56 protein-coding genes, 1 other RNA gene and 4 pseudogenes (2 of these 61 cut by a window edge) are annotated in these 55,063 nt (G+C 68.3%); 34 read left to right on the forward strand and 27 right to left on the reverse strand.

The features are described from left to right. Window positions 1-398 carry the 3' portion of a DUF2059 domain-containing protein gene (locus ME121_RS06135; RefSeq protein WP_059408509.1) on the forward strand. The gene continues 97 nt to the left of window position 1, outside the view, so only the last 398 of its 495 coding nucleotides appear in the window; the start codon falls outside the window, past its left edge; it ends in the stop codon at window positions 396-398. A gap of 633 nt (window positions 399-1,031) precedes the next feature. Here ME121_RS06135 and ME121_RS06140 read toward each other — a convergent pair. Beyond that, window positions 1,032-2,225: an alpha-hydroxy acid oxidase gene (locus tag ME121_RS06140; protein WP_024827256.1), complete on the reverse strand. Its 1,194-nt coding sequence runs from the start codon at window positions 2,223-2,225 to the stop codon at window positions 1,032-1,034. A 586-nt stretch (window positions 2,226-2,811) separates the two neighbouring features. Here ME121_RS06140 and ME121_RS06145 point away from each other — a divergent pair. The 4 genes from ME121_RS06145 (at window position 2,812) to ME121_RS06160 (ending at window position 7,638) form a co-directional block, all read left to right on the forward strand. Then, window positions 2,812-3,975 carry an ABC transporter substrate-binding protein gene (locus tag ME121_RS06145; RefSeq protein WP_012329744.1) on the forward strand — a complete coding sequence of 388 codons (1,164 nt, stop codon included), beginning with the start codon at window positions 2,812-2,814 and terminating at the stop codon, window positions 3,973-3,975. 191 nt (window positions 3,976-4,166) lie between these two features. After that, the gene (locus ME121_RS06150) at window positions 4,167-5,042 is read left to right on the forward strand and encodes a branched-chain amino acid ABC transporter permease (RefSeq protein WP_043073801.1); all 876 of its coding nucleotides are present in this window, start codon (window positions 4,167-4,169) and stop codon (window positions 5,040-5,042) included. Beyond that, window positions 5,039-6,874: a branched-chain amino acid ABC transporter ATP-binding protein/permease gene (locus ME121_RS06155; RefSeq protein ID WP_012329746.1), complete on the forward strand. Its 1,836-nt coding sequence runs from the start codon at window positions 5,039-5,041 to the stop codon at window positions 6,872-6,874. The genes ME121_RS06150 and ME121_RS06155 overlap by 4 nt, the downstream gene beginning before the upstream one ends. 8 nt (window positions 6,875-6,882) lie before the next feature. Continuing rightward, on the forward strand, window positions 6,883-7,638 hold the full coding sequence (locus tag ME121_RS06160; RefSeq protein ID WP_059408510.1) for an ABC transporter ATP-binding protein: 756 nt from the start codon (window positions 6,883-6,885) through the stop codon (window positions 7,636-7,638). Between the two features lie 285 nt (window positions 7,639-7,923). Here the strand turns inward: ME121_RS06160 and msrA are convergent, their stop codons facing one another. Further along, window positions 7,924-8,442, reverse strand: coding sequence for a peptide-methionine (S)-S-oxide reductase MsrA (msrA, locus tag ME121_RS06165; RefSeq protein WP_012329748.1), 519 nt, complete (start codon window positions 8,440-8,442; stop codon window positions 7,924-7,926). Window positions 8,443-8,615: 173 nt separating this feature from the next. Next, complete coding sequence (locus ME121_RS33330; protein WP_012329749.1) at window positions 8,616-8,771, reverse strand: hypothetical protein; 156 nt, start codon at window positions 8,769-8,771, stop codon at window positions 8,616-8,618. 163 nt (window positions 8,772-8,934) lie between these two features. On the opposite strand from ME121_RS33330, the gene ssrA reads away from it, so the two are divergent. Further along, window positions 8,935-9,107, forward strand: a transfer-messenger RNA (tmRNA) gene (gene ssrA, locus ME121_RS33335). A 257-nt stretch (window positions 9,108-9,364) separates the two neighbouring features. After that, window positions 9,365-9,658, forward strand: coding sequence for a hypothetical protein (locus ME121_RS06175; protein ID WP_024827253.1), 294 nt, complete (start codon window positions 9,365-9,367; stop codon window positions 9,656-9,658). Between the two features lie 378 nt (window positions 9,659-10,036). Here the strand turns inward: ME121_RS06175 and ME121_RS06180 are convergent, their stop codons facing one another. Beyond that, entirely contained in the window at window positions 10,037-10,267 is a 231-nt protein-coding gene (locus ME121_RS06180; RefSeq protein WP_024827252.1) for a DUF6894 family protein, read from the reverse strand. A gap of 599 nt (window positions 10,268-10,866) precedes the next feature. On the opposite strand from ME121_RS06180, the gene ME121_RS06185 reads away from it, so the two are divergent. The 5 genes from ME121_RS06185 to ME121_RS06205 all read left to right on the forward strand — a co-directional run bounded on the left by ME121_RS06185 (window position 10,867) and on the right by ME121_RS06205 (window position 15,037). Further along, window positions 10,867-11,691 (forward strand): cobalamin B12-binding domain-containing protein, encoded by an 825-nt coding sequence (locus ME121_RS06185; RefSeq protein WP_245337762.1) that lies wholly within the window; start codon window positions 10,867-10,869, stop codon window positions 11,689-11,691. A gap of 104 nt (window positions 11,692-11,795) precedes the next feature. Further along, on the forward strand, window positions 11,796-12,017 hold the full coding sequence (locus ME121_RS06190) for a hypothetical protein (RefSeq protein ID WP_024827250.1): 222 nt from the start codon (window positions 11,796-11,798) through the stop codon (window positions 12,015-12,017). A gap of 384 nt (window positions 12,018-12,401) precedes the next feature. Then, entirely contained in the window at window positions 12,402-13,049 is a 648-nt protein-coding gene (locus tag ME121_RS06195; RefSeq protein ID WP_306419130.1) for a hypothetical protein, read from the forward strand. A 252-nt stretch (window positions 13,050-13,301) separates the two neighbouring features. Continuing rightward, window positions 13,302-13,721 carry a CopG family transcriptional regulator gene (locus ME121_RS06200; RefSeq protein WP_012329754.1) on the forward strand — a complete coding sequence of 140 codons (420 nt, stop codon included), beginning with the start codon at window positions 13,302-13,304 and terminating at the stop codon, window positions 13,719-13,721. Window positions 13,722-13,786: 65 nt separating this feature from the next. Beyond that, window positions 13,787-15,037 (forward strand): extracellular catalytic domain type 1 short-chain-length polyhydroxyalkanoate depolymerase, encoded by a 1,251-nt coding sequence (locus tag ME121_RS06205; RefSeq protein WP_059408513.1) that lies wholly within the window; start codon window positions 13,787-13,789, stop codon window positions 15,035-15,037. A 381-nt stretch (window positions 15,038-15,418) separates the two neighbouring features. Here ME121_RS06205 and ME121_RS06210 read toward each other — a convergent pair whose 3' ends face one another. The 8 genes from ME121_RS06210 to ME121_RS06250 form a co-directional block, all read right to left on the reverse strand. Beyond that, window positions 15,419-15,814 (reverse strand): hypothetical protein, encoded by a 396-nt coding sequence (locus ME121_RS06210; protein ID WP_024827246.1) that lies wholly within the window; start codon window positions 15,812-15,814, stop codon window positions 15,419-15,421. Window positions 15,815-16,464: 650 nt separating this feature from the next. Then, complete coding sequence (locus ME121_RS06220; protein ID WP_053621284.1) at window positions 16,465-16,833, reverse strand: hypothetical protein; 369 nt, start codon at window positions 16,831-16,833, stop codon at window positions 16,465-16,467. Window positions 16,834-17,123: 290 nt separating this feature from the next. Next, window positions 17,124-17,336 carry a hypothetical protein gene (locus ME121_RS33340; protein WP_246753159.1) on the reverse strand — a complete coding sequence of 71 codons (213 nt, stop codon included), beginning with the start codon at window positions 17,334-17,336 and terminating at the stop codon, window positions 17,124-17,126. Window positions 17,337-17,780: 444 nt separating this feature from the next. Further along, window positions 17,781-17,999, reverse strand: a complete 219-nt coding sequence (locus tag ME121_RS06230; protein ID WP_012329760.1) for a hypothetical protein — start codon at window positions 17,997-17,999, stop codon at window positions 17,781-17,783. Window positions 18,000-18,173: 174 nt separating this feature from the next. After that, on the reverse strand, window positions 18,174-18,446 hold the full coding sequence (locus tag ME121_RS06235) for a hypothetical protein (RefSeq protein WP_012329761.1): 273 nt from the start codon (window positions 18,444-18,446) through the stop codon (window positions 18,174-18,176). Window positions 18,447-18,567: 121 nt separating this feature from the next. After that, the gene (locus ME121_RS06240) at window positions 18,568-18,762 is read right to left on the reverse strand and encodes a hypothetical protein (RefSeq protein WP_024827242.1); all 195 of its coding nucleotides are present in this window, start codon (window positions 18,760-18,762) and stop codon (window positions 18,568-18,570) included. A 43-nt stretch (window positions 18,763-18,805) separates the two neighbouring features. Continuing rightward, on the reverse strand, window positions 18,806-19,159 hold the full coding sequence (locus tag ME121_RS33345) for a DUF6481 family protein (protein WP_089231034.1): 354 nt from the start codon (window positions 19,157-19,159) through the stop codon (window positions 18,806-18,808). A gap of 116 nt (window positions 19,160-19,275) precedes the next feature. Then, the gene (locus tag ME121_RS06250; protein WP_012329763.1) at window positions 19,276-19,485 is read right to left on the reverse strand and encodes a cold-shock protein; all 210 of its coding nucleotides are present in this window, start codon (window positions 19,483-19,485) and stop codon (window positions 19,276-19,278) included. A 555-nt stretch (window positions 19,486-20,040) separates the two neighbouring features. Between ME121_RS06250 and ME121_RS06255 the strand changes: the two genes are divergently transcribed. Then, entirely contained in the window at window positions 20,041-20,676 is a 636-nt protein-coding gene (locus tag ME121_RS06255) for a class I SAM-dependent methyltransferase (protein WP_012329764.1), read from the forward strand. A 40-nt stretch (window positions 20,677-20,716) separates the two neighbouring features. On the opposite strand, the gene ME121_RS06260 is transcribed toward ME121_RS06255, so the two are convergent. Together ME121_RS06260 and ME121_RS06265 are read right to left on the reverse strand one after the other, a co-directional pair. Further along, complete coding sequence (locus ME121_RS06260; RefSeq protein ID WP_059408514.1) at window positions 20,717-22,156, reverse strand: 8'-apo-carotenoid 13,14-cleaving dioxygenase; 1,440 nt, start codon at window positions 22,154-22,156, stop codon at window positions 20,717-20,719. Between the two features lie 244 nt (window positions 22,157-22,400). After that, complete coding sequence (locus ME121_RS06265) at window positions 22,401-23,132, reverse strand: SDR family NAD(P)-dependent oxidoreductase (RefSeq protein WP_059408515.1); 732 nt, start codon at window positions 23,130-23,132, stop codon at window positions 22,401-22,403. Window positions 23,133-23,214: 82 nt separating this feature from the next. Here ME121_RS06265 and ME121_RS06270 point away from each other — a divergent pair, with 82 nt between their 5' ends. Then, window positions 23,215-23,607, forward strand: coding sequence for a winged helix-turn-helix transcriptional regulator (locus tag ME121_RS06270; protein ID WP_024827238.1), 393 nt, complete (start codon window positions 23,215-23,217; stop codon window positions 23,605-23,607). A 96-nt stretch (window positions 23,608-23,703) separates the two neighbouring features. On the opposite strand, the pseudogene ME121_RS33350 reads toward ME121_RS06270, so the two are convergent. Next, window positions 23,704-23,853, reverse strand: a pseudogene (locus ME121_RS33350) (ion transporter); the annotation flags it as partial. Between the two features lie 310 nt (window positions 23,854-24,163). Here ME121_RS33350 and ME121_RS06275 point away from each other — a divergent pair. Further along, window positions 24,164-24,469 (forward strand): hypothetical protein, encoded by a 306-nt coding sequence (locus ME121_RS06275; RefSeq protein ID WP_059408516.1) that lies wholly within the window; start codon window positions 24,164-24,166, stop codon window positions 24,467-24,469. A gap of 229 nt (window positions 24,470-24,698) precedes the next feature. Here ME121_RS06275 and ME121_RS06280 read toward each other — a convergent pair whose 3' ends face one another. Then, window positions 24,699-25,952, reverse strand: coding sequence for a cation:proton antiporter (locus tag ME121_RS06280; protein ID WP_059408517.1), 1,254 nt, complete (start codon window positions 25,950-25,952; stop codon window positions 24,699-24,701). 83 nt (window positions 25,953-26,035) lie between these two features. Between ME121_RS06280 and ME121_RS06285 the strand changes: the two genes are divergently transcribed. Further along, on the forward strand, window positions 26,036-27,328 hold the full coding sequence (locus ME121_RS06285; RefSeq protein WP_024827236.1) for a DUF2254 domain-containing protein: 1,293 nt from the start codon (window positions 26,036-26,038) through the stop codon (window positions 27,326-27,328). Here the strand turns inward: ME121_RS06285 and ME121_RS06290 are convergent. The 3 genes from ME121_RS06290 to nhaA are packed head-to-tail and all read right to left on the reverse strand — an operon-like array spanning window position 27,325 to window position 29,507. After that, window positions 27,325-28,095: a potassium channel family protein gene (locus ME121_RS06290; protein WP_012329771.1), complete on the reverse strand. Its 771-nt coding sequence runs from the start codon at window positions 28,093-28,095 to the stop codon at window positions 27,325-27,327. The two genes, ME121_RS06285 and ME121_RS06290, sit on opposite strands and share 4 nt — an antisense overlap. Before the next feature lie 28 nt (window positions 28,096-28,123). Continuing rightward, window positions 28,124-28,309: a hypothetical protein gene (locus ME121_RS06295; protein WP_043342450.1), complete on the reverse strand. Its 186-nt coding sequence runs from the start codon at window positions 28,307-28,309 to the stop codon at window positions 28,124-28,126. 58 nt (window positions 28,310-28,367) lie between these two features. Next, window positions 28,368-29,507, reverse strand: a complete 1,140-nt coding sequence (gene nhaA / locus ME121_RS06300; protein ID WP_051252272.1) for a Na+/H+ antiporter NhaA — start codon at window positions 29,505-29,507, stop codon at window positions 28,368-28,370. Window positions 29,508-29,809: 302 nt separating this feature from the next. On the opposite strand from nhaA, the pseudogene ME121_RS33355 reads away from it, so the two are divergent. Next, window positions 29,810-30,573, forward strand: a pseudogene (locus tag ME121_RS33355) (IS5 family transposase); the annotation flags it as partial. A 12-nt stretch (window positions 30,574-30,585) separates the two neighbouring features. On the opposite strand, the gene ME121_RS06310 reads toward ME121_RS33355, so the two are convergent. Both ME121_RS06310 and ME121_RS06315 read right to left on the reverse strand, forming a co-directional pair. Next, window positions 30,586-32,094, reverse strand: coding sequence for a LuxR C-terminal-related transcriptional regulator (locus ME121_RS06310; RefSeq protein WP_024827234.1), 1,509 nt, complete (start codon window positions 32,092-32,094; stop codon window positions 30,586-30,588). A 249-nt stretch (window positions 32,095-32,343) separates the two neighbouring features. After that, the gene (locus tag ME121_RS06315) at window positions 32,344-32,559 is read right to left on the reverse strand and encodes a hypothetical protein (RefSeq protein WP_012329775.1); all 216 of its coding nucleotides are present in this window, start codon (window positions 32,557-32,559) and stop codon (window positions 32,344-32,346) included. Window positions 32,560-33,164: 605 nt separating this feature from the next. Between ME121_RS06315 and ME121_RS06320 the strand changes: the two genes are divergently transcribed. The 4 genes from ME121_RS06320 to ME121_RS06335 all read left to right on the forward strand — a co-directional run bounded on the left by ME121_RS06320 (window position 33,165) and on the right by ME121_RS06335 (window position 39,151). Then, window positions 33,165-34,502 (forward strand): FAD-binding oxidoreductase, encoded by a 1,338-nt coding sequence (locus ME121_RS06320; RefSeq protein ID WP_246753158.1) that lies wholly within the window; start codon window positions 33,165-33,167, stop codon window positions 34,500-34,502. Between the two features lie 289 nt (window positions 34,503-34,791). Continuing rightward, window positions 34,792-35,772: an ArdC family protein gene (locus ME121_RS06325; RefSeq protein WP_012329777.1), complete on the forward strand. Its 981-nt coding sequence runs from the start codon at window positions 34,792-34,794 to the stop codon at window positions 35,770-35,772. Window positions 35,773-35,863: 91 nt separating this feature from the next. Continuing rightward, the gene (locus ME121_RS33360; protein WP_143739235.1) at window positions 35,864-36,148 is read left to right on the forward strand and encodes a hypothetical protein; all 285 of its coding nucleotides are present in this window, start codon (window positions 35,864-35,866) and stop codon (window positions 36,146-36,148) included. Between the two features lie 918 nt (window positions 36,149-37,066). Next, window positions 37,067-39,151 (forward strand): ParB/RepB/Spo0J family partition protein, encoded by a 2,085-nt coding sequence (locus ME121_RS06335; protein WP_059408518.1) that lies wholly within the window; start codon window positions 37,067-37,069, stop codon window positions 39,149-39,151. Window positions 39,152-39,195: 44 nt separating this feature from the next. Here the strand turns inward: ME121_RS06335 and ME121_RS06340 are convergent, their stop codons facing one another. Beyond that, on the reverse strand, window positions 39,196-39,675 hold the full coding sequence (locus ME121_RS06340) for a Ros/MucR family transcriptional regulator (protein ID WP_059408519.1): 480 nt from the start codon (window positions 39,673-39,675) through the stop codon (window positions 39,196-39,198). Between the two features lie 420 nt (window positions 39,676-40,095). On the opposite strand from ME121_RS06340, the pseudogene ME121_RS06345 reads away from it, so the two are divergent. The 3 genes and pseudogenes from ME121_RS06345 to ME121_RS06355 all read left to right on the forward strand — a co-directional run. After that, a pseudogene (locus ME121_RS06345) lies at window positions 40,096-40,299 on the forward strand (type II toxin-antitoxin system VapB family antitoxin); the annotation flags it as partial. 229 nt (window positions 40,300-40,528) lie between these two features. Next, window positions 40,529-40,705, forward strand: a complete 177-nt coding sequence (locus tag ME121_RS33365; protein WP_306419129.1) for a type II toxin-antitoxin system VapC family toxin — start codon at window positions 40,529-40,531, stop codon at window positions 40,703-40,705. Window positions 40,706-41,070: 365 nt separating this feature from the next. Beyond that, window positions 41,071-41,388 (forward strand): DUF736 domain-containing protein, encoded by a 318-nt coding sequence (locus ME121_RS06355; protein WP_012329781.1) that lies wholly within the window; start codon window positions 41,071-41,073, stop codon window positions 41,386-41,388. Window positions 41,389-41,437: 49 nt separating this feature from the next. Here ME121_RS06355 and ME121_RS33370 read toward each other — a convergent pair. Next, a pseudogene (locus ME121_RS33370) lies at window positions 41,438-41,761 on the reverse strand (MobA/MobL family protein); the annotation flags it as partial. Between the two features lie 272 nt (window positions 41,762-42,033). On the opposite strand from ME121_RS33370, the gene ME121_RS06360 reads away from it, so the two are divergent. The 10 genes from ME121_RS06360 to ME121_RS06405 all read left to right on the forward strand — a co-directional run bounded on the left by ME121_RS06360 (window position 42,034) and on the right by ME121_RS06405 (window position 52,125). Further along, complete coding sequence (locus ME121_RS06360) at window positions 42,034-42,396, forward strand: TraC family protein (RefSeq protein ID WP_012329823.1); 363 nt, start codon at window positions 42,034-42,036, stop codon at window positions 42,394-42,396. Beyond that, window positions 42,380-42,577, forward strand: coding sequence for a conjugal transfer protein TraD (locus ME121_RS06365; RefSeq protein WP_059408520.1), 198 nt, complete (start codon window positions 42,380-42,382; stop codon window positions 42,575-42,577). Before ME121_RS06360 ends, ME121_RS06365 begins: the two co-directional genes overlap by 17 nt. Then, window positions 42,574-44,565 (forward strand): conjugal transfer protein TraG, encoded by a 1,992-nt coding sequence (locus ME121_RS06370; protein WP_012329821.1) that lies wholly within the window; start codon window positions 42,574-42,576, stop codon window positions 44,563-44,565. Before ME121_RS06365 ends, ME121_RS06370 begins: the two co-directional genes overlap by 4 nt. A 423-nt stretch (window positions 44,566-44,988) precedes the next feature. Then, complete coding sequence (locus ME121_RS06375; protein ID WP_012329812.1) at window positions 44,989-45,534, forward strand: RNA polymerase sigma factor; 546 nt, start codon at window positions 44,989-44,991, stop codon at window positions 45,532-45,534. A gap of 102 nt (window positions 45,535-45,636) precedes the next feature. Further along, window positions 45,637-46,635, forward strand: a complete 999-nt coding sequence (locus ME121_RS06380) for a FecR family protein (RefSeq protein ID WP_012329811.1) — start codon at window positions 45,637-45,639, stop codon at window positions 46,633-46,635. A gap of 166 nt (window positions 46,636-46,801) precedes the next feature. Then, entirely contained in the window at window positions 46,802-49,291 is a 2,490-nt protein-coding gene (locus ME121_RS06385) for a TonB-dependent siderophore receptor (RefSeq protein ID WP_059408521.1), read from the forward strand. Window positions 49,292-49,805: 514 nt separating this feature from the next. Continuing rightward, on the forward strand, window positions 49,806-50,300 hold the full coding sequence (locus ME121_RS06390; RefSeq protein ID WP_059408522.1) for a cupin domain-containing protein: 495 nt from the start codon (window positions 49,806-49,808) through the stop codon (window positions 50,298-50,300). Between the two features lie 276 nt (window positions 50,301-50,576). After that, window positions 50,577-50,786 carry a TOBE domain-containing protein gene (locus ME121_RS06395; RefSeq protein WP_059408523.1) on the forward strand — a complete coding sequence of 70 codons (210 nt, stop codon included), beginning with the start codon at window positions 50,577-50,579 and terminating at the stop codon, window positions 50,784-50,786. Window positions 50,787-50,788: 2 nt separating this feature from the next. Then, window positions 50,789-51,298, forward strand: a complete 510-nt coding sequence (locus ME121_RS06400) for a hypothetical protein (protein WP_059408524.1) — start codon at window positions 50,789-50,791, stop codon at window positions 51,296-51,298. A gap of 194 nt (window positions 51,299-51,492) precedes the next feature. Next, window positions 51,493-52,125, forward strand: a complete 633-nt coding sequence (locus ME121_RS06405) for a tyrosine-type recombinase/integrase (protein ID WP_012329807.1) — start codon at window positions 51,493-51,495, stop codon at window positions 52,123-52,125. Between the two features lie 215 nt (window positions 52,126-52,340). Here the strand turns inward: ME121_RS06405 and ME121_RS06410 are convergent, their stop codons facing one another. The 4 genes in view from ME121_RS06410 to ME121_RS06425 are tightly spaced (at most 11 nt apart) and all read right to left on the reverse strand, a layout consistent with a single transcriptional unit that may run on beyond the window. Next, window positions 52,341-52,871: an AAA family ATPase gene (locus ME121_RS06410; protein WP_059408525.1), complete on the reverse strand. Its 531-nt coding sequence runs from the start codon at window positions 52,869-52,871 to the stop codon at window positions 52,341-52,343. 11 nt (window positions 52,872-52,882) lie between these two features. Beyond that, a complete protein-coding gene (locus ME121_RS06415) occupies window positions 52,883-53,848 on the reverse strand; it encodes a DUF6925 family protein (RefSeq protein WP_059408526.1) in 966 nt (321 codons plus the stop codon). Continuing rightward, window positions 53,826-54,641, reverse strand: coding sequence for an ABC transporter ATP-binding protein (locus ME121_RS06420; protein WP_059408527.1), 816 nt, complete (start codon window positions 54,639-54,641; stop codon window positions 53,826-53,828). Before ME121_RS06420 ends, ME121_RS06415 begins: the two co-directional genes overlap by 23 nt. Then, a protein-coding gene (locus tag ME121_RS06425) for a FecCD family ABC transporter permease (protein WP_012329803.1) crosses the window boundary here: on the reverse strand, window positions 54,638-55,063 show its 3' end. The gene runs 621 nt beyond the window's last position; 426 of the gene's 1,047 nt are visible here — the last part of the coding sequence; its start codon lies beyond the right edge, outside the window — the gene reads right to left on this strand; it ends in the stop codon at window positions 54,638-54,640. The genes ME121_RS06420 and ME121_RS06425 overlap by 4 nt, the downstream gene beginning before the upstream one ends.

The following is a 55,063-nucleotide window of genomic DNA, read 5'->3' on the forward strand; positions in this document are numbered from 1 at the left end:
CGCAGATGCGGGGCGACCGAACCGCGACGATCGGCTCGATGGCGGCCCCGGTGATCGGCATGATGCAGCAGATCGGGATCGAGGTGCCCGACAAGGCCCAGGTGCTGGTGCAGGAGGTCGTCATGCCGACGCCGACGGCGCACTACGACGAGCTGCTCGTCATCCAGGCGCGCGGTTTCGCCACCGTACTGAACAAGGACGAGTTGCAGGCCATCGCGGCCTTCCACGTGCCGCCCGCCGGGAAACGCTTCGCGGCAGTCCAGCCGCCACTTGCTCGGATTCAGCGCGCGGGCATGCAGCAATGGATGCAGTCCGTGATGCCGGCGATGCGGGGCAAGCCGACGACGGCCATCCAGGCCCACGGCTGGCCGCCGGGCAAACCGGCGAAGCCGCATTGAACAGGTGCGAGCCGCGACGCGGTCGAAGCAGATTGTCGACCGGCTTCGACCGCGCTGCCATGCCAGACACCGTGCCAGACGCCACGCGGGGCGCTCGGGCCGTTCGGCGAGTCTCGAAGGGTCAGCCGATGGCCCAGAACAGCGGCAGCGCGCCCGCGAGGAACAGGGCCGAGGAGACGAGCACGGCGAGGGGCTCGCGGTGATGCAGGACGAAGGCGTGAGGGCTGGCGAACATGGCGAGGCCGGATCGGGAAAGATGTCAGCACGCTCGCGCCTGAACCTTGACGGATCGAGGGCGCTTCGCGCTGTCCACAGGTGATGGCCGACCTCTGTCGCTGCCGCGCCACATCCTTTTGGATGTGCTCGGGCGCACTTCGCGAACGGTGTTTCTGGCATACCAAATTCACCAGGCCGTCTTTCCCCCCTCGGCGGCCCGATCCAGCGGCGCAGTGACCCTACGGGTTGCTGCGCCGTTGTCGTTGTGGATCCGGCCCGGCGCGACCGCCCCGTTCGTATCGGTCCCGCGCCGAGGCTTCTCGGCGGTGCGCGGGCCGGGGGAAGCGAGATCCACGATGGACCCCGATCGGGGCCCTCGACGCAGCGAGGCCGCGCATCGGAACGGCGGTCGCGCCGTCAGGACGCGATGCGCCGCGCGGCCGGCGCGTCGTCCCGGGTCGTCTGCGCGGAGGGTGTCCAGAGGATCGACCGGTCGACCGCGCGGATGTCGCGATGGCCGCACAGGGCCATCGTCGTGTCGAGTTCCGTACGGATGATCTCCAGGGAGCGGGCGACGCCCGCCTGACCGTAGGCGCCGAGCCCGTAGAGGAAGGCGCGGCCGATGAACACGCCCTTCGCACCCAGGGCGACGGCTTTCAGGACGTCCTGGCCCGAGCGGATCCCACCGTCCATCAGGACCTCGATGCGCGGGCCGACCGCGTCCGCGATTCCGGGAAGCGCGGCGATGGACGAGGGGGCGCCGTCGAGCTGCCGCCCGCCATGGTTCGAGACGATGAGCGCATCGGCCCCGGTCGCGGCCGCCTTCTCGGCATCCTCCACGTCCAGGATGCCCTTCAGGATCAGAGGGCCGTGCCACCGGTCGCGGATCCGCCGCACGTCGTCCCAGTCCAGGCGCGGGTCGAACTGGTCCGCCGTCCAGGCCGAGATCGAGCGGGTATCGCGCACGCCGTCCACGTGCCCCACGATGTTGCGGAAGGTCCGGCGCTGCGTGCGCAGCATGGACCAGCACCAGCGCGGCTTGGTCAGGAGATCGAGGGCGGTGCCCGGCGTCAGCCTCGGCGGGGCCGACAGGCCGTTTCGGATGTCCTTGTGGCGCTGCCCGAGGATCTGGAGGTCCAGCGTCAGGACCAGGGCCGAGCAGCCCGCCGCCTTCGCGCGGTCGATGAGGCGGTCGTTGAAGCTGCGGTCGCGCATGACGTACAGCTGAAACCAGAACGGCTTGCTCACGGTCTCCGCGACATCCTCGATGCTGCAGATGCTCATCGTCGACAGCGTGAACGGCACCCCCGCCGCCTCCGCCGCCCGCGCGGCCAGGATCTCGCCGTCGGCGTGCTGCATGCCCGTGAGGCCCGTCGGCGCCAGGGCGACGGGCATCGCGACGGCCTGGCCGGCCATCGTCGTGGCGAGGGAGCGGTCGGTCATGTCGACCGCGACGCGCTGGCGGAGCTTGATGCCGGCGAAATCGGCCTCGTTCGCGCGGTAGGTCGACTCCGTCCACGAACCGGAATCGCAGTAATCGTAGAACATCCGCGGCACGCGCCGCTTCGCGACCCGCCGCAGGTCCTCGACCGTCGTGATGATGGGTGCCATGGGAGGTTCGGCCTCGCGACTGGATGACGGGACCGGTCGCGGGACAGGCGGGCTCGCGCCCGCTCGTACGCCGCACGCGTTTCAGGTCGCGATGCCCCGTGCTGGACGCTCGACGGTGCAACGGTTCGCCGGAAAACGGAAGCGCGTCGTCGCGGAATGCACCGTCCCGGCGGGATGCACGGCCTGCCCAACGGCCGCGAACGGTCCGTCGCGGGAGACCGCCGGTCGCGAGGCCGGTCGCGTCCGGCTTCCCGCGCGCGCGGACGCCGGGCCTATCGCGCCTGTGGGGCCCGTCCGCGCCGCAGAAGAGCCCGAAGTTTATGACTGAAAGTACACATTTCGGATCGCGTCTATCCGGATCTTCCCGTTCCGGACCCGCATCAGGACAGATGGGACGCGATCGGTGTCTCGCCACGATCGCAGTTCGCTTCGCCGCACCGCAGCGAAATCGGTCGAGTGACGATCCGAGAACTTCTTCTCATCGAATCTGACCGGCGAAGGCTTGCAGGATAGACATCGGCGCGCGGAATAGGGACCATCGTCGCCAACGCCGGGCCTGAGCATCGGCGGTGGGACGGATACGCCAATGAGGACGACGCGCCGCGTTTTCTTGACGGGTGCCGCATCCGCAGTCGCGAGCGGTCTGGCGCCGGGGGTGATCCGCTCGGCCTGTGCTCAGGGCGCCGGGTCGACAGTCCGGATCGGCATGGTGCTCCCGGTGACGGGGCCCGGCGCGGATGCCGGCCGCTACGCGCTCGCCGGGGCCAAGATCGCCCTGGAGGCGGTCAACAAAGCCGGAGGTGTGCTCGGCAAGCCCCTGGAGATCGTCACCGAGGACGACCAGACCACCAATCCCGGCGCGGTCTTCGCCTTCTCGAAACTGGCGTCGCAGAGCGACCTCGTCGGCTTCCTCGGTTCGATCCGCTCGACCCAGAACCACGCCATGGCGCCCGACATCCTGAAGACGGGGAAACCTGTCTGTTTCGGCGGCACCGACCCGGTTCTGACGCAGCTCGGCAATCCCTGGCTGTTCCGCTTCCGCCCCAACGACAGCTTCTCGGCCCGGGTGATCGCCGAGCACGGCGTCAACGGGCTGGGCAAGAAGAAGTGGGCGATCATCCACTCCACCGACGCTTTCGGCACCAGTGGGGCCAAGGCGCTGACCGAGAGCCTCGCCAAGGGCGGCGCCACGGTCGCCCTCGACCAGGGCTACACCAACCAGAGCCAGGACTTCACGCCGGTCGTGCTGGCGATCCGGCAGTCGGGCGCCGACGTGATCGGCTCGTACTTCACCTTCGAGAACGACATCGGGATCTTCGCGCGGCAGCTGCGTCAGCTCGGCGTCACCGCGCCCTGGGTCGGCTCGCCCTCGATCACCAACGTGACCGCCCTGAAGCTCGCCGGGCCGTCGCTCTACGGCACCTACGGCGTGGCCGACTACGCCGAGGAATCGAGCGACGCCGCCCGGGCCTTCGGCAAGGCCTACCGGGCCGCGATGAAGGTCGCCCCCGACAACCAGTCGTCCTGGACCTTCGACGCGGTCACGGTGCTGGCCAAGGCGATCAACACGGCGGGCAAGACCGACCCGCAGGCGGTCCGCGAGGCCATCCTGGCGGTGCGCGGCCACGAGGGGGCCGAGGGAAGCTACAACTTCGACAAGAACGGCGACGGCCTGCACGGCTACAACGTCGTGCGCAACGACAAGGGCAACATCGTCTTCGACCGGCGGATCGACTTCTACCAGGGCTGAGGCCCGCGTGCAGGACGGAGGCTCAGAGCCGTGAACGATCACCGCAGCGCGGTCCATGTCGGCAGCGGGCCGAGGCCTGCGGCGAACGCACCGCGCCATCTCTCCCGCACGGGGGAGGGGGCCTGCGCCTCCTCCGGCGACGTCGCTGCCGCAAGCCGTGTTTCCCAGGAGACGTTGCGCGTGCGGACCGCATGGACCTGATCCTGCAACTCCTCTTCACCGGGATCGGCATCGGCTCCGTCTACGCCCTGGTGGCGCTCGGCTTCGTGCTGATCTTCCGCGCCACCAACGTGGTGAACTTCGCGCAGGGCGAGTTCTCGATGGTGGCGGCCTTCCTGATGGTGGTCTTCGCCGTCGACCTCCAGTGGCCCTACTGGCTCTCCCTCCTCCTGACCCTCGGCGGGATGGCGCTGCTCGGCGCCCTGTTCAATCTCGGCGTCTACTACCCGCTGCGCCACCGCAGCTACCTGCCGGTGATCATCTCGACCATCGGCGCCTCGATCTTCCTGGCGAACACGACGCTCGCCCTCTACGGGCCGCAACCGCAGGTGCTCCCGCCCGTCTTCGAGACCCAGGGCTTCCTGCTCGGGCCGGTCTTCCTCGACAGCCAGTACCTGCTGATCATCGCGGTGACGGCGGCCCTGGTCGCGTTCCAGTACTGGTTCTTCGAGCACACACTGGTCGGCAAGAAGCTGCAGGCGACGTCCCAGGACAAGGAGATGGCCGCTCTCCTCGGCATCCCGGTGGCCGGGATGATCATGCTGACCTTCGTGTACAGCGCGGTGCTCGGCGGCATCGCCGGCATCCTGGTGGCGCCGGTGCTGTTCGTGTCGATCCAGATGGGGGCCACGATCGCCCTCAAGGCCTTCGCGGCGACGATCATCGGCGGCTTCGGCGACGTCAGCGGGGCGATCATCGGCGGCCTCGCGCTCGGCATCATCGAGACCTTCGGGGCTGCCTACATCTCGGTCCCCTACAAGGACGCCTTCGCGTTCCTGGTGCTGGTGGTCTTCCTGGTCGTGCGCCCGCAGGGCCTGTTCGGCGAGCGCGTGGCGGAGAAGGCATGAGCGGTCGACCCTCCACCGGCGCCGGCCCGGCCGCGGCGAAGCCAGCGCCCGCGCCGCGCCGGCTGCCCCTGGGCAGCCTCGCCTACGCGGTCCTGGCCGCCGCCCTGGTGACGCTGGCCGCGACGACGCCGCTCAGCGGCTACGCCCTCAACATCCTGATGCAGGCGGCGACCTACGCCATCGCGGTGATCGGGCTCACCGTGGTGCTCGGCCTGTGCGGGCAGATCAACTTGGCCCAGGCCGCCTTCTTCGGGATCGGTGCCTACGCTGTCGGGCTCGGCACGGTCGACGGCGGCCTCAACTTCTGGATCTGCCTGATCACCGGCCTCGGTCTCGCGGTCGTGCTGGGCGCCGCGCTCGGCGCCTCCACGCTGCGGCTCGGCGGCCACTACCTCGCCATGGTGACGATCTCGTTCCAGCAGATCCTGACGCTCGTGCTGACCAACTGGATCCCGGTCACGCACGGGCCGGACGGCGTGCCGAACATCCGCCGCCCGGCCCTGTTCGCGGACGGGCAGAGCTACCTCGCCCTGTGCGTGCTGGTGCTGGCCGTCGTCGGCTGGCTCGTCTGGCACATGCCGCGGACCCGGCTCGGGCGCGCCATGCGGGCGGTGCGCGACAACGAGCTCGCGGCGGGCGTGTCGGGCATCGACATCTACCGCACCAAGGTCGCGGCCTTCGCCCTCGGGGCGCTGCTGGCGGGGCTCGGCGGCGGGCTGTTCGCCGGCAGCTTCACCTATATCAGCCCGGACCAGTTCTCCTTCGCCGAGTCAATCGTCTTCCTGACGATGGCGCTGCTCGGCGGCGTCGGCTCGCCTGTGGGCGCCGTGATCGGCACCGCCCTGCTGATCCTGATCCCGGAATGGCTCCGCTTCCTCAAGGAGATCCCCGGGCTCTACCTCGCGATCTACGGGCTCGCGGTGATCCTGATCGTGGTGTTCATGCCCGACGGGATCTGGGGCTTCCTCGGCGACCAGGTCCGGCGCCTGCGCCGGGCCCGCCCCGCCCCGCCGCCCGCCGCCGAGCTGACCCTGAGCCAGGGCGGGGCCTCCACGGCGCCGATGCTGGAGGTGTCGGACCTGTCCAAGCACTTCGGCGGCCTCAAGGCCGTGGACGCGGTGAGCTTCACGGTGGCGCGGGGCGGCATCCACGCGCTGATCGGCCCGAACGGCTCCGGCAAGACCACGACGCTGAACGTCCTGTCGGGCCTCTACAGCCCCACGGGCGGCACCGTGCGGCTGGCCGGGCAGGACGTCACGCGCCTGTCCCCGCACCGGCGGGCGGCGGCCGGGATCGGGCGCACCTTCCAGAACATCCGCCTGTTCCGCTCGATGAGCGCCCTGGAGAACGTCGTCATCGGCGCCGAGCGCCCCGACAACCCCTCGGGCGCGCGCGACCGGGCGGGCCTGGAGGCCCGCGCCCGGGCGGCGCTCGCCTTCGTGGGGCTGGAGGGGCGGGCGCTGGAGCCGATCTCCGGCTTCTCGTACGGTCACCAGCGCCTGATCGAGATCGCCCGGGCGCTCGCCGGCAACCCCGTGCTGCTGCTCCTCGACGAGCCGGCCGCGGGGCTCAATTCCAGCGAGAAGAACGCCCTGACGGTGCTCCTGCGCCGGATGGCCGCCAAGGGCCTGACCATCCTGATCATCGACCACGACATGACGCTGGTGAGCGACGTGGCGAGCCACATCACCGTGCTGAACTTCGGCCGCCGCATCGCCGACGGCGTCACGGCGACCGTGCTGCGCGAGCCGGCGGTGATCCAGGCCTATCTGGGCGAGGACGCCGCCGCCGGTCCGGCGGCGAGCCTCAAGACCGACCTCGCTCCGGCGTGACCCCCGCGATGACGACGCCCGCCACGCCCCTGCTCGAGATCCGCGATCTCGTCGTCCGGTACGGGGAGATCGAGGCCGTGCGCGGCTTGTCCTTCTCAGTCGGCGCCGGGGAGGTGGTGACGCTGCTGGGTTCCAACGGCGCCGGCAAGTCGACGACCCTCAAGGCAATCTCCGGGCTGGTGCGGCCCGCCGCCGGCACGATCCTGCTGGAGGGGCGGCCGCTGGAGGGCCTGAAGCCCGAGACGATCGTGCGGCTCGGCGTCGCCCACGTCCCGGAAGGACGCCGGGTCTTCCCGGGGCTCACGGTGCGCGAGAACATCATGCTCGGGGCGTCCAACCGCTCCGGCCTCGGCAAGCGGGCGCTGCGCGACGAGGTCGAGGCGATGTTCGACCTCTTCCCGGACATCCGCCGGTTCGGCGACGCCCTGGGCTGGACGCTGTCGGGCGGCCAGCTCCAGATGGTGGCCCTCGCGCGCGGCCTGATGGCCAAGCCGCGGATCCTGCTGCTGGATGAGCCCTCCCTCGGACTGGCCCCGGTGATCGTCCAGGCGGTGTTCGCGATCATCGCCGAGGTGCGCCGCCGCGGGACCACCGTGCTGCTGGTGGAGCAGAATGCCCGGATGGGGCTCTCGGTCGCCGATCACGGCTACGTGCTGGAGACGGGCCGCCTCGTCCTGCAGGGCGCGCCCGACGCGTTGTGGGCCAACGACGAGATCCGGTCGGCGTATCTCGGCGGGCGGACGAGGCCCGAACTCGCGGTCTGACCGGACCGTGCCCCGGCGGCCGCACTGCGCGCTGGACGGATGCGATGCCCGGCGCGGATCGTGCGACCGTCGCCGGACGGATCGGTGCCTTCGGCGGAGCGGTCCTGCAGACGTTGGCGGAGGCGCGTCCCGGCATCGTCGCCGATCTGCACGGCAAGGCCGCGCTGATCATCCGTGCCGTGACGAACCTCTGCTTCCGGACCTACCAGCGACATCGCCGGCCGTTCCGTCATGATCGTCGGGACCTCAGACCGCCGATGGTCCGGCGGCCCCGGCCAGGGGAGCCTATGCGCCCTGCGTGGCGGGAGCGCGCGCGGGCAACACCCAGCCCGGCCTGATGAAGTGGCAGGTATATCCGTCGGGACGCCGTTCCAGGTAGTCCTGATGCTCCGGCTCGGCCTCCCAGAACGGGCCGGCGGGCGACACTTCGGTCACGACCTTGCCGGGCCAAAGGCCGGAGGCGTCGACGTCGGCGACGGTCTCTTCGGCCACGCGGCGCTGACCGTCGTCGGTGTAGAAGATGGCCGACCGATAGCTGAGGCCCCGGTCGTTGCCCTGGCGGTTCGGCGTCGTCGGGTCGTGGATCTGGAAGAAGAACTCCAGCATGCGCCGGAAGCTCGTCCGATCCGGGTCGTAGATGATCTCAATGGCCTCGGCGTGGGTGCCGTGGTTGCGGTAGGTCGCGTTGGGCACGTCGCCGCCCGTGTAGCCGACGCGGGTCGATATCACGCCCTCCTGCCGCCGGATGAGGTCCTGCATGCCCCAGAAGCAACCACCGGCTAGCACCGCCCTCTCGGTTCTCATCGTAGCTCCTCCTGAGCCGTTCCACTGACAGCGCAGATATAGGGATCCCTCGGCCGCCGCGTTCTGCGACGTCGTCGCCTGCCGTCGCGATCGCGGCAGCGAGCGCCGCGGGCATCGTCAGGGGACTGAGCGCGAGACGTCCGCGGCGAAGCGAACGTCCCCGGAGCGGCTTCTCAGCTCCGCACGAGCGGCTTGCTGGCCTTGAAGTTCTTCCGCGCCGGTTCGGCCTTGCGGGGATCCGGCTTGTCGGCGAGGAGGCGCTTCACGCGCTCGTTGAAGTCCTCGGGCGTGACGCCCTGGGCTTTGCCGGTCTTGAGTTCGCGTGCCATCTCGGCCTCCGCTTCGTGGCCCAGAGCACGGGATTGCGCGGAGGGATCGGACTCATATGGGGACTCGTCGGCCGCGGCGCCACCGACTTCGGGCCAGGATAGCCGTCCGCACGCGATGGACCCGCGGGCCGAGATGGGATAGGGTCGCTGCGAGGTTGATGACCGGTTCGTAATAACGCTTCAGGACCCGGGGGCGGTACCCGGCGCCTCCACCAGAAGCATCCTGCCCCGGATACCGCGCGGGGACGAGGGCGAGCGTCCGGCGTTGCGGATCGCGCGCTGCCAGGGTGCTTCTGCTGGGGGTGAAACAGGTTCGACTGGGCGGTAAAGGGATCGCGAGTTCTGTCCTGCCTCGGCAGGGTAAGATGCGGCTTTCGGTAAGGACTCGACCGGTTCGGCGCGGGCAACCCCCGTTCCGAGCACCTGACCAAAACTCTAAATGCCAACGACAACGTCGGCATGGAGATGCGCCTCGCGGCGTAATCTTCCGGGGCGTGGGTACGCCTAGCAACAGAACCCGAGGCTTCGGCCTCGGGACCCGCCTTTATCGTCTGCCAGGTTCAGGGTTGCGGCTGGGCAGATCGGAGCGTTGCTTGAACGAGCCCGAACAGGGCAGTGCGGAGGCCGTCTACATCTCGGCCCTGGTCGGCGAGATGATGCGGCGCGTTCTGGAGGACGCTCTCGCCGAACTCGCGAGAACCCGCGGCGCTGCCTTTCTGGAGATCTTCGTGTCGCGCGAGCTGGCCCGCTGCGCCGACCTGTTCCGTGGCCGGCCCGGCGATACGCCCGAGACGACGGACATGTTGCGGGCTTGGTTCGCCATGGAGGGTGGCGAAGCGCTGCGAGCCGTGGTCGATCGTGCCAGCGTCGAAGCGGCGCGTGATTGAGGCGCTCCAGAGATGGGACCGCCGCCGACCTTGTCGACGATCATCGCACGGCGGCCCTTCTCGGAGCGCTGCGCACGGACTTTTCGGGCAAGTCTCGTCTCACGATCGTTCGGACCGTGATGGCGACAGTCGATGACGGCATCTTGAGCCACAGAACCCCGGATTCTCTCTGGCTCGGTCGGCGGCCGGGGCGACCGGAATTGCCGCGGCGATGAGCTCGCGCAGCTCTGCCCTGGGGTCTTCCTGCGACCGGCCGAGCGCGGAAGGGCCGCCGTCATCCGCGATGCGGCAATCGCCGCACCCTTGCCTCGCGACACGTCGATCCGACTTCGCGACCAGGGCGCGTTCGAGCGCATCGCCGTGGAACGGCCAAGTGACCTACAGATCTGTCGCCGAGAAGTTGGCGCTCGCGCTCATCACGAGCTTGCCCGCTTCGTCGTAGGCTCGGGCGGTGAACGCGTTCACCTCGGTGCGATACCCCTCATCGCGCAGGATGTCGGTCAGCAACCGGCGAAGGGTATCTCGCAGCGCGTCCCGACCGGACAGGTGTACCCCTTCGTCGTCCCTGACCGTGATGCGATCGGATGTGACGATGAAGTATCTCGGCATCGGGCTCTCCGCCGACTGACATAGCAGCGCACATCACGCGGCCACCGGGGCCCGGTCGTCCTGCTCGCCATTGTCGACGCTCGCACAGCGGCGGCCCCTGGGCACTCACCTGGATCAGTCGCTGCGGTGCGGGGTGACCGGCGGTGCGGAACAGGATCGACCTCGGAAGCCGTGCCCACGATGCGCAGCGCGCTCTGGACCTGCTCCGCCGCCGCGCCCCACCTCAGACCGATGCGGGCCGCTGTGGCGTGTCCGAAGGGTTCCTTGCCTCGCCCGGCCCTTACCCGGGGAACGGAAGCCGCGTGTCTCCGCGCGGAGTCGAACGCGCGGAGACACGCGGCGGCGTCTATCTCCCGTTGCCGCCGAGCGTCGCGGACGGCTCCCGTCGCGTCGCGGGCCCGACGGGAACCTGCACTCGAGGCGGCAGTTCTGTGCCGGCACCGATCTGAAAAGTCGGCCACGGCATCGTCGAGCAGGAGTCCCGTCAGGCCGCAGCCGGAGCGCTTCTCGAGCGTGTGGAATTATAGTTCAGCATTTGAGTTGCCTATCGCTCGATCAAAACCTATAGTGCCGTGTCGGCGGGGGGGCCAATGCCTGAGATGGCTGGGATCGGTGTCGCGCATGCCTGCGCCGACCGACAGACTCGGTCCGCTCGCGGAGCGGCCGCACGCAACGCGGCCGTCATCCAGGCCGGCCTCGCCCGGATCGTCGAGAACGAGATCCTGCCGCGTCTCACGCTCGCGCATCAGGCGGATCCGCCGTCGCGTGCATCGACGACGAGATCGCCGATGCCTGACCGCGTCGCCGCTCTCGCTCGGGCGCTGATGGCGGGCGACTTGCATGGCGCGTGGGTCCGCGCGCTTCTGGAAGAGGGGCTCTCGCTCGATGCGCTGCTGCTCGACCTGTTCGCACCCGCGGCGCGGTATCTGGGCGCGCTGTGGGAAGACGATGCCGCAGATTTCCTCGACGTGGCGGTCGCGCTCGGTCGTCTTCAGAACCTGACCCGGGCCCTGTGTGCGGATCTGGAGGGCGTGGACGTGACGGCGAACGGGCGCCGGGTCCTCCTGATGCCCTGTCCCGGCGAGACGCATCTCTTCAGTCTCGCGCTCGTGGCGAGCTTCTTCCGCGAGGCGGGGTGGCACGTGGTCCTGACCGACGGAGCGGACGAGGATCCCGCCAGCCTGCTTCGAGCCGAACGATTCGATCTGGTCGGCATCTCGCTGTCGTGCGACGTCCTCCTGCCCGTGATGGCGGAGTCCGTGGCGACGTTGCGCGCCGCGTCGTGCAACCGGGACTTGCGCGTCATCGTCGGTGGTCCGCTGTTCGTGCGCGAGCCTGCCTGCGCCAGCTTCGTGGGCGCGGATGCCGTCGCCGCGGACGCGCAATCGGCCGTCAAGATCGCGGAGGTCGCCTTGGCCCGCTGATGCCGTGCGGTCAGGCGCTGGTTCCGGCAAACCGGCGCCGCGCGGATCTCTTCTCATCCGGACGGTGTTAAAGATGTCGCGGTTGAGAGGTAGAGATCCAGAATTTGCAGGGGTTCGACGAGCAATTGGCGCTCGAATTCGTCCGCGGCCTCGTACAGTCGGCCGTGGCACGAGGCGTCGATCCGGCCATTCGACTCGATCAGTTTCGGGCGCTGCAGCAAGCTGTCGTCGCTCTATCGCGGGATCCTGCCGTCGTTCGCGCCAGTGAGCAGCTCATCCGGGCGATCGACTGCGTTCTCCACGAGCTGACCGCGGTGAAATCGTAGGCGGATCGGACGGGTTCTGCGGCGACGAACGGGGTAGGGCCGCCCGCGCGCAGCTAGCGACGCCCACGATCGACCATCCGTTTCGATGCACGCCTCCAGGCTTCGCCGAGCGTGCTCTGGCGTGAAGACTGTTCCGAAGCGCGGGCCGGCGCGGAGATGTTCGCCACGCTCTGCCGTTCTCAAGGTCGCGTCGGGTCGCTGTCTCAAGATCAGGCGCCTCGACGCGCCTCAGCGGCTGTCGGCCGGGCCTGTGCCGAGCCGGAGCGCGGCGACCGGGCGAACTCCAGGCCCGCGGTGACCGGCCGTTGCGGACACCCTGCAAGTGCCCTATCGGCCGCGACGATGCCCGACCGATCCCTCCGCGCCGTCCGGTCCGACGATCTCATGGCCGAGGTCGGCGCGCGCCTCCCCCTCTTCGATGACCTTTCCCCAGACACGATTCAGCGTCTGTCGGCCGAGGGCTTCGGGCGCGGCTTGCTGACGGCGTCCTTGCGAGCCCGCCTGCGCAAGGCCGGATTCCGCGATCTCGGTCATCTGGCCCAGTCTTCACCGGTCGCGATCGCCGCGATCAGAAAGTTCGGCCCCGTCCGGGTCGAGCGCGTCCGACACTTCATCCTCGACACGCTGGCGCGCTGGCTCCCGCGCGCCCGGGAGACGCACACCCACGAGGCGACGCGGGCGCGGAGGCTCGACCGGCTGAGCGGGCTGTCAGCCGGATGCCTGCCCCTCGCGGCGGGTCAGATCGCGGCGCTCCGCTTCGAGGACGGGTCCTGTGCGGACATAGCTACGTGCTCGCGTCTCTGGCTCCTCCGGACAGGCGCCGTGACATCCGATGACGTGGACCACGTCGTCGCCGCGCTCACCCGCCTTGCTCGAGCCTCCGATCCGGGCCCTCCGCGCCCCCTGGAGGAGGCCGGGGCTGCACCGGCGGGCGACGCCGCGGCAATGGCGACCCGTCGTGCCGCTCTGCTGGCGGAGCGGGACCGTGAATGGGACGAGGCCGCGCCGACCGAGGGCAGGCACCGGACTTGACCACTCCTCCCGATCCGAGATCGGGTCGGATCGCGCGCCGCCAGGTGCCGTCGAGACGGCCCGGCTCGATCCGACACGAGCCCGTTCGTGTCCGTGGGCGCGCCGCCCGGCGCTTCGTGAAAGACCCGGCGAACGGCGCGTGAAGGGGCGTGATCCCGCCCATCCGAGACGGGCGCGCAACGCCCCCCTTGCGCCGCCGCGCGCGCTTACCATCTTCAGACCATCCAACGGGATGGTCCATGGATGGATAGAATGGCGGATAAGGTGCACGATCTGCGACCCAAGCTGCCGGACAGCGAGAAGATCACGCTCAACCTCGGGTTCGTCGACCTCGGCCACATCGACCTGATGGTCCGCGACGGCTTCTACGCCAACCGTGCCGATTTCATTCGAACCGCCGTGCGCAATCAGATCGAGCGCCAGGGCGAGGCTGTCAGGCAGTCCGTCAGCCGGAAACAGCTCAGCCTCGGCCTGTCGCACTACACGAAGCAAGCGCTCGAGGCGGCGCGCGACGCGGGCGCGCCGCTGCATATCCAGGTGCTCGGGCTGGCCAGCATCGCCCTCGACGTCACGCCCGAACTGGCGCGCGCCGCCATCGCCTCGGTCGAGGTGCTCGGCGCCTTCCAGGCCAGTCCCGCGGTCAAGGCCGCGCTCGCCGACCGGACGACCTGACGTCTTCCCGCCGACGCGACTGGAGATTCCGCCGCGCCCGCTCTCCCTTACCCAGGACCTGTCCGATGGATCACACCACGAAGACCGCCTTCGCGCGCTTCGCATTCCCGAAGGTCGACCCGGCCCGTGCCGCCCGTGCGGCGGAGGCGATGGCCAAGCTTCACGAGCGGCAGGCCGCGGCGTTCAAACTGTGGTCGGAGGCGGGTCGGAGCGCCGCGGAGGTGCGGACCGCGGACGCGGCCGACATCCTCGACATGGTCGCGCCCTCCGCTCCCGGCGAAGCCTGGGTCGCGCCGGAGACAACTGGAAGTCGTTCGGGCCGGCATCCCCACGCCGAACTCGGAGGCGACATCGCCGGCAACGTGATGCGCACCATCCAGGAGGCGCTGGCGAAGGCCGGCGTGGACCCGGATCGCGACGGGCGGAGCGGCGCGACGCCGGCCCCGGCCGGGCTTCCGGAGGGGGCACGCTTCGAGGCCCGCACCTTCACCGGCGCGGCCGGGACCCGGAACTACAAGGTCTACGTACCGAGCGGCTACACCGGCCAGGCGCTGCCCGTCGTGGTGATGCTGCACGGCTGCACGCAGAACCCGGACGACTTCGCCGCAGGCACGCGGATGAACGCGGTCGCCGAGGCGCGCGGCGTCCTCGTGGTCTATCCGGAGCAGCCGCGTTCGGCCAACTTGCAGCGGTGCTGGAACTGGTACGAGCCCGGTGACCAGCAGCGGGAGGGCGGCGAGCCCGCCCTGATCGCCGGCATCGTCCGGCAGGTGATCGCGGAGTTCTCGGCCGATGACAGGCGCGTCTACGCGGCAGGCCTGTCGGCAGGCGGGGCCGCCGCCGCGATCCTGGCGATGACCCACCCCGATTTGTTCGCGGCGATCGGCGTCCATTCCGGCCTGGCCTGCGGTTCCGCGCGGGACGTGCCCTCGGCCTTCGCGGCCATGAAGGGCGTCGGCGCGCCCGCGACGGGGGAGCGCCACGCCGTGCCGCTGATCGTGTTCCACGGTGACCGCGACCGCACCGTGCACGCGGCCAACGGCGATCGCGTGACCGCGCAGGGGCCTTCCGATCCGGAGCTCCGCACATCCGCGACCCAGGGCCGGACACCGGACGGGGTGGACTACACCCGCACCGTCCGGACGGACGCGTCCGGCCGCGCCGTCGTGGAGCAGTGGGTCGTGCACGGAGCCGGGCACGCCTGGTCGGGCGGCAGCCCGGCCGGCTCGTTCACCGACCCGCGCGGCCCGGACGCGAGCCAGGAGATGATCCGCTTCTTCCTGGAGCACGCGCGGGCGACCGGTGCCAGACCCTGAGGCCTGCCGGTCCGTCGGCTGCATCGTCCCTGCCGGATCGCGCAACCGATCGCTTCGATCGCGGCCGATCGGCGCTCTCGCGCCGATCCCGCGCGTCTGACGGACCCTGGCCGCAGGTCCCGAGCGGACCTGTCGCGCCGCGCGCCGGGCCCGCTGCCCGGTCGATCGCGGCAAGCTCCGCCCCAGGCCGACGAAGAAGCCGATCCCGGCGGGCCGCGGGGGCGCCCCCGGGTCAGGACTATCTTTGTCCGTCATGAAAGCGCAGAGTGCCGACATCACCGGATCGGTTGATCCAGGCTCCGGTGGCTGAGGGTCCATGCCCCCGCCTGCAACGGACAGGCGCGCGTGGCAGACCTCATCACCTTTCCCGCCCGGCCCCGCTCACGACACGCGCGCCGCGCCTATCAGGTCCATCGGCTCGCCCCGACCGGTGGCGTGCTCACGACTTGCGTCATCACAGCGCGCAACGACGGCGATGCCAAGCGGCAGGCAGCGGGTCTGATCGCGGGGCATCATACCGAACTCTGGGCAAGCGACCGCCTCGTTGCCGTCTTCGGCGCCTTCGAGACCCCGATCGCGACCGCAATCCGGTTGCTCCCAGATCAGCCGACGCCCGAACGGTGAAGACAACTCCGTCCGGTCCGTCATCGTATCGAGGAGCGAGATCATGGCAGCGGAACAGAAGCGCGGAAATCGCGAAGTCAAGAAGCCGAAGAAGCCTGTGCCCAAGACCAATGCCTCGGCGCCCTCGGTCAAGGGCTCCGTCGCGGCGGCCATGAGGCCGCCCCGGAAGGCCTGAGGGCGATGCCCGCTCGTCACGGCCAAGCCGGGTGGTAGAGCCCGGCCAACCCCGGCCATGCCCGGTGATGCGGAAGCTGGCCCGGTTGGTCGTCCGTATGGCGCAGCGACCCGGCCTCCTCGAGAGCGGCCGGCTGATCGATCAACTCACCGATCTGGAAACCGAGGGCTTGGCCCGGAATATTTCGTGGCGGTCCATCGAGACAATCAGAGCTACGCGATTGAAGCTGCGCGTCGAGGGCCTGATACCGAAATCGTCTCTGCCGCTAGCTCCCTGATCGCTGTGCGATGATCGATCGTGAGACGTGCTTGGACGCGCTGCGAGCGCTCATCGTCCGGGCGGACCCGGCCGAGCTCGCGGCCGCTCAGGATAGCCCGCAGCGCTTCATCCTGCGCGACGACGGTCCGGAGCGACGGACAGCGGTCCTCGACGGCCTCCGCGCCGAACTCCCGTGCGAGACGCGGGCCGGCTCCCGCTCGCGCGAGCAGCCTTCACACGGTCCGCCCCGCGATGATCGAGCGGACGCGCACCTTGGCAGAGGCCACGACGGCGTGACGCGCCGCCGCCGGCCGAACGCCCGCGGAATCGCGCCCTCGTCCTTCGAGGCACGGATGCCCCGCGTCGCCCGTCAGATGCCGATGCTCGCCGCCCCGGCGGCGGCCGCCTGCGGAACGGTCGCGCCGTTCCGCAACGCCATCGCTATGGCGATCGACATGGTGTCGATGGCGAGCGCGCGATCCTGCCCGTAATCGTAGGAGCTGTTTCTCCCGGAACTCAGCCGCGCGTAGTAGGCGTCGGGAAATTCCCGATCGATCCGCGCTCTGAGAAGCTGAGCTGCCGCGGCGTAATTGGCTTCGAAATCCCGGCCCTTGCTCGCCGACGCCCCCTCGAAGGTCCCGGCTTCCTTTCGCTTGGCGATCGCATCGGACCTGCGCTCTTGCGCGCTGCCAAGGAAAAAGTGAATCGTTCTGGAGATCAGCCACCGGATGATGGTCATCGGAATCTCCTGTGCGGGCGGCGAATGCCGTCCCGTGCGGATACATAGCACATCGCGGCGCCACCTGAGCTTAAAAATACGGGTCCGCTGATAATCGAAGTTTCCGGCAGGCCGCCGCGGTATGCTGGCCGAAGCGTCCGGCTGCCCGGGTCAAGGCCCGGGCCTGCGTCGGTCACCACGCCCATCGATAGGGGGACGCTCCGCGGCCCGCCGGGACGAGGGCCGGGCGCCCGCGCGCCTGCCGAGTCACGGCGCGTCCCGGCACCCGCCCTGGACCGCACCGCCGTCGGTCAGGGCGGGGAGATCTGCGGACCCGGATGCACCAGGGTCGTGACATGTTCGGTCGCCTTCCACACGGGCCAGGAGCCCTCGCGAACGAACATGGCGAAGGCCTCGATCACGTCCGGCCGGTCGAAAGCGCGCATACCCTCGCGTGCGCGCCCGACGATGCAGGCCCCATCCGCCGTATCAGCCGCGGGCGAGCGGATATCGAGCGAGAACATCACGCCTGATCGATCGGGCCTGAGCGCGTCCGGGAGGGCGTCGATCTTGCGCCAGAGGCAGTACCACCGGGCGCAGGCCTCCGGGCGTTCGCGGTAGATCTCGCAGCCCGTTCCGGTGTTGTGCCGGCACACGACCCCTGCCGGCTTGTCGAGGGCCGGGATCGCCAGAACACGGCAGCACATCGTGCAGGAACCGCATGACCGGCCGGGGACGGTGCGCTCGGGGGGCCGCGGGACGCCCTGGCTCGGGCCGCCGCAGACTCGTGCTTTGCTCGCGATCGGTCTGTCCTCGATTGCCGTCGTGCGGCGGGGATGTGGCTGATGGCGGAGATGCGAGGGGCGGGTGCTGTGCGCCAGGGCGGCTTTCCGGCGCAAGCCGGGCGCTCGGCGGGAGCGTCGGCGACGGGGGGGCCAAGCGGCGCCTCGACCCGGCGGGCGGGTGGCTCAGGCCGTCGGGCGCCGCGCGTGCCGCCACGCCGCAATCGCGCTCCGTCTCGCCTCGAAGGCCGTGCGCAACCGCGTGCCCGGTGCACCCTGCCGCTCCGCGCCATAGCCGTGGAGCAGAACTGCGTCGGGTCCGAAGACACGACGCATCTCGGCGCGCCAGAGGCGGTCCGCGACGGCGAGCGTCGTCTCGGTTTCCGCGAAGCGTTCGATGTTCATGGCAGACGTCCTCACCTCATCGCCGCCTGCCACAACGCGCCGTCCTGCCCAGAGGTCCAACGCGAGCGTGATCCCGGCCCGGGGGATCGGTGCAACTGGAAGACGTTGCGGGCTATGATGGGGGCGCTGCGGCTTCTTCGCGCGGTCTCGCGGCGCGGCAAGGTGGCCGTCGTGTCAGAGGGCCCGTGCGAGGCCCGCCTCCAGATCGAGGGCGCTGGCGGTCTGCTGAGAGAGGCGGACGCCCGTCGGCTCTACCGCCGCATCGGCCTTCACCGCGCGGCGCACGATCGCCAGCGCCTCGTCCTCCGAGGTGGTGATCGTCGCGTAGAACATGACCAACCGGCCCGAAAGCTCCGCCTCGTCGGGCCGCGTCACCTTGAGGATGAAGGCCGTCTGATTGGGTTCGATCATCGCCGCGTCGGCCGAGTGGGTGTCCTTCGTCGTCATGGATCGCAAAGGCCTCGCTCGGTCCGCCCGGGGACGCCCTCAGCCGGGCCGATGCGTCGTGGCGGACGCGCGTCACGGAACGCCACGCGGTCGTCCGCGGGGCCCGTCCGCCCGAGACGATTCAGGCAGGCGTGAGCTCGCCTTCCCGCACGGCACGCTCGCCGCTCGCGGACTTGATACGGTAAGTCGGCTCGCCGGAACGGTCGTCCGGCGTCAGGCGGATCACCTCGAAGAGCCCGTCGACGGTGCTCTTACTGCCCGCGTAGCTGATCCCCAGCTGCCGGACATGCTGGCCGATCTTGAACTTGTGAGACATGCGTCGTCCTCCGGAGTGATGGCGCGTGCGGGCCGGGTGCGGCCTAGCGGCGTGCGCGCGCCTTGCGGGCCGCAAACCGTGCGTCGCGTGCAGCCTTCTGTTCGGCAGCGCGGGCAACCTGCTGCTCCGCCTTCTCGGCAGCCAGACGGTCGGACTCGGCCGCGGCGCGGGCCCGCGCGGCCTGGACCTCAGCCTCGTGCTTGACCGCGGCGGCCAGACGAACGGCTTCCCGTTCGGTTGCCCGGAGGTCTCGCGCCTGGATGACCGCGTGCCGCGCGGCTTGCCGAGCGAGGAGGCCCGGATCGTCGGCCGCGGGGCGCGCCCGGAACCGGGCCAGTGTGGCCTGCCGCGCTCTGGCCGTCTCTGCGAGACGATCGACGAGGTGATCGGTTTTCAAAGGTTTCACGAATTCTCCGCAGGCGCACCGGACGTCGGCCCTGGTGGCGGGACATGGATGAAGCCGCTCCGCGACGGGAACGGCTTCGACGGGCGTCTGGGGCTGACGCGTGAGACTCAGGCGGCCTGAAGGCTGCCGGCCGACTGCTTGCCGGTCCGCCGATCGGTCTCCATCTCGTAGGAGACTTTCTGGCCCTCGTTCAGGCCTTGCATGCCGGCGCGCTCGACGGCCGAGATGTGGACGAACACGTCCTTGCCGCCGTCATCCGGCTGGATGAAGCCGAAGCCCTTGGTGTCGTTGAACCATTTAACGGTGCCGATGGTCATAGGTATTCCATATCAGTGAAGGCAAATAGATAGGGCGGGCGCGTGGATCACACGCGCCCGGTCGCCGGATGTCGAAAATGGGAGAGATGCAGAACGCTCGCCCTGTTGAGGCGATACGGCCGGATACCTGGCCAAAAATCGATGCTGTATCTGTACGCCATCGATGTGACGATGACAAGTACATTGAGAAAGTGCGCGATTTATGCCGGGCCGAGCGGCGATTATTCATCCCGAAACTTCGCGCCGCGTTTCCCGTGAACGGCTCGGACGAAGCGGCTTGTCGGCCCGCGCTCCGGCGTTCGGCCGGCCGATCTCCGACGGCGTCAACGGCCGGTCCGGTGTGATGAGGAGCGCCCCTCCAGCGGGCCGGACAAGCGGCGGCAACGTCGTCTCCGACCCGTGACGCCGTCCGTGCCCGCACCCCCGACGCTGATGCGGCGACGTGGACACCTGGCCGAGGGGCGGCCGGGCTCTCTCTAACGGCGCACGCAATCCACGGTTTGGGCGCCGGCTGTCGGAGCCGGCGCGCCGTTCGACCCGGAGGCGCGCTCGCCGATGACGCAGGATCTGCCGGACTTTCCCCCCGAGGCGTTCGCCAAGCACGACCGCGATCCCGATCCCGCGTTCTACGCGCAGCCGCGCTTCGTGACCCATATCGATGCCGCCGCCATCGGGGCGGTCACCGACCTCTACAGGGAGATCGTCCCGGCGGGCGGCGACGTCCTCGACCTGATGTCGAGTTGGGTCAGCCACCTGCCGGACGAGGTCGGTTATGCCAGCGTCACCGGCCACGGCCTGAACGCGGCCGAACTCGCCGCCAACCCGCGCCTGACCCGGCATTTCGTGCAGGACCTCAACGCCGAGCCGCGCCTGCCGCTCGACACGGCCTGCGTCGACGCCGCACTGATCTGCGTCTCGGTCCAGTATCTCCAGCGCCCCGTGGCCGTCCTGTCCGAGATCGCGCGCGTGCTGCGCCCCGGCGCCCCGGCGGTGATCAGCTTCTCGAACCGCTGCTTCCCGACCAAGGCGGTGGCCATCTGGACAGCCCTCGACGGCGCGGGACATGCCCAGCTCGTCGGTCTGTACCTCCAGCGCGCCGGCTTCACCCGCGTCGAGAGACGCGTCCTCAAGCCCGCGGGAGGTCCCGGCGACCCGGTGACGGCGGTGATCGGCCGGACGGCCGCGGCCTGAGGGCCCGGCAGCGGCCGGTCCCGGCACCGCACCCGGCCCCTCAAGCCGGGGTGCGCGCCGGGAACCAGTTGCCGTGGAAGCCCGGCGGGATCCGGTGTCCGAGGCGGACCCGGGCCACGGGCGGGGCGTCGAACGCGCGCGCGTCGAGGACGGTGAAGTCGGTCGCGTCGCGGGCGGTGTCGATGACGAGCCCGACGAGCCAGCCCTCGTCCTCGCCGGACCCGGTCCGCGCCGGGACGAAGACGAACTCCCCCGGGACGTGATCGGGGCCGAAGTCGTGCACGTGGCGTTCGCCCGTCTCGAGGTCGTGCTTGTAGAGCTGCGTCGCACCGGCGAGCTGCGTGTTGCCGTCGGCCGGGACGCTGACCGTGTAAACGTAGCGGTGGCGCTGCCCGAGGCGCCGCTCATCGATGCGGGGGAATTCCTGCGCCGCGGGGTCGGTCACGCGCCGCTCGACCCGACCCGTCGACGGATCGATGATCCAGCGTTCGAGCCGGCCCGGTGTGTCGAGCCCGCCCCCGGGCGAGGCGAACACTGTCCCGTAGGCGATGACGTCGAGGATCACCCGCCCGTCGGCGTCGTCGTAGGCGTTGGCGGTGTGGAACACGAAGCAGGGCTCGACGGCGCACCAGAGGATGTCGGCGCCCTCGCCCTGTCGGGGGAGGAGGCCCACGCGGGCCCCGTGGTCGGGGTTCCAGCGGAACGGGAAGCGGTACCCGGCGAGCAGGGCCCGGAACGAGAACGTGACGGGCAGGTCCAGCACGATCACGAAGCGCGCGGTGATCGCGCAATCGTGGATGCAGGGGCCGTGCGCGACCGCGACCGGCACGTCGCGCACGACCTGCCCGCTCGGTGCGAGGACGACGTGGCGCACGCTCTCCCAGACGCGGCCGTCATACGCGACGGCGTGAGTCTCGCCGGTCAGCGGGTCGCGGTGCGGGTGCCCGGTGAAGGAGCCGGCCAGCGTCCCGTCGAACGGGTTGTAGCGCTGCTCCTCCAGGGTGCGCGCGAGCTCGACGGGGAAGCTGCCGGCCTCCACCACCGCGAAGATCCGGCCGCCGATCTCGACGACGTTGGTGTTGACGGTGTCGTTGCCGCCCCGCCGCGGCCCGGGCGCCGCTGGCCGCTCGAGCGCCGTGGCGGCCGTGCGCGAGTTGATCCAGCGGTTGCGATACCACAGCGCCCGGCCGCCCTCGAGCGCGAGACCGTGCACCATGCCGTCGCCGAGAAACCAGTCGTGACCCCGCGTCGCCGGGCGGACGGGGTTGGCCCCCATCTTGAGGTAGAGGCCGTCGAGGCCGGGCGGGATCGCGCCGGTGACGGGCAGGTTCTCCAGCGTCAGCTCCGCGCGCATCGGTTCGTGAACGCCGACGACGAAGGGGTTGGCCGTTCCGGGCAGGCGCAGCCGGTTGCACGCCGCCAACAGGCCGACGCCGACCTCGGCGACCGCGCGGAGGGCCGACTGGACTCGGTTCGGCATCGGCGGCGCTTCCAGGATCGGGCGGCGGGCACGAACGACATCGGCGCGAAGCCGCACGGGCCCCTCCCGCCGAAGGGAGCCGCGCGCGCTCCACGGCGCACCATACCCGAAAGCGGCGAGGCTGCGCCGCCGGATTCCGCTGCAGCGGGAGAGGGCGAGCGTCTCAGTCGGGCGGTTTGGCGACGATCCGCTTCGGGGACGCAAACTGGCCGAAGCGGACACGCTGAAACCGGGGTTGGGGAAGCTAGACTTGTCGCATCCCGCCATCGACGCACAGTTCGGCTCCCGCGACAAAGCTCGCCTCGTCGCTGAGGAGGAACAGCGTGGCCGCTGCCACCTCCTCAGGACGGGCCATCCGGCCGAGCGGGATCGGCGCGATCAGCCTGGCCCGCCCCTCCTCCGGCACGCTCGCCATCATGGCGGTGTCGGTTGGGCCGGGGGCCACAACGTTCACGCGGATGCCCTGTGGGGCTAGTTCCGCTGTCCATGTGCGTGCGTAGGAACGTAGCGCCGCCTTTGTCGCGCAATAGGTCCCGTACGGCGTGATGCCTGCGGCGTCGGCGATCGATCCCATCAGAACGACGGACCCACCCTGCCCCATCACCCCCAGAGCGGCCTGTAGCCCGAAGACGGCCCCACGCACGTTGACGGCAAAGTGCCGGTCAAAGTGCTCCGGCGTCCCGTCGCGCAGGGTCGCCGGTTCCGAAATGCCCGCGTTGAGGACGAGCGCGTCGATCCGGCCATGCGTCTCCCGCACCGTCGCGACGACGCGGTGCAGATCCTCCTGTAGGGCTGCGTCTGCGACGAGACCCCGCGCCCCTTTCCCGATCCTCGCAGCGGCGGCCTCGACCTCGTCGGTGCGCCGCCCGGTGAAGACGACCGACGCGCCCTCGATCGCCAGCCGCTCGGCCACCGCAAGGCCGATGCCCTTCGCCCCGCCGACCACGAGAGCAACTTTGTCCACCATGCGGGCCATCAGGGCATCCCTTCATCCGTGATGGCCTCAGAGATACAGAACGTATATCTGCTATCAAGAACGCACTTAGGTTAGCCTAGATATGGTCGACGATACCGATCTCGATGCCGCGTCCGAGTGCGCGCTCGCCAACATGGCGCGGGTCCGTCCGGTGTTGGACAAGATCGCCGACAAGTGGACGATCCTGATCCTCACGGTGCTTTGCCCGCGACCGGCCCGGTTCAACGCGATCAAACGGCGGCTCGATGGCATCACGCACAAGGCGCTAGCGGACGCGCTGAAGCGGCTGGAACGCAACGGTCTGGTGACCCGGACAGTGCTGCCGACCGCTCCAATCGGCGTCGAGTATGCGATCACGCCACTTGGCCATTCACTACGTCAGCCCTTCGAGGCGCTCTGCTCATGGGCCCTCGACAATGGTGCAGCGATTGAGGCGGCCAATTGCGAGCATGACAGCATCAAACCGAAGCAGTGAACGTCGGCTTTCGGTGTGAAAGATCTCGAGCCGCCATGTCGTATAAGGGGCGCCAGCAGAGTCTCGCCGCAGGTATCGAGCGCCCGATTATGACCGTTAGTAGGCCCCATCCTCGAGGATGTTCAGGATGTTGCCGCACGCCTTGCAGTACACAGCATCCTGCTCGCGACGCTGCAGCCCGCAAGCGGTGCAGGGGAAGCGCACCTTGTAGGGGCGGAACACGACCTGGGCGAGGCGGAAGAGCACTCTCTATCGGTCGCCCGACTTTCCGAACCGGCTGAGCCCGCGAACGGGGCACCAACTAGCGCGTTCCAGTCCATGGGGGGAGAGGGAGCCACAGGCCTCGCAGGGGCCGCCGAAGAGAGGGCGCGCCGCATTCCGAGCACGCCGCCGACGTGTTCCGGTCTCAGGAAGAACCCGGCGCTGCGATAAGACCTCACGCCCGCGTGAACACTGCGCCTCGCGGAGAAGCCGGCTGGGTGACCGTGTCATCGGAACGTCGCATCGGCTGGCGGGTTTGTGACCCGGCCGGAAGGGTGAGGTGCAGGGAAGCGGTATGGCATCGATCGGAGAGATCGCAGAGACGCTGAGAGAGATCGCCGCCCCGGGGATGAAGCCGAAGGCGATCCGTTCTGCGATCCGTGAACGGCATCCGGAGGCGAGGAAGAAGGAGATCGTTCGCGCCGCGTTCCACGCCCTGACCGAAGTGCCGCGCGTCGGAGACGGTGCGACCGCGGAACTTCACGATTTCGCGCTGGCCGAGCGCATCACTGAGGACAACGCGGACGTGGTGTTGAAGGTGAGCAAGCGCAGAAGGAAGAAGCGCTTGCCGGACGCATCGGAGCGCTCGCCGGCACACTGAACGGGGCAGGCAGTTCCCGGCTGTTGGGCCCTGAAGGCCGGCTACCGGGATACGTTCCTGCGGCGGCGGCGGATCGAGAGCCGGGTGGCCGCTCGGGGTGGATCCCACCGTTCTGCGTCCGGCAGGCCGCGCATCTGAGCGACGTTGTCGCCCGCACGTCACGCTTCTCAACCGAGCCCTCGGGGTTCCGTCCGCCAGCTCGCATCGACGGAGAGAGATTCGGCCACAGTCAGCTCGCTCGGAGGGTCCGCCGTGCTACGAGGCCGAGGGTCGATCCCTGCACGATGATGGTGAACAGCACCACGGCGTAGGTCGCCGCCAGGATGGCGGGCTTGGCCTCGCTCTCCGGGATCGAGAGCGCCAGCGCCACCGAGATGCCGCCGCGCACGCCTGCCCAGGTCAGGAACGGAACGTTGCCGAGCGAGAGGTTGCCGCCCCAGCGGAACGCGAGGACAGGCGTCGTGACCGCCACGAGGCGCCCGACGAGCACGATGGGCACTGCGCAGGCTGCCAGCGCCAGCCCGGAGACCTGGAAACGCAGGACGAGCACCTCGAGGCCGATCAGGAGGAACAGGACCGAGTTTAGCACCTCGTCGACGAGCGTCCACAGGGCCGAGACGTACTTCTGGGTGGTGTCGCTCATCGCGTAGCGCGGCGCGCGCTCGCCGATCAGCAGCCCGGCGGCGACAACCGCGAGCGGGCCGCTCGCCCCGAGCTTCTGCGCGATGGCGTAGGTCCCGGTGACGAGGGCCAGCGTGATCAGCACCTCCACGGGGAAATCGTCGATGGCCTTCATCGCGCGGTAGGCGACGTAGCCGGTCACGATGCCCAGCAGCACGCCGCCCCCGGCCTCGTGGAGGAGCAGCGTCGCCACCCCGCCCGCGCTCATCGCCTCGCCACCTCGGCCGGACGCGACGGCGACGAGCACCGTGAACAGCACGATGCCGATGCCGTCGTTGAACAGCGCCTCGCCCTGCATCTCGACTTCGAGGGCTTCCGGCACCTCCACGTTCTTCAGGGTGGCCAGCACCGCCACGGGGTCGGTCGGGCTGATCAACGCCCCGAACACCAGAGCCCAGGCGAGGGGCACCGGGCTGCCGAGCGCCTGCCCCGCCGCCCAGAAGGCCGCACCGACCGAGGCGCTCGAGATGACGGTCCCGAGCAACGCGAGGGTCGCCACCGCCATGGCCCGCTCCCGGAGCGTCCGGAGGTCGAGGTTCAGGGCGCCGGCGAACAGCAGGAAGGCCAGCATGCCGTTCATGACGACGCCGGTGAAGTCGACCTGGTCGAGGACGCGGGTGAGGTCTTGGTAGAGGTGTTGCGCCGGGAAGGCGACGTCGACGAGCACGAGGGCGAGCGAGGCGAGAAGCCCCATCACGAGCAGGCCGATGCTGTGGGGCATGCGCAGGAAGCGGCGGTTCAGCCAGCCGAACAGAGCCGACAGCGTCAGCAGCATCGCGGCGAGGTCGAAGATCGAGATCAAGGCGTGTCCTTCCCGCCAGCGGTCTTCCGGAACGCCCCATCGTGCCGGTCGTTGCCGGGCTCGAAAGGGATCGGTCCGCAACGATGAACGCGCGCGTCAAAGCCTGGCTGGAGATCCTCGGCGACCTGTTCTGGCTCCGCCCGGCCCTCGTCGTCCTCGGCTGCATCCTGCTCGCCCAGTTCGGTGTCTGGCTGGAGACGGCCCACGTCGCCGGCTTCGATCCCTCCTCGCCGGACACGAACTGGGGCTATTCGGGCGGGGCCGAGGGCGCGCGGGCGCTGCTCAGCGCCATCGCCTCCTCGAACATCGGGGTTGCCGGCACGACCTTCTCCATCACCATCGCTGCCCTGACCCTGGCTTCCGGTCAGATGGGCCCCCGACTCCTGCGCAACTTCATCCGGGATGGCCGTAACCAGACCGTCCTCGGCATCTTTCTCGGTGCCTTCGCCTACGCGCTGATGGTTCTGCGCACGGTGCGGACGGTGGAGGAAGACCCGTTCGTCCCGCACCTCGCCATTACCGGCGCCCTCGTCCTCGCGCTGGTTGCGGTCGGCACGCTGGTCTGGTTCGTCCACCACATAGCCACGAGCATCAACATCGAGACCGTGGTCGACGCCGTCCAGCAGGACCTCTGCAAGGCCATCGCGACCCATACCCGGGACGAGCCGGGGGCCGACCGTCCCGGCAATCCTCCGACCGGAAGGGCCGTGGCCGCGACAGGCGGCGGCTACGTGCAGGCCCTCGACGAGGACGCCTTGGCGGACTGGGCCCACGAGCGCGGGATCTCGGTCACCCTGCGGGTACGGCCCGGCGACTACGTGCCGAGCGGTTTCCCGATCGCGTTTCTGTCCGCGCCAGTCGAGGGCGCCGAGACCGCCATTCTCGACGCGGTGACGCTGGGGCGGCGTCCCGCCGCGCTCCAGGATCCGGAATACTCGGTCCGGCAGTTGGTCGAGATCGCGGTCCGAGCTCTCTCGCCCGGCATCAACGACCCGTTCACCGCCGGCAGCGTCGTCGACCATCTCGGCGACGCGCTGTGCCGGATCGCGCCGCGGCACCTGCCCACCGGCGTGGTGCTGCGCGCGGGTCGCACCGTGCTGATCCATCCCGTCACGGACTACGACGGGCTGTGCGACGCCATGTTCCACATGATCCGGCAGAACGCGGCCGGGTCGGTCCACGTCCTGGGCCGGATGCTCGACGTGCTCGCCCGCGTCGCCGAGGTCGAGAGGCGGCCGGATCGGGCGGCGGACCTCGCCCGGCATGCCGGCCTCGTCATCGCCGCCGCCCGCCGCGACGTGGCGGACCCGTCCGACCTCGCCGACCTCGAGGATCGCTACTGCCGGCTCCGCGGCGCTGCACCAGATGGCGGCTAGTACGCACCCTCGTCGGGGATGTTCAGGATGTTGCCGCAGGCCTTGCAGTGCACGGCGTCCGGCTCGTGGCGCTGCAGCCCACAGGCGGTGCAGGGAAAGCGGACCTTGTAGGGGCGGAACACCACCTGCGCGAGGCGGAAGAACAGCGTCACGCCGCAGATCATCACGAAGACCGACAACAGCCGGCCGGTCGGTCCCGGAAGTGTGATGTCGCCGTAGCCCGTCGTCGTGAGCGACGTCACGGTGAAGTACAGGGCGTCGATCGGTGTCTGTATGGCTGGGTTGGAGCCGTGCTGGGTGGCGTAGACGATGCCGGTCATCGCGAAGACGAAGACCACGAGGTTGGTCGCGGCCAGGATCGCGTCCTCGTTGCGGCGGAACAGCCCGCTGTCCTGCCGCAGCCGCTCCAACAGGTGATAGGTGCGCAGCATGCGCAGCGTCCGCAGGATGCGCAGGAAGCCGACGCCCTCGACCAGCAACGGGGCGAGGAACGAGGTCACCGCCACGAGGTCCGTCCAGGTGCTCAGGTGCCGGAACTCGCGCAGCGGTGCGCGGCTGATGCGCAGGCGGGCGGCGAAGTCGAGGAGCACGCACAGACCCACCGCCACGTCGCAGGCGACGATCCAGGGGCTCAGCGGCAGGAACGAGGTGACGACCACGAAGGCGATGGTCGCCACGTCGAACACGAGCAGGGCGTAGCGGAAGCGGTGCGCGCGTCCGGTGTCCTCCTCGTAGAGTTCGCGCAGTGTCGCGGTGAACATCGTCATCGGTCGTCGGGCCGGAAGGGGCTGGATCTCAGGAATCCCGCACGATGCCGTACCCGGCCACGGCGCCTTCGGCACCATCCGAAAGCCACGACAGCAGCATCAGCATTCCCATCCCGAGGAGCAGGACCCCGGTCAGAGCGAGTATGAGATCGGACAGACGGCCCTCGATGGCGCCGGGACGGCGCCGCGGGAACTGACGGGGCATGATGCTCACCTGGTCCTCGGATGTCGGAGAGGTGACCGCGGCACGATGGAACGCGGCCGGTCCCGGTTCAGCAGCGAGGCAGTCGGGCCGGGGCGAGCCGCAGGACCAGCGCCCCGGCGGCCATGCAGGCGAGCGAGCCGAGCAGCACGCCGACCTTGGTCTCGGCCTCGAGCTCGGGGGCATGCGCGAAGGCGAGCAGGCCGATGAACAGGCTCATGGTGAAGCCGACGCCGCAGAGGAGCGAGACGCCGTAGACCTGCCACCATCCTGCATTGGCCGGGCGCTGTGCCAACCCGAGCTTCACGGCAGCGAAGACGAGGCCGAACACCCCGACCTGCTTGCCGACGAACAGGCCCAGCGCCACGCCGAGCGTCACGGGGTCGAAGAGCATGTGCGGCGTGATACCCGCCAGCGACACGCCGGCGTTGGCAAAGCCGAAGATCGGCAGGATGAGGTAGGCCGACCACGGATGGACCGCGTGCTCCAGGATATGCAGCGGCGAGGTCGGGTCGTCCGGCTTGCCGGCGCTGAGGCGCAACGGGATGGTCAGCGCCAGCAGCACGCCGGCGATGGTCGCGTGGACGCCCGACGCGAGCACGAACACCCAGAGGAGGATGCCGAGGAGCAGGTAGGGCCACAGGCGTGCCACGCCGGCCTTGTTGAGGCCGTAGAGCACGGCGAGCGTCGCCGCGGCCCCGCCCAGCATCGGGAGCGACAGGTCAGCGGTGTAGAACAGCGCGATGATCAGCACGGCCCCGAGGTCGTCGATGATGGCGAGCGCCGTCAGGAAGATCTTGAGTGAGACCGGCACCCGGGACCCGAGGAGAGCCAGGACGCCCAGCGCGAAGGCGATGTCGGTGGCGGCCGGGATGGCCCACCCCCGCAGCGTCTCGGGGGAGTTCCAGTTGACCGCGGTGTAGACGATGGCCGGCGCGGCCATGCCGCCGATCGCGGCCAGGCCGGGCAGCACCCGGTCTGGCCAGGTGCGCAGACGTCCGTCGAGCACCTCGCGCTTGATCTCCAGCCCGACGAGGAGGAAGAACACCGCCATCAGGGCGTCGTTGATCCAGTGCAGGACCGAGAGCGGGCCGAGATAGGCCTTGAGGGCTGCGAAGTAGGCGTCCTTGAGCGGCGAGTTGGCGACGGCCAGCGCCAGCGCGGCGCTGGCCATCAGGACGAGGCCGCCGCCGGCCTCGCTGACGAGCATGTTGCGGAGCGCCGACAGACGGCGGCGCGGCGGCCGCAGAGCGGCGCGGGAAGGGGACGACACGGGCACGGGTCTCCGGCGCTGGCGGCCCGACCAGCGCTCAACCTGCCGATCCGAACGACGGATCGCGCACCCTGCGCGGGCTATCGCATCGGAGCCGGGCTAACGCAACTCGCACTTGCGCGGCCTGCGAGAGGAACGAGCCCCGCAGGGCGAACCTCGAACCAGAGCATCTCGGGTCTGTCGTCGCCTGAGCCATCTGGCATAGCACGCGTTTTGTGCCCTCGCCGGGAGGAGGGACGATGCTGAGCGACGCGCCATGGGCTGTTCTGGAGCCGCCGGTTGAGGCGTGTCGGCCGAAGCCGAAGACACCACCGCAAGACCTCCGACGCACGCTCTCAGCAATCCAGCGGCGACGTCGGAACGGCGCCAAGTGGCGTGCAATCCCGCACGAGATCGAGCCGTGGTGGCGGGCCGCGCAGATCTTCATCCGGTGGTCGCGCGCTGGGGGCTGGGAGCGTCTGCTTGCTCTCGTGCAGGAGCGCGGCGTTCGGCTGGGCATGGTGTTCCTCGACGGCACCAACATGCGTGCGCATCAGAAAGCGGCCGGGGCGGCGAAAAGGGCGGATCTGCAGCCGGGCGAGATGATCGTGAGGCTCTTGGCCGATCGCGTGGCGGGTATGGGTCCAAGGCCTGCGTGATCGCCGACGGTGCAGGCCGCGCGATCGCCTTCCGGATCGCACCGGGGCAGGCCCATGAACTGCCGCACGCGCTGCCCTTGCTTGAGCAACTGCCGAGCGTTCCGCGATGGGTCGTCGCGGATCGCGGCTACTCCAGTCATCGCTTCCGGCAACACGTCCGGGACGCCGGGACAAAGCCCGCTATCCCGTCCAAGCGCAACGAGGCTCCCGCGCGCTGTCCGGAGTGGATCTACACCCACCGCAACATCGTCGAGCGGCTCTGGGCAAGGCTTAAGGAGTGGCGAGCCATCGCCACGCGCTACGAGAAGACCGCCGCCAGCTTCAGCGGCGTCCTCTGCCTCGCCGCAGCCCTCGATCACGTCAGGTCACGACAGGCCCTAGTCATCGTCGTGTTGGGCGGGACGCACACCGGCGGCCGTCGCGATCAGAACGGCCTCGGGCAAGGTGCGGACGCCCAGCGCCTCCATGACCCGGGCCCGGTGGATCTCCACCGTGCGTGGGCTCAGGCCCAGCGTACGAGCGATGGTCTTGTTGGTCCCGCCAGCGAGCAAGCCCTCCAGCACCGCGCGCTCGCGCGGGGAAAGCGCCACGATCCGGCTCCGAGCCTCGTTGCTCCCGCGCGCCCGATCCGCCTCGGCGTGGATCTCGGCGAGCGCCGTCTTGACGGCGAACAGCAGCGCCTCCGGTGCACAGGGAGCTTCGAGGAAATCGACCGCTCCCGCCTTCATAACGCGGACCCCGAAGCCGATATCGCCCCCGCTTGCGCCGACCGCCACCATGGGCAGGTGCGCGCGTGCCGTCTTCAACTCACTTGCGACGACGATGTCGCCGGCTTCCTCCAGGTTGAACACGACGCAGCCCGGCCTCAGCGAGCCTGTCATCTTGAGGAGAGCCTGAACGGCCGCAAAGGCTTGCACCTCGTAGCCGCCAGCCTGTAGGGCCTCGACAAGGTCACGCCGGGCATCATCTCTACCCGCGATCACGTAAGCGCGTAGGCCGGTATCGACGGTGATGTCCTGCGCGATACCGCCGGCTGACCGGCTCCGTCCGTCAATCCCCGGGATCGAGAAGAAGGTATCGCGGATGCGGCGCACGGCGTCATCCGAGGCGCGCAGGATGCGGTACTCCAACACGAGTGTCTCGCCACCGCCAACCCGCTCCAGCGCCTGCGCGGCGGCATCTCGGTCGTCCGGGTGGACGCTGGCGAGCCAGCGCGCGAGGTCCGGCATGTCCTCGGCGGGCATGCCCCAGACCTGCTCAAAGGCCGGGCTGAGGTAATCAAGCCGTCCACTCTCCAGATCGGCGAGCCAGAGCACGTTGGCCGAATGCTCGGCGAAGCGCCGGAAGCGCTCCTCGGTCAAGCGCAAGGCACTCGCCTTCTGTAGGCGGTCGATCACCGGCCCGAGAATAATGGCGTAGGTGCGCAGAAATTCAGTGTCCTCGTTGCCGAAGTCGCGCCGTTCGGTCGCGTCCACCTCCAGCAGGCCGTAAGCCTTCCGGCCCGGCAGAAAGATCGGCACGTTGGCGAATGCGATGACCCCGGCCTCCTTCATGAAGGCGGGGACATCGAAGCGCTCCTCCTCGCGGATGTCTTGCGTGATGATCGGCAAGCCTTCCCTGATCGCGAAGGTCTCGGAGGAGCGCTCTCTGATGGGTAGGCGCAGCCGGCCAACGATGCCCGGAGCCCAGCCGACGCCGGCCCTCACGAAGAGCACCTGTCCATCCTCTTGGATTTCCAGGATCTTGGCGCGGGTGATGCCGCAAGCCTCGGCGACGAGACGGCAGGCCTCGGTGAGCACCTCGTCGAGGTTCTCGCTGCGCAGGACGAACTCGCCGAAGTCGGCCAGAACCTGCTGGCGCTTCATCATCTGCTCTTGGCTGGGCATCGGAATTCCCCGGCGCGGAGCGATGAGGCGCTCGTCAGCGAAGAACCGTGGCTCGGACCATGCGGAGCACCTCACTCACCTGTGTGAACACCGCGAGCCGATCTTGGGTTCAAGGCGGGTGAGCGACGTCAACTGAGCCCGGCGATGTGCCCGAAACTGGGCGTTTTATGGCGATCAGGGGGCGGTTGCTCAGGCTCAATAAGTTCGCCGGAACGCTGGGCCCCTACGTCGGATTGCAGGATCGGGCACCTACCTTGTGATGCGCTTCGGCGCGATGGGGTCGCTTGCCGGGAAGGTCTCCTCGACGGCTTCGTCGAGCAACTGGTCCTGGCGCTTCTCCAAATCCTCGTCGGGTACGCGGGGCCCCGGGGCCGCATCTGCAGCCCGGTCGGGGTCGCCCAGGTTCGAGACGCGCTTCCCAACGCCGTCGATGGCGGGTGGCTTTGCTGGCCCGGTGTTCGACATGGAGCCCTCGCATCCTCGTCTGCCTCTACGACGCGAGCTCAAATGGCGCCCCTCGTTGGGTGTGATAGCCGGATCCGTCCTAAGTGCGATCCTGGCTGGTCAATCAGCCCGGTATGATCCCTCAAGGCGCCGCCTGGATGGCTGCTTGGGCCACCGCGCCCATATTCGGGAGAATTCTCAGCATTCGTAGCCGATCCACGGAGCGGATAGTCTTGCAAAGGGTCACTTCGAACCCCTTTTGAGCCGCGCAAGACGTACGATCGGCCGCCACCCGAGCCTCAAACAGACGGGTCGCGAACGGCCAGACTACGTCACGTCGGGTCGTCCGCGCGCGCAGGACCGGGCGTTCAGCTAGGTCCGCGTTAGCGAGGCAGTCAAGGCGTATCGGGCGGACCGATGGCGAACCGTAGGGCTGCTCTTGCCGCGGCGGGGAGCCCGGATAGAGTGGCTGCCCCCTGCCGCGCCGGGTTGACGGCGTCAGCCTCGATCCCATTCACCTCCTGCCACGAGCCGCGCCAACCCGGATGTTGTCCTCGCCATCCCCAGATCTATCCGCCTTCCACGAGTTTCTCGGCGAGGGCGGCCTCATCACCGATGCCGCCAGCTTGACGCGCTACACCCACGATCAGCGCGCGTTGATGCAGGGGCAGACGCCTGGCGTCCTGCGCCCGCGCTCGACCGAAGACGTCCAGGAAATCGTCCGTCTGGCAGCGCGCCTCGGCTTCGGCCTCGTGCCTCAAGGAGGCAACACCAGCTATGTCGGCGGTGCCACGCCCGAACCCGGCCGCGGGCAGCTCGTCGTGACGCTCGAGCGGATGAGCCGGATCCGATCCGTCGACGCGACGGGCTTCACTCTTGCCTGCGACGCCGGCACGATCCTCGCCGACGCGCAGGCGGCTGCCGAGGCACGCGGCTGTCTGCTGCCGCTGAGCCTCGGTGCCGAGGGCAGCTGCCGTCTCGGCGGCAACGTCGGAACCAACGCCGGGGGCCTGCAGGTGCTACGCTACGGCATGACCCGGGACCTCGTGCTCGGCTTGGAGGTCGTGCTGCCGGACGGATCGCTGTTCTCCGACATGCGAACCTTGCGCAAGAACAACATCGGCTATGATCTGAAGCAGCTCTTCATCGGCGCCGAGGGTACGCTCGGCATCGTGACCGGGGTGGTGCTCAAGCTCTGGCCCGCGCAGACACGGCGTGCCACGGCTTGGGTGCAACTCGCGGCCGGCGCACCTATCCCGGCGATCGCCGCTCTGGTCCGACGGGAGACCGCTGACCTCGCCTCAGCCTTCGAGCTCATCTCGGCCTCATCGCTGGGTCTCGTCGCCGACATGCGCGGCGCCGAACTCGGGCTCGCGTCCGGTCCCGGCGGCGCGGTGCTGCTGGAACTCTCCGCATCCTCGGAGCGCATCCCGCTCGACGATATCCTTTCGGGCACTCTGGAAGCGCTGATCGAGGCTGGTCACGTCGAGGATGCTGCGCTCGCCCAGTCGGAGCGGCAGCGGCGCGAGATGTGGACGATCCGCGAGACCATCCCTGAGGCGGAGAAGCACGCCGGCGGATCGGTCAAGCTCGACATCGCTGTGCCGACTTCGGCGGTCGCCGACTTCCTGAACCAGGCCGGCGCGGTCGTGGAGGCGCATGCTCCGGGCACGCGTCTGTCGGTCTACGGCCATGTCGGAGATGGCAACATTCACTTCAATCTGATGGTGCCGCCGGGCCGCGATCGGATCGCCTTCACGCGAGAGATCGAGGCGGGCGTCGCTCACGCGGTCTACGCGGTGGCGCTCGACCTCGGCGGGAGCTTCAGCGCCGAATACGGCATCGGCCGGTTCAAGCGCGACTTGCTGAGCCGCTACGGCGATCCGACCCGCCTGGCCCTACTCGGCGCTCTCAAGCAGGCCATTGATCCGCATGGATTCATGAATGCGGGGGCGATGATCTGACCGGAACGTCCAGCGCGGGCTAGGCCGCATCCGTGATCTCGCTTTCATACCTGTCGGCTGGCCACATATCAGGGTCGGGCCGCTCGCAGGCTGCCGCGATTTCATCAGTCGGGCCGTCGTGCTCCGATGTGTAGGGCCTCCGTCCGAGCGCGCTGGTCCTCTTTCTCTTCCCGGATAGCTGCCTGCAGCTCGTCTGCCCTGGTCGGGGCCAGAGTCAGAGGAGAGCAGGGCACCGCGTGACGGATCGGACCGGGGGAGAGGCCTCCGGCGGCCGTCGCGGAGAACCCAGATGGCTCTTGCAATCTCCGACGCGCCTGTCGCCCCGGCCGAGCGCGCCAACCTCTATCAGCAGATCACCGACCGGATCATCGCCCAGCTCGAGGCCGGCTGCGTCCCGTGGGTCCAACCCTGGGGCAGGGGGCCTGGAACGGCCACGATCGCGATGCCGCGCAACGCCAGTACGGCCCGGGCCTATAGCGGCATCAACGTCATGCTGCTCTGGGACGCCGCCGTCGCCCACGGCTACGCCACCCAGCGCTGGCTCACCTTCAACCAGGTCCGGGCGCTCGGCGGCTCCGTCCGCTGCGGCGAGCAAGGCACGATGGTGGTCTACGCCGCCCGGTTCACGCCCAAGGACGAGCGCTGGCGCGCCGATCGCGAAGGCGGTGACGCCCGCGCCATACCCTTTCTGAAGCGCTTCACGGTCTTCAACGTCGCCCAGTGCGAAGGTCTGCCGGACGAACTCTCCTCACCGATGCGTCCGCCGCGCGAGGACCTGATTGTCCCGCGTTTCCGCGAGCTGATGGACGCCTCCGGTGTCACCATCCGGATCGGTGGTGACAAGGCACTCTACAGCCCGAGCCAGGATGTCGTCGTGCTGCCGCCGCCGGAGGCCTTCCACGAGTCGATCAACTTCCACCGGACCGCGGCCCACGAACTGTCGCACGCCACCGGCCACGCCTCGCGCCTGGACCGCCTGATGAAGACCCGCCACGGAAGCCCTTGCTACGCACGTGAGGAGCTCGTGGCCGAGATCTCTGCGGCTTTCGTCTGTACCAGCCTCGGCATCGTCCCGACGGTTCGCCATGCCGACTACATCGGCGCCTGGCTGGAGGTGCTGCGCGAGGACAACCGTGCGATCGTCCGGGCCGCGTCGCAGGCCAGCAAGGCCGCAGACTGGCTGCTCGGCCGCCTGCGCGGGTTTGAGGCCGTCGTAGCGGAAGAGGACGACCGTGCTGCCGGTGCTGCAGCTCATCAGGGGCCAGCCTGATGCGCTTCTGTCACAGGCATAGACCCGAGCCTATAAGGATACGTCCTGCAAGCGGGCGGCCTTCCTGCACAAGCAGCGCCGTGAGCGCGAGGTGCTATCCCTGTTCGCCGACCAGATCGCCGCCACACAGCACGATCCGGACGAGGAGATGGCACTGCGTACCGTCCGATGGGTGGGGGCCGAGCGTGACCGACGCCGGGAACGAGCTGCTGGTTGGCGCCGGGCTCGCGCGCGGCCCTTCGCCCTGGAACCGGACCTGCGCCGCACGATCGGCAGTTTGTGGCGGACATGCCTGTATCCGGCTGACGAAAGCTACCTCGCCGAACTGCTCCATCAGATCGCCGTCGGACGCCTCGATCCGACCCGACCACCGTAGATCTTCCATACCCCGACCCTGGTCCGGGCGACATCGAATCCCGATCGCATCGAGCACTTGGCATAGTCGGCCGATACGCGGCAGGTCCGCATCCGCCGCTGCATCGCCCCGATCTGGCTTCGCGAGGACCTGCAGGGGCGGGGAGGGCGGCCATGATCCCACAACCGGGACACAACGGTGGGCCACCGCGCGATGACCGGCCGGTGCAAGCACTGCCGGCATTGGCAGGCGCCATCGGCCGAAGAGCAGCGTGCCTACGAGTGGTTCCACCTCGGCCTGTCACGCCATCGCGTCAGGCGGCCGACGGGTGCCTGTGACCGCAATCTGATCGGTCACTGCTCGCCTCCGGCCTTCAGCGCCACCACGGCCGAATTTGACTGTCGAAACCTCGAGGCCTCGCCTCCGCCTCTATCGCAAAGGGGAGGGGGCCTCGTAACGGTTGGGAAAGTCGGTCACGTCGTCTGGCAGGGAAGGGAGGAGGAGATACCCGCCCGCTTCCTGCAGACTGAATTCGATTTGTGACGATATGCTATCGCTGATGGTCCTACAATCGAGTTTGGATCAACGTGTAGGAGATCCCGATGCCGAAATGGACAAAAAACAGCTTCTGCCTCATCCGCCGGATCTTCCGATCGAGGAACGGGTCTGGCGCTATCAGCATAACATTTGAGTGATCCGCGAGTCCGGATGCCCAGTGCCTTCGAGTGCCTATATCGATACACTTGATCTCGTTGAGATCGAGATCTGGTTCCAAGACAGTGCCGATTGTCGCGATCGACTCGACACCCTCAGCGGAAAGTTGGACGGGCTGATCCGCGATGACGATCGGCCACCTCCAGAGTGAGAGGGGGCGCTTCGCTTCGTGACGGGATCGAGAATCGGGGAGAGGCCCCGGCGCCCGTCGCGGAGATCCAGACGATGGCCAACATCCCTCAGAAGCTCACCCTCGCACCCGCCCAGCCAATCCCCTTCAACAAGCTGGTGCTCAGCCAGTCCAACGTCCGACAGGTCAAGGCGGGCGAGTCGATCGAGGATCTTGCGGCATCGATCGAGCGGCGCGGCGGCCTGATCCAGAGCCTGCATGTCCGACCGGTGCTCGACGAGGCCGGTCGGGAGACCGGCATGTACGAGGTGCCCGCCGGCGGACGGCGCTACCGGGCTCTGGAGCTCCTGATCAAGAAGAAGCGTCTCACCCGGACCGCACCGATCCCTTGCATCGTCTCTGATCCGAGCAGCGCCGTTCTGGCCGAGGAGATCTCCCTGGCCGAGAACATCGAGCGTGCCCCGCTGCACCCGCTCGACCAGTTCCGCGCCTTCAAGGTGATGCTCGACAGGGGGATGACCGAGGAGACGATCGCAGCGGCCTTCACCATCCCGGTCCAGGTGGTCAAGCAGCGCCTGCGCCTGACCGCGGTCGCTCCGGCTCTCCTCGACGTCTTTGCCGACGACGGCATGACTTTGGAGCAGCTCATGGCCTTCACGATCACCGACGATCACGCCCGTCAGGTCCAGGTCTGGGAGGCGGTCCGCGGATCGTGGCAGAAAGAGCCCTACCAGATCCGCCAGAGGCTCACCGAGCGCACGGTGCCGGCCGGCGACAAGCGCGCCCTGTTCGTCGGCGTCGAGGCATACGAGGCTGCGGGCGGCGTCATGCTGCGCGACCTGTTCCAGTCCGACGGCGGCGGCTGGCTGCACGACGTCGCACTCCTCGATCGCCTCGTCGACGCTAAACTCAAGACCGCCGCCGCCGAGATCGCCGCCGAGGGTTGGAAGTGGGTCGAGGCAGCGCCCGCGCTCCCCTACGGCCATCAGATCGGCCTCCGCCACCTCAAGGGCGAGATCGTCGACGTCACGGCCGAGGAACGCGCAACCATCGTCGCGTTGAAGGTCGAGCAGCAGAAGCTCCTCGACGCGTATGACAGCGCCGAACTCCCCGACGCCGTCGACGAACGCCTCGGCGAGATCGAGGAAGCCCTCGACGAGCTCGCCGAGCGGCCACTCCGTTACGTCCCGGCCGAGATCGCGCGGGCAGGGGCTTTCGTGAGCATCCGTCACGACGGCCGGCTCCAGATCCAGCGCGGCTATGTCCGGCCCGAGGATGAGCCGCCGGCCGCCGATGGCCAGGGTGTCGCCGAGCCGGATCAGACCGAGAGCGAGCAGGGCCAATCTGCACTGGGCTCAACGGAAGCCGCCGCCATGCCCACGATCCAGCGTAGCGTGATCACCATCGGTGGCTACCCGGTCGACTCCGAACCGGAGAAGGAAGACGGCATCCGACCGCTACCGGACCGGCTCCTCGCCGAGCTGACGGCGCACCGCACACTGGCCCTGCGCGAGGCGCTGGCGAGCAACCCGGAGGTCGCGCTGACGGCACTGCTGCACAAGCTCGTGGTGGATGCCTTCCACCATGCCACGGCGACGGGCTGCCTTCAGGTCACGGTCCGAGAAGCGCATCTCATGTCCGCGACCGAGGATCTGGCTGACTGCGCTTCCAGCCGCTCCATCGCCGAGCGCCACGAGGCCTGGGCCGCTAAGGTGCCTGAGAATGACGATGCGCTCTGGGATTGGCTGGCCGGCCTCGACGCGGCGAGCCGGATGGCACTCTTGGCGCACTGCGTCAGCTTCGGCCTCAACGCCCAGTACGAGAAGCCGAACCCGTACAGCGGCTTTGGTGTCTCCGAGCACGGCCTCAAAGTTCGCCTCGGCCAAGCCGATCGACTGGCGCGGGCGACCGGCCTCGACATGGCCGCGGCAGGGTGGCGGCCCACGGTCGCGACCTACCTCGGCCGGGTGCCCAAGGCTCGCATCCTCGAAGCCGTGCGCGAGGGTGCGGGCCAACGAGAGGCCCAGCGGATCGACCATCTCAAGAAGGCCGATATGGCGCGGGAGGCTGAGCGCCTGCTGGCGGACACCGGCTGGCTGCCGGAACCGCTGCGCCTGGATCTGTCCGACGGTATCTCGGCGGTGCCGGACGAGCCGTTCCACGCCGTCGCAGCCGAGTGAGCCGCCGGTATCCGGGGCGCCCGCATCGGCGCTCGGGGCCGCCCTCAGGCCGCGATCCGCCGCTTCCCGGGCTTCCGCTTCCCAACAGCGGCCACAGATTGTCCCGGCCGCTCTTTCGCCTCGGCGACCGGTCGTCCGAGGCCGTGCTTCCGAGCGAGGGCGGAGCGGAACTCGGAGTAGCCCGGCGCCGTCATTGGATAGTCGGGCGGCAGGCCCCACTTCTCTCGGTACGTGTCCGGCGACAGACCACGCTTGCCGAGATGGCGGCGGAGCGACTTGTACGGCCGGCCGTCTTCGAAGCTGATCAGCGCCTCGTGGGTGATCGAGCGGGCGAACTCGGCCTTCGTGAGCCTCGGCCCGGGTTGCGGGTCCGCGGCCGCGCCGCACTTGGCCAAAGCCGCGTGAATCGCGCCGATCATGCGGGTTACCTCGCCCGCCCGCACGGAGTTGCTCGCCACATAGGCGACCACGATATCGGTCACCAGCTCTATGATCGGCCGCGGGCGCGGATCATCGGTCTTCATGGTGTCGAAGCGACTCCTGGATCTGAGACAATAGCTCGATGTGATCTGTGGCCGGAGGGCACGTCAATTCGACATCTGTACCCTGACGGATCGCGCGAGGCTATCTCAGCCGCAAAAGCTTGCAGACATTGGCCCGGTTCAATGGAGCATTGGGCTCGCGATCAGAGGTTCCCAGTGATCGAACGAAATCGACGGCGGTTTCGAGAGCATCCCAGCCTCCGCGCGTTCGATCCTTTAGATGTCTGAGCATCGGCGCTGCCACCACTGGGCTTGCGATGCCCGGTGTCGACTCGTCGTGATCCCCTGCCTTGCCCGCTTTGCCGTTGGAGCGGCGAGGGGGATATCTATTTCGGCAATCCGGAATATCTGAAGGAGATATCCATGCCCCTCTTCGTCAGGGATTAGAGCGTCGACGCGCTCTCCGAGGAGCTCATGGCGATCAAGGGCACCAACAAAACCGAAGCGGTCCGGCAGGCACTCCAGAATGAGATCGCCCGGGAAAAAAGCAAGGCCCACCTCGGGGAGCAATCCGCGGCGTTCGCCCGTCAGCTTCGAACGCGTGCGGGACCGGATCCCGAGCGGGTCGACAAGGCGTTCATCGATGGGCTGTTCGAGCGTGGCTGAGGGGGCGACCGATGTTCGTTGATGCCTCCGCGCTCATAGCCATCCTCCCCGACGAAGCGGATGCCCGCGCCCTGGGGGTCCGACTGCAGCAGGCGCGCCGACGCATGACCTCGCCCCTGGCCGTGTGGGAGACCGCGGTAGCGGTGGCCCGCATCCTCGACCTGCCGATCACCGAGGCGCGCAATGCGGTAGGGGGTATCTCGACCTCGCCGGCATCCAAGTCCTGGCCGTGCTGCCCGGGGCCGCGATCAGTGCCCTCGACGCCTACGACCGCTTCGGCAAATGCCGGCATCCAGGGGCCCTCAACATCGGCGACCGCTTCGACTGCGACTGTGCCTGCACGTACCGGCCCCCGCTGCTTTACAAGGGCGACGACTTCCCGCTCACCGACATCGAGGCCGGGTGAGGCCGACGGTTCGCCTGCGACCCCTCCTGCCTGTTCGACCGCCCGCTCACCACGCGACCTCTGACGATGGCTTGATCTAGCCGGGTCCGCTGACGCCTCGGCCGTCTGGCCGCAACGGCGGCCGGGTATGTTTCTTCCGGTGCTGGCTCCGCCCCTCTGCGGGGGCCGAGTCCGGCATTCCATCGCGAAGCAAGAAACCCGCCCGGCCGCCATCCTCCGCTGCGCTTCGGCCTGCACACCCCACCCCACGCGGCGAGCCGCGTGGGGACCCCATGGGGCAGGTGCGGCGCCGGCCGCCTCCGGCTTTCCGATCGCCATCGAGGCCGCGGCGGTCGCGGGCTCGGCGACAGGCAACGGGAAACACCATGGCGACCATCGGCACCTTCACCCGCACCCAGGACGGCTACGTCGGCGAGATCGTCACCCTCACCGTCAGGGCACGCAACGTCCGCCTCGTCCCGAACACGGCGATGAACGAGAATGCCCCGAGCCACCGGATCTACGCCCGCGGAGCCGAGATCGGAGCGGCTTGGACCAAGCTCTCGGAGGAGCAGCGCGAGTATCTGAGCCTGAAGCTCGACGATCCCAGCTTCCCCGCCCCGATTTACGCCAAGCTCTTCGACGACGAGCAGGGCGACACGGCGACGCTGATCTGGTCTCGGCCCAACGGGCGCCGCGACTGAGCGGCTTGCCTAGAGCGATGTTCATCTCCATCGCGAGGCCGGTGCCCTTCAGGCCCTCCTTGGCCTCGACCGCGTTCCACAACACCTCGGAGGCACCGCGATCGTCGCGGCCGTCGATGGCCGTACGGAACCAGGCGGGGACCTCGGCCGGCAGGCTAAGCTCGGCGTGGGTGACATGCTCCTTGGCGCCGTAGTCGAACACCTGACCGGTGGCCGCGCAGGTCAGTTCGGTGGCGCGCCGATATGCGGCCGCGGCGACGGCGCTTCGGCCCTCGGCTCTGCTGATGATCTGCGCGCTGAGATGGTAGATCGCCAAGCCCGCCCCCGAGGGCTTGGATAGCACTGCCAGCGGGGAAATCAAGAATTTCCCCATAAGTGCGCCCTTCGCCAAAGCTCCGGGATCACGCAGAGGCACTATGCGCCGTAGATCTGCATAGACTCGATCCCTATCGGTCCAGAAATCCACACAAAATCAATTCGCTCGATGCAACGGCAAGCTGTCAGATGGTGCGGCCGGCTGCCACCAAATCTTTGAGAGATGCAGAATATCTGAACGATCCACGTAGCAGATCACTTCGCATCGGGCGGGACGCTTGCTATCCTGTGATCGCACATTCTTCCCGTGGTCATGGAATCCTGCACGACATGGCAAGGCTGCAATCCCGTAAGACGATCCTCAAGGAGATCGCCGCTCTCCAGGAGAAATTGAAAGAGCACGACAAGGCACAGGCCGAGCGGATCGGGCGCCTCGCCCTCAGGTCCGGTCTCGCCACGCTGGATATTCCTGAAGCCTCGTTGATGGCCGAGTTCGAAATCCTGGCGACGCGATTTCGCCAGCAGGCCGCTGCCGAGCCACAACAGACCGGAGAGGAGTCCCAAGGAGAAGGAAGCGAAGCTGACGGGATCGGCGATCCCGGAAGCTCCTCGACGGACGCGAGCGACGCCGAGGCAGCGACTGATCCGGCGCCTGCGGCGGTTGGAAAGACAGCTCGTGAACGCGCGGCGTGACGAGCGGCGCACCGACGCGCACCTCAAGATCCAGCTCGGCGGTCTGATCGTGAAGGCAGGACTTGCCGCCATGCCACGCGATCAGCTTCTCGGCCTGCTCTTGGATGGAAAGGAGCGTGCCCGGGATCCCGACACCGCCGAGCATTTCGTGCGGCTCGGAGAAAATGCATTCCGGGAATGAAGTGGTGGGCTGCTGCGGCGATCGCGGCCGCAATCCTCGCGATCTACCTCGTCATGCTCCTAGTCATCTGGCCTTGGATGCTGTGGTGCTTCCCGTATAATCCGGGCTACACGCTCGCCTATCGGTCCTGCCGGGTGGCGACGATCGTGGCGCCGGCGATCTTCTTGATGGGCGCCTCAGGCTTGTCGAGAAAGACCGACCTCGGCCGGGTGGTCGCTGGAGTCGGCTCCCTGGTCCTGCTCGGCCTCATCGGCTGGACGGTATTTGACGAGGTCCGTCGTCTCAGCCGGTTCTCGCCGGCCTATCCCGTCGGCCAGATCCTCCACTTCGTCGACGTGCCGCTGTTCTGCGGATGCATGTTCGCGCTGTTCGTGGTGATCGTGGCCCCGCTCGTTTCCCTGGTGAAGGTGCGGCGCACGGCGCGCGGCTACGATCGGCCGTTGCGCTCGAATTCGGCGGCCTTCGGTGACGCAGAGTGGGCGAAGATGAAGCACGTCGCCGAACTGTTTCCGCCGGACGGTCTGATGCCGATCGGAGAGCGCTACAGGGTCGATCTGGACGATCGGGCAACCCGGGTGTTCGACCCCTCGGATGCCAAGACGTGGGGCTCGGGTGGCAAGCGTCCGCTGATGGGCTTCAACTGCAATTTCGGTTCGACCCACGGCCTCGTCTTCGCTGGATCCGGTGGCTTCAAGACCACCGGTTTCGTCGTGCCGATCCTGCTGCGCTGGCCGCACAATGCTGTCGTCCTCGATCCCTCGCTGGAGGTGCATCCGATGGTCAGCAAGTTCCGGGAGAAGATGAAGCCGGGCGTCGAACGCAAGGTGATCCGGATCGATCCCAACGAGGAGAACAGCGGCTTCAACGTGCTCGACTGGATCGGCACGGGCTTGGGAAGTCCCGAGGAGGATATCGCCGCCGTCACATCCTGGATGACGACCGGAAAGGTGACGCGCGACGATCCGAATTCGTTCTTCCGCAACTCCGCCCAGCAGCTCCTGCGGGGGCTGCTCGGATACATCTGCCTCAACGCATCCTATGAGGGTCCGCGGACCTTGCGCGCCATGCGGGAGATGATTTCCGATGACGAGCCGCGCTTTCGGGCGCGGCTGCGCGAAATCGTCGATGCCGAGGAGGAAGGCTCATTCGCACGGCTGGCGCTCGGTCCGTTCATGGCCATGACAGAGACGACGTTCTCGGGCATCTATTCCACGGCCTCGGAGATGACCGACTGGCTGTCCTATGCGCGCTATGCCGGCCTCGTTTCGGGCGGATCCTTTTCCAGCCAGGACCTGGCGACGAGCGACATGGATGTCTTCGTCTGCCTCGACATCAAGACCCTCGATAACCACTCCGGCCTGGCCCGGGTGATCTTCGGCGCCCTGCTGAATGCCCTCTACAACGCCGACGGCAGGGTCAGGGAACGGGTCGCATTCCTGATGGACGAGGCGGCCCGCCTCGGCCACATGAAGATCATCGAGACGGCCCGGGATGCCGGCCGGAAGTACGGCATCACCATGGTGATGGTGTACCAATCGATCGGTCAGCTGCGCGATCAATGGGGCGGAAAGGACGCGCTGTCGGCGTGGCTGGAGTCGACGTCCTGGCAGTCCTTCAGCGCGATCTCTGACCTCGACACGGCCAAGTGGCTGTCTGAGCGTTGCGGGTCCTATACGCAGAATATCGTGTCCTTCAGCCAGCAAGCTCGTTCGGGCGGCGGAAAAGGCGGGGGCGGTGTGAGCGTGTCGGCCTCGACCGCGCTGCAGAAGCGCCCGCTGATCTTCCCGGATGAGATCATGTCGGTCATGCGCCGGGATGAGCAGCTCCTGTTCGTGGCCGGTATCGCCCCGATCCGCTGCGGCCGACCGATCTATTTCCGCCGCCCCGAGATGGTAGCGTTGTGCGGTCAGAACCGGTTCGCCAAAGCCGGCCACCCGATAGACGTGGCGACAGAGCGGACGGCCATCGGATCTGAAGATGCAGCGTAGACATATGCTGAGCCTCTTTTACCGCCCAGTCCAACCAAGCCAAATCGCCTCAGGGCCTGGGCTTGATCTGTTTGGTCATGGGGATGTCCGCGATGGGTGGATATGCGACTGTCCGCTTCCCAAGCGCAGAACGCATTAAGCAGACCCTGTTGTGCGCCCGCCTGCGACTGATTTCATTGTCAAAGCTTCGGACCGATGCCAGGCGCTGCCCCAAGCTGCGCAAGACGAGAAACAGTATGTTGTCGTATCGGCGAGGATACCGCTCATTAGTAGGAGCTGCAATCTACTTGAAGTTATATCAGTTCCAAACAATTGCGATATAATCTTTGGTGTGGTTTCTGCGTCATAGTCCTTCAGCTGGGGAGTTGCGATCAGATCCGCTTGCGACGCAGCCGCTACGGTGCGGTGCATCGGATCGATTTCATGGCCGCGGCTTCCGATACCCAGAGCGAGCGAAATGCGCGGTTCGGTCTGCTCTATCGCTCCTACCAAACTGCGCTGCTGCGCTTCCTCACCAACCGAGTTGGCCGAGAGGACGCACCTGACCTGGTTCAGGAAACCTTCGTACGTATGGTTCAGAGCGGTACGGACCCCGGCGTCATTCGGAACGACAGGGCATTTCTCTTCCATGTCGCAGGCAATGTGGTCGCCGACCATGGCCGAGCAACCCGCCGCCGCAACCGGCTCCTCACGCCCGACGAGGTGGATGCCCTTCTATCCGTGCCCGACGAGTCTGCGCGGCCCGATCGGGCCGCGCAGGCGCGTATCGAGGGGCAGCACCTGGCCCGCGCGCTCGCCGAGATGCCGCCGCGACGCGCCGAGGCGTTTCGGCTGAGTCGGCTGAATGGCCTGAGCCATCAGGCCATCGCGAGCCGTCTCGGCGTGTCGGTCCGGACGGTGGAGGGGGAGATCCGGATGGCCCTCGATCACTGCGCCGAGCGGCTCGGCCGGCGGCCCCCGAACCCGTGATTGCGGGGGCGACCGGCCCGGAACGTCGAATGACTGGGGCAATGGGCGTATGGCATAGCCGCAGCGGCGGTACGGACACCGAGTGGAGCGTTTGCGGAGAGCATGACGACGGCCCACGACGATAACGGGCATCGCGACGCGGCGCACGCCCGCATCGAGGGGCAGGCCCGGGCCTGGGTTGTCCGCCTGACATCGGGCTCGGCCACAAAGGCCGATGCGGAAGAATGTGCGGCTTGGCGAGCGGATCCGGAGCACGATGCCGCGTTCCTGGCTGCCGCCCGCCTCTGGCAACTGACGGGGCGTGCCTTCGACGGGGGAGCGGCTGTGACCGGCCGGCAGACCTCCGCCCGGCCGACACGCCGCCACGTCCTACGCCGGGCGGCCTGGGGGGTCGGAGCCGCATCGATCGCTGCGGGTTGCGGCGCCGTCGCCCTGCGCTGGCCGGAACTCAGCGCGACCTACCGCACCGGCACCGGTGAGCTCCGGACGATCATCCTTGCGGATGGCACGCGGCTCGAACTCGATGCCGAGACGTCCCTTGATGAGGGCGGTGCGGACCGGCGGCCGGTGCTGCGCCTCCACACCGGCGCGGTCGCGGTCACCGCCACGGACGGCGTGCCGGTGACGGTGCAGGCCGCCGGCATGCGCGCGACGACCAGTGGATCCGCCGGCGAACTCGCCGTCAGCTGCCGTCCGGCGCCCGACGCAGCGGGCTGGTTCGGCGGCCGAGTCGTCACGGTCTCGTGCCTCGCCGGGGGGGTTGAGGTCAGGGAGAGCGACGCGGCAGCCTCGACCCTGCTTCGCGCTGGATACAGCATCGCGGTCGGACGTGGTCCGGCGGCCCCGCATCCCCTGGACAACGCCACGACAGCCTGGCGCCGCGGCCTGCTCGTCTTCCGGGATACCCCGCTCGCCACGGTGGTGGACGATCTCAACCGCTACCGGCCCGGACGGATCGTGCTAGCCGGCAGCGTGGCCGCGTCGCGCCGCGTGACAGGCGTATTCCATCTCGACCGGCCAGACGAGGCGTTGACCAGCATCCGCACCGCGCTCGGCCTCGCCGAGTACCGCCTGGGCGAGCGCCTCATCCTCCTGCGCTAGCAGCCACAAGTTTTTTTGCGGGCTTCGCCAGCCCAGACGTCTCAGCACCCGGGCAGGCACGGACGACCTGCCGATGAGCGGCGGCACGCCGCGCGGGGACGGTGGGCTGATGAGCGGGCGGGACGCATGGGACGCAGTACGCGGTGCAGGACGAGACGGACGTCGGATGGCGGCAGGATTGAGCGGTCTCGCGGTGCTCGTCGCCGCCATCCCGAGTCCGGCCTCGTCGGCGATTGCGGCGGGACCGGATCTCGGGCAGGCGATCAGGCCGGTTATTCGCGTCGCGGCATCGCACCCAGCTGAGGACGGGGCAGTAGTCTTCACGATCCCGGCCGGTCCCCTGGACGAGGCACTGGCCGCCTTCGCGTCGGCGAGCGGCGTGCAACTGATCTACGATGCCCAGACCTCCGGGCGGCTCAACTCTACCGGGTTGTCCGGCCGCTACAGCCGTGATGAGGGGCTGCGGCGGTTGCTCACCGGGACCGGCTTGGTGCCGCACTTCACAAGCGCGCGCTCGGCGACCCTGATCCGCGTCGTGGCCGAGGCCGTGCTGCCCGAACAGGACGGGACCGCCGTCACCCTCGACATGCTGGAAGTGATGGGCGAGAGCGCGGTCGGTCCCGTCAACGGCTACGTCGCGCGCCGCAGCGCGACGGCTACGAAGACCGGCACGCCGATCCTCGATACCCCTCAGGCGATCAACGTGATCGGCCGAAAGGAGATCGAAGATCGACAGGCCCAGACGCTGACTCAGGCGCTTCAGTATACCCCCGGCGTCATCGGCCAGTACGGCAACACCGATCTGCGGGTCGATTGGCTAACCGTGAGGGGCTTCGTGCCTGGCCGCTATCTCGACGGCCTGCGCCTACCCTTCGGCGCCCGCGGCTACTCGCAACCGCGCATCGAACCCTACGGGCTGGAGCGCATCGAGCTCTTGAAGGGGCCGTCCTCCGGACTCTACGGTCAAAACTCGCCCGGCGGGCTCCTGAACCTGGTCAGCAAGCGGCCGAGTTCGGTTCCGCTCGGCGAGATCCAGCTTCAGACCGGCAGCTTCGGTCGCGTCCAGGGCGCGTTCGACCTGTCCGGGCCCATCGATCCCGACGGACGCATTCTCTACCGGCTCACCGGTCTCGCGCGCACCACTGGCACGCAGGTCGATTTCCTGGAGGAAGACCGGGTCTTCATCGCGCCGAGCGTGACGTTTCGCCCGGACTCCGACACCAGCCTGACGATCCTGTCGCAGTACCTAAAGATCGACTCGCCCGGGGGCGGCGCACCTCAAGCCCTACCAACGCTCGGCACCCTCTACGCCAACCCGCTGGGGCGCATTCCCACCCGCCGCTTCATCGGCGAGCCAAACTACGACCGCTTCCGCCTGGAGCAGGGTTTCGTCGGCTACGCCTTCGAGCATCGCTTCAACGACGTCTGGACCGTGCGGCAGAACCTGCGTTTCTCGCACGTCGATACCGACACGCAGCGCGTGCAGGGTATCGCCCTCGGCGCCGACCGGCGAACCCTGTCGCGCTACGCCTGGGCCTTCCCCGAACGCGCGAACCTTTTCAACATCGACAACCAGGCCGAGGCGCGCTTTCACACTGGCCCCTTCGCCCATACGTTGCTCATCGGCCTCGACTACCTGCGCGAGGATGCGCGCTATGACGAGTCGCAGCTGCGCATCGTGCCGTCGATCAACGTGTTCGCGCCGGTGTACGCCAACACCGTGACGCGCCCGCCGGTCGGCACGCGGATCACGCAGGGCCGCAACCAGACGGGCCTGTACGCTCAGGACGAGATCCGCATCGGCGGCTTCACCCTGACGCTCAGCGGGCGGCAGGACTGGGCCGATGCGGTGACCCGCACCCGCACGGTGGCAACTGGCGCGACTACCCAGGTTCGACAGGACGACGCAGCTTTCACGGGGCGTGTCGGACTGAGCTACCTCTTCGACGGCGGCCTCGCGCCTTATGTCAGCTACGCCACGTCCTTCCTGCCGACCTCCGGCACGAACCGGCTCGGATCCCCCTTCGCGCCAACCACCGGTGAGCAGATCGAGGCCGGCATCAAGGCACAACCCGTGGGCACCAACCTGCTCATCACGGGCGCCGTGTTCGATCTGACCCAGCAGAACGTGCTGACGCCCGACAGCTCGGACTTCCGCTTCAACACCCAGGCGGGCGAGGCACGCGTCCGTGGCGTGGAGCTGGAGGCGAAGGCGAGCTTGACGGACAGCCTCGACCTGATCGCCTCCTACGCCGCGATGCGCAGCGAGTTCACACGGGCGAACGCCAACGCGGCTGGAACCAGCATCGTGGGCAACGAACTGCCTTTCGTGCCGCGGCACCAAGCGGCCGCGTGGCTCGACTATACCGTTCGGACCGGACCCTGGGCCGGCTTCGGGTTCGGGGCCGGTGTGCGCTACATCGGCACCTCGGTCGGCGACAACGCCAATCTCTACCGGATCCCGGTGGTGACGCTGGTGGATGCCGCGATCCGCTACGATTTCGGTTACCGCTACCCTGCCCTGAAAGGTGTCGATCTGGCGGTCAACGCGACGAACCTGTTCGATAAGACCTACGTGACGACCTGCATCGCGGCGACCGGCTGTTACTACGGCAACCGGCAGACAATCCTGGCGACACTGCGCTATCGCTGGTAGTAACATTAAAAGTCGGGGTGCTGATTTGCACCCCGATGGTGGCACTCTACGAAAGCCGACGTTGCCCGACGGTTGATGAATGGCCGCTTTCGGGAGGTCCCATTGACTGTCTGAACGGCTGACATGGGTCGGTAGCAGGCCGTCCGCTTTTCCCGCGGACCTTCTCCGAAGCGGATCGGCAGCTTGCGGCCAGCATCTGCCGCAGCCTAGTGTTTGGATGAACGTCTCAGAAGGGTGGATTTCTGCCTGACTGCTCTCGAGCGGATAAGCGAAGAAGCAGACATCGCCGTCGCACCCGATCCCGATACTTTCAGCAACTGTAACGTCAAAATGTCGCTTTAGGGCACCGCGCTGGGCCCGTGCAGCGGTGGGATCGCTCTCTGAACTCGGCCGAACGCCTGGAGGGAGCGTGGCGGGGGAGAGCGAGTCGATGGCCCCGACACCGTCAGAGTGGCCAAAACTTGATTGTGCGCTAACTGGTCATCGAGTCCGTCGCGGACGGGGGGAACGATCCATGACTAAACGCCTTCGGACCATCGCCACCGGTCTCGCGGTCTTGATCGCCAGCACGGGCGCAGGCCTCGCGGAGGACCATGGAACGCACGGCGCGGTTACCCTGCCGGATGCCGCGAGCGCGGCCTATCAACCGGGACCGCCGAACCTACCGAAGGGCACGCAAATCAGCATGGTCTCGGGCGATCCGAGCAAGCCCGGCCCCTTTGTCCTGCGGGTGAAGTTTCCCGCCAACACGGTGATCGCGCCCCATACCCATTCCGAAGCCGAGACGCTGACGATCCTCTCGGGCTCGATCTATCACGAGCACGGCACGACCATCGACAGGGCGAAAGGCAAGGAGTTGCGCACGGGCGGCTTCGTGTTCCTGCCTAAGGATATGCCGCATTCGCTCTGGACCACCGAGCAGCCGGTAGAGCTTCAGGTGAATGGCTCTGGGCCCTTCGGGTTGAATTACATCAACCCCGCCGACGACCCGAGCAAGTCGGTTCAGTAGATCTGATCCGTCGTGGGGATGGCTCCTGCATGAGCGTGGCTGCTGCTTCGACAGCGACCACATCTTGGCACCGAGATGCCGTCAGTCGGAGCGGGAGCCATCCACCCATCTGCTTTGATGCGGCCTGGCGCTGATGCGGACATTGCTGCCGCTGCCCTCTGTCCTTTGCTCGGTCCAAGTGGGCTGGCAGCGGATTGGCTCTGGGCTTGCCGTCATATCCAGACAGATATAGCGATAGGTTGGATTGCCATCAATCAGTAGGCTCTGAGGAACGAGATGAAGATATCCGCTCGTAACCGGCTCAAGGGTAAGATCGTCGAGATCACCAAAGGCGCAACAACCGCCCACGTGCGCATTGATGTCGGTAACGGTACGACGGTGACGTCCTCCATCACAAACGAAGCCGTTGACGAGCTAGATCTCAAGGTTGGCCAGGATGCCTATGCCGTTGTGAAGGCATCCGATGTCATGATCGCGGTCGACTAACGATGATCATCTCCCGCGCCATCCTCGCCGCCGGGCTCGTGGCCCTCTCAGTCAACACGGCCAGGGCTGAGGATGCCCCGGCCTGCGCGAGCTTCGCATGGTCGGTGGCGCGGGAGCGTGCCGCTTTCGGCGCGCCGGGCCTGCCCGCGCTCGCGTCCGGCTCAGCGCTATCGGGCAGTGTCGGCGCGGCGCAAATCGCCCTTAAGCCAGCCGCGGAAGTCGCGCTGCCGGTCCCATCCGAGAAGGAAGCAAAGCCCGAAACCTTTGCAGACTTCGTGACCGCTACGGTGCCAGCCGCTGGGATGTATCAGGTGACGCTTTCGGACGAGGCCTGGATCGATGTCAGCCAAGATGGCCGCTCCACCATCAAGCCCTCGGCCCACAGCGGAAAGAAGGGCTGCCCAGAGGTGCGCAAGAGCGTTCGCTTCGCCCTGGACGCCGGTGCTGTGACGATCGAGATCAGCCGCGCGTCGAGCCCGCAGATCAAGCTCGACCTCCTAAACGCCGAGTAGCTGCACCCCTGCGTGGGGGATCCTCGGCGAGCCTACCCGGGTCGAAGAGTGAATGGCCGCTTTGCAGAAGCGCCGACTGCGGTTCTGGCGGCTGGATTGGGTCGCCAACGGAACGTCTGCATATGCCCGCTCTACGAAGCTTCGGTTCGGGTCTCTTCTCGCCTCGTCGGCACGGGCCGGCGAGGAGATAGACGATGGGACACTCTGCACACGATCCGGCCACGAAAGGGCGGCCAGCCTGGAACGCTGGCCGCAAGCTCGGCGCCAAGCGCGCCCTCAAACCTCAGCAGGTCTGGGCCATCCGGTTCTGGCTCGACCGCGAACGGCGCACGCGCGACCGCGCAATGTTCGACCTAGCGATCGACAGCAAGCTGCGCGGCTGCGACATCGTCAAACTCAGGATCGGCGACCTGGTCAGCGGCGGTCGCGTCCGTAGCCGGGCGATCGTCATCCAGCGCAAGACCGGACGGCCGGTGCAGTTCGAGCTGCTCGAACCCGCCCGTGCCAGCATCCTGGCATGGCTGGAGGCCAGGGGCGGAACACTCGACGACTTTGCCTTCCCCAGCAGGCTCGACGGCGTGACGCACATCAGCACTCGTCAGTATGCGCGCTTAGTCGATGAGTGGGTCACCGGCATCGGGCTGCGTAGCGAGGACTACGGGACCCACTCCCTGCGCCGCACGAAGGCGTCGTTGATCTACAAGCGGACCGGCAACCTGCGGGCGGTTCAGATCCTGCTCGGCCATACCAAGATCGAGAGCACAGTCAGGTACCTCGGTGTGGATGTTGAGGATGCTCTGACCCTGGCCGAAGGGACAGAGATTTGAGCGTTCGGCCCCTCGGCTTCTGCGTCGAGGGGCTCCGAGACCAGCCCAGCAGCAATGCGCCCAACGCAGTCGTACACGAACGGTCGAACGACCCCGAAAGCGGAAGTGTTTTCCGCCGCTGCTCCAGCAGTGATGAGCCTATTGCGGCCGCTCAGCTGAACGCGACGGCTCTCCGGTGAGCAGCCGATCTCGCCGGCTGCCGCAGCAGGCACCCTTCAAGGTTCGATGAGTTCGACCTGATCCGCAGGCAGCGAACGCCACCAAGCGCCAGACGCACGGAATGCCTCGTAGGCTAACCGTAGGACATACTCCGGCTGACAGTGCGACGGGTCGATCTCACGGCGGGCCTCGTTGCGCGCGAGGAGCATTTCCCAGGAAAGGTCGAATACCTTCCACTCGACCGATAGACCGTATTGCTCGATGACCTGAAGCTCGGCCTCGAACACCTCCCGGGTAAGGTGGGTGTCCGCCATCACCACGTTGAACCCAGCCGCCAGGGCGGCATCCAGGGCAGCGACCTTCACGCCGTGGAGGAGCCCGCGAGCTCCCTCGTCCCAGCCCGTCCGTCGCACCTGCCAGTAAACCTGACGGTCCGGCGGCCAGAATGTCTGGCGCAGGTCGTCCAAGGTGAGGTGCACCCAGCCCTGCAGAGGGTCGTACCGGCGTGCGTAGGTCGTCTTGCCCGCGCCAGGGCACCCGATCAGCCCGACGACCCTCTGCCGGCGCGGGGAGGCCTCAACGTCCATGGAGCGCTGGGTCAGTCATGGTTGGCGGCGTGCTCGTCCTCGTCGAGCTCGAGGTCAGCCTCGACGGTCTCACCGCGCAGGTAGCGCGCCTGGACCTCGGCGACACGGCGGGCAGCCTGCGCGTGGCGGTTCGACACGAGGCTGTCTGGGCCGAGGTCCCCGCCGCGCTTGGCTGCCAGCAAGTCCGGGTCTCCCCAGCGGTTGAGAAGGACCCGGAAGGCATCGTGCCGGGCGACGTCGAAGGGGATGCGCTGGCCCATCATGTCCTTGTAGGGGTGCCCCGGATGGATGCCGGCGCAGGGGACCCAGCCCGCCGGAATCGGGGTTGTCGCCGCGTGTGTGCGGCCGCCGCGCAGGAGCTTGGGCAAGACGTGCGTGTGAGGCCCCTCCGGGCTGGTGCCGCCGGGTCCAGGGATCGGGGCGTAAACCTCGATGCGGCCGATCCGGGCGAGGAACACCCGGTGGGGGCTCAGCGCCACGAGTTGGCGACCGATCGGGCTCGCGGGGTCGAACAGGGGAAGCCCGACGCCGGATCGGAGACAGGCGATGGTCCCAGGGTCGCTCGTGCGCACGCAGGCATCGATCGCTAGGAGGCCGAGACCCAGGTCGAACAGGATGGCATCCCGGTCCCGTTCGCGGGCGGCGTCCCGATCAGGGCCGAGTTCCGTCACCACGCCGCGCCGGTTCATCGCGCAACTCGCCTCCGGCAGGCAAAGGGCGACGGCGTGGTTCCAGCCGGTCGCGACGGCGGTCTCATAGGCCACCGGACGTAAGTCGTGACTGGGAGCGAGCGCGATGGCGCCCCGCTCCGTCGCCAGACCCATGCGCCCGTCCGGCAGCGGCAACGTGGCCTCGTCGGGATCACGCATGAACTCGGCGATGGCCCCGAAGCTGCCGAGGCTCCAGGCTGTGCCGGGATCGGCCAACGCCTCGCGCAACAAGGTCGTGACCGCGTCAGCCCGTGATGGTGACGTCATCGCGTTCCTCCGTCGTAGCCCCGGACCGCGCCCAAGGCAGGATGTATCGTGTTCCGTCGCAAGCCCAGCCCCGCTCAGCCCTGATCCCGAACGCCTCGGTCAGTAAGACGTCGGTCAGGGCCATCTCCGGGGTGCCGTCCGCGACGAGGTGGCCACCGTTCAGTACGACGATGCGGTCGCAGAACCTGGCCGCGAGCGTCAGGTCGTGCAGCACGGCGACGACGCCGGTGCCGTCCCGGGAGACGCCCCGCAGAAGCGCCATCGCGTCGAGCTGGTGTGCTGGGTCGAGGGCCGTGACCGGTTCGTCGGCGAGAAGCCACGGCGCCTCGACGGCAAGCGCCCGGGCGAGCAACGCGCGCATGCGCTCGCCCGAGGAAAGAGTCGGCTCGGGTCGATCAGCGAGATGAGCAATGTCCGTACGCGCCATCGCCCGCGCCACCGCCATCTCGTCGGCCTCGGCCAGGGATGCGAATGCACGACGATGCGGAAGCCGGCCGAGCGCCACGATCTCGCGAACCGTCATCGGCCAGCCAACCCCCGCACCCTGGAACAGGGCGGCGATGCGGCGGGCACGCTCCTCGCGGGCCAAGCCGGACAATGGACGGCCGTCGAGGGTGACCTGACCCTGCGTCGGGTCAATGAGCCCCGCCATGGCACGAAGCAGTGTGGTCTTGCCGGCTCCGTTTGGGCCAACCAACCCGACGAAGCGGCCGGGCTCCAGGGTGAGACCGATGTCCGAGAGGATGGTTCGTCCATCCAGCGTCACCTGGGTGTCGTGCAGGTCGAGGCTCATGCCTGCCTCCCGCGGCTGCGCAGGAGCAGCACGATCAGGAACGGCGCCCCAACCAGAGCGGTCACCACGCCGAGCTTGAGTTCGGGCCTGGTGGCGAGCAGGCGCACGCCAATATCCGCCACAAGGACCAGGACCGCCCCCGCGAGGCCGCTCGGCAGCAGGCACGCGCCGGGGCGGGCACCGACGAGGGGCCGCATCAGATGCGGCACGACGAGGCCGACGAAGCCGATGGCGCCGGAAACCGCGACCCCGCTGCCGACGGCCAGGGCCGCACCGGTGACGAGACGCAGGCGCACGGAGACCAGGCCGACCCCGAGACTCGCGGCGGTGTCCTCGCCAAGGGTCAGGGCGTCGAGAGCGGAGCCGGTCGACAGCATCAGGGCCCAGCCGACGGCCATCAGCGGGAGGCACAGGAGCACGTG

It is taken from the genome of Methylobacterium sp. ME121 (genome assembly GCF_000974725.1).
GTDB lineage: Bacteria > Pseudomonadota > Alphaproteobacteria > Rhizobiales > Beijerinckiaceae > Methylobacterium > Methylobacterium radiotolerans.

Bases quoted from the DNA above. Each gene is read 5' to 3' on its own strand.
- ME121_RS06140 (WP_024827256.1), bottom strand. From the start codon at position 2,225: ATGGCACCCATCATCACGACGGTCGAGGACCTGCGGCGGGTCGCGAAG.
- ME121_RS06145 (WP_012329744.1), top strand. From the start codon at position 2,812: ATGAGGACGACGCGCCGCGTTTTCTTGACGGGTGCCGCATCCGCAGTC.
- ME121_RS06150 (WP_043073801.1), top strand. From the start codon at position 4,167: ATGGACCTGATCCTGCAACTCCTCTTCACCGGGATCGGCATCGGCTCC.
- ME121_RS06155 (WP_012329746.1), top strand. From the start codon at position 5,039: ATGAGCGGTCGACCCTCCACCGGCGCCGGCCCGGCCGCGGCGAAGCCA.
- ME121_RS06160 (WP_059408510.1), top strand. From the start codon at position 6,883: ATGACGACGCCCGCCACGCCCCTGCTCGAGATCCGCGATCTCGTCGTC.
- msrA (WP_012329748.1), bottom strand. From the start codon at position 8,442: ATGAGAACCGAGAGGGCGGTGCTAGCCGGTGGTTGCTTCTGGGGCATG.
- ME121_RS33330 (WP_012329749.1), bottom strand. From the start codon at position 8,771: ATGGCACGCGAACTCAAGACCGGCAAAGCCCAGGGCGTCACGCCCGAG.
- ME121_RS06180 (WP_024827252.1), bottom strand. From the start codon at position 10,267: ATGCCGAGATACTTCATCGTCACATCCGATCGCATCACGGTCAGGGAC.
- ME121_RS06185 (WP_245337762.1), top strand. From the start codon at position 10,867: ATGGCTGGGATCGGTGTCGCGCATGCCTGCGCCGACCGACAGACTCGG.
- ME121_RS06195 (WP_306419130.1), top strand. From the start codon at position 12,402: ATGGCCGAGGTCGGCGCGCGCCTCCCCCTCTTCGATGACCTTTCCCCA.
- ME121_RS06200 (WP_012329754.1), top strand. From the start codon at position 13,302: ATGGCGGATAAGGTGCACGATCTGCGACCCAAGCTGCCGGACAGCGAG.
- ME121_RS06205 (WP_059408513.1), top strand. From the start codon at position 13,787: ATGGATCACACCACGAAGACCGCCTTCGCGCGCTTCGCATTCCCGAAG.
- ME121_RS06210 (WP_024827246.1), bottom strand. From the start codon at position 15,814: ATGGCCGCCGCGACGGAGCCCTTGACCGAGGGCGCCGAGGCATTGGTC.
- ME121_RS06220 (WP_053621284.1), bottom strand. From the start codon at position 16,833: ATGACCATCATCCGGTGGCTGATCTCCAGAACGATTCACTTTTTCCTT.
- ME121_RS33340 (WP_246753159.1), bottom strand. From the start codon at position 17,336: ATGTTCTCGCTCGATATCCGCTCGCCCGCGGCTGATACGGCGGATGGG.
- ME121_RS06230 (WP_012329760.1), bottom strand. From the start codon at position 17,999: ATGAACATCGAACGCTTCGCGGAAACCGAGACGACGCTCGCCGTCGCG.
- ME121_RS06235 (WP_012329761.1), bottom strand. From the start codon at position 18,446: ATGACGACGAAGGACACCCACTCGGCCGACGCGGCGATGATCGAACCC.
- ME121_RS06240 (WP_024827242.1), bottom strand. From the start codon at position 18,762: ATGTCTCACAAGTTCAAGATCGGCCAGCATGTCCGGCAGCTGGGGATC.
- ME121_RS06250 (WP_012329763.1), bottom strand. From the start codon at position 19,485: ATGACCATCGGCACCGTTAAATGGTTCAACGACACCAAGGGCTTCGGC.
- ME121_RS06255 (WP_012329764.1), top strand. From the start codon at position 20,041: ATGACGCAGGATCTGCCGGACTTTCCCCCCGAGGCGTTCGCCAAGCAC.
- ME121_RS06260 (WP_059408514.1), bottom strand. From the start codon at position 22,156: ATGCCGAACCGAGTCCAGTCGGCCCTCCGCGCGGTCGCCGAGGTCGGC.
- ME121_RS06265 (WP_059408515.1), bottom strand. From the start codon at position 23,132: ATGGCCCGCATGGTGGACAAAGTTGCTCTCGTGGTCGGCGGGGCGAAG.
- ME121_RS06270 (WP_024827238.1), top strand. From the start codon at position 23,215: ATGGTCGACGATACCGATCTCGATGCCGCGTCCGAGTGCGCGCTCGCC.
- ME121_RS06275 (WP_059408516.1), top strand. From the start codon at position 24,164: ATGGCATCGATCGGAGAGATCGCAGAGACGCTGAGAGAGATCGCCGCC.
- ME121_RS06285 (WP_024827236.1), top strand. From the start codon at position 26,036: ATGAACGCGCGCGTCAAAGCCTGGCTGGAGATCCTCGGCGACCTGTTC.
- ME121_RS06290 (WP_012329771.1), bottom strand. From the start codon at position 28,095: ATGACGATGTTCACCGCGACACTGCGCGAACTCTACGAGGAGGACACC.
- nhaA (WP_051252272.1), bottom strand. From the start codon at position 29,507: ATGCTCGTCAGCGAGGCCGGCGGCGGCCTCGTCCTGATGGCCAGCGCC.
- ME121_RS06310 (WP_024827234.1), bottom strand. From the start codon at position 32,094: ATGCCCAGCCAAGAGCAGATGATGAAGCGCCAGCAGGTTCTGGCCGAC.
- ME121_RS06315 (WP_012329775.1), bottom strand. From the start codon at position 32,559: ATGTCGAACACCGGGCCAGCAAAGCCACCCGCCATCGACGGCGTTGGG.
- ME121_RS06325 (WP_012329777.1), top strand. From the start codon at position 34,792: ATGGCTCTTGCAATCTCCGACGCGCCTGTCGCCCCGGCCGAGCGCGCC.
- ME121_RS06335 (WP_059408518.1), top strand. From the start codon at position 37,067: ATGGCCAACATCCCTCAGAAGCTCACCCTCGCACCCGCCCAGCCAATC.
- ME121_RS06340 (WP_059408519.1), bottom strand. From the start codon at position 39,675: ATGAAGACCGATGATCCGCGCCCGCGGCCGATCATAGAGCTGGTGACC.
- ME121_RS06355 (WP_012329781.1), top strand. From the start codon at position 41,071: ATGGCGACCATCGGCACCTTCACCCGCACCCAGGACGGCTACGTCGGC.
- ME121_RS06360 (WP_012329823.1), top strand. From the start codon at position 42,034: ATGGCAAGGCTGCAATCCCGTAAGACGATCCTCAAGGAGATCGCCGCT.
- ME121_RS06370 (WP_012329821.1), top strand. From the start codon at position 42,574: ATGAAGTGGTGGGCTGCTGCGGCGATCGCGGCCGCAATCCTCGCGATC.
- ME121_RS06375 (WP_012329812.1), top strand. From the start codon at position 44,989: ATGGCCGCGGCTTCCGATACCCAGAGCGAGCGAAATGCGCGGTTCGGT.
- ME121_RS06380 (WP_012329811.1), top strand. From the start codon at position 45,637: ATGACGACGGCCCACGACGATAACGGGCATCGCGACGCGGCGCACGCC.
- ME121_RS06385 (WP_059408521.1), top strand. From the start codon at position 46,802: ATGGCGGCAGGATTGAGCGGTCTCGCGGTGCTCGTCGCCGCCATCCCG.
- ME121_RS06390 (WP_059408522.1), top strand. From the start codon at position 49,806: ATGACTAAACGCCTTCGGACCATCGCCACCGGTCTCGCGGTCTTGATC.
- ME121_RS06395 (WP_059408523.1), top strand. From the start codon at position 50,577: ATGAAGATATCCGCTCGTAACCGGCTCAAGGGTAAGATCGTCGAGATC.
- ME121_RS06400 (WP_059408524.1), top strand. From the start codon at position 50,789: ATGATCATCTCCCGCGCCATCCTCGCCGCCGGGCTCGTGGCCCTCTCA.
- ME121_RS06405 (WP_012329807.1), top strand. From the start codon at position 51,493: ATGGGACACTCTGCACACGATCCGGCCACGAAAGGGCGGCCAGCCTGG.
- ME121_RS06410 (WP_059408525.1), bottom strand. From the start codon at position 52,871: ATGGACGTTGAGGCCTCCCCGCGCCGGCAGAGGGTCGTCGGGCTGATC.
- ME121_RS06415 (WP_059408526.1), bottom strand. From the start codon at position 53,848: ATGACGTCACCATCACGGGCTGACGCGGTCACGACCTTGTTGCGCGAG.
- ME121_RS06420 (WP_059408527.1), bottom strand. From the start codon at position 54,641: ATGAGCCTCGACCTGCACGACACCCAGGTGACGCTGGATGGACGAACC.